This window comes from Sphingobium indicum B90A (genome assembly GCF_000264945.2).
Classification (GTDB): domain Bacteria; phylum Pseudomonadota; class Alphaproteobacteria; order Sphingomonadales; family Sphingomonadaceae; genus Sphingobium; species Sphingobium indicum.
The window spans coordinates 277,549-332,630 of the sequence record NZ_CP013070.1 but is presented as its reverse complement, the minus strand read 5'-3'; the positions used below and the strand labels follow the sequence as shown (position 1 = coordinate 332,630).

The window sequence follows — 55,082 nt, the reverse complement described above, 5'->3', positions numbered from 1 at the left end:
AGGTAGAGCGGACATGCAAGTCTCATAACCGACCGAGTTTCGACGTTTCAGAATTCTAACTGGCGGCAGGATTGTCATCGACAATCCGATCATGGGTCCACTTTCCGAAGGTAACGCTTTCTTCGGCAACCAATCCGCAGTGGGGGAGTCGGTTTCGTTTCCTCCGAACAACCAACGTCAGTCGTCGTCGCGCTGGCGCCGAGGCACGACCACGTTAAGGATCGCTGGCCCCTCCGGCTTGATAGACGACGCGCTTCTCGTCGGCTTCGACCACGCTGAAATCACGCAATTGCATCGCATCCAGGGTCCAACAGATCAAATATTTTGCTTCTAAACAGGAATAACATTCGTTTGTCATTCCTGTATTTTCTGCGTCATTGTTCGCTTCTACCTAGGAGGCGCTATGACGATTCAGCTCGGGCAGACTGCCCCAGATTTCGAGCAGGACACGACGCAAGGCCGAATTCATTTTCACGATTGGCTCGGGGCGAGTTGGGGCGTGCTGTTCAGTCATCCGAAGAATTTCACGCCCGTCTGCACCACTGAACTGGGGGAGGTCGCCAAGCTTCGCTCGGAATGGGAAAAGCGCGACGTCAAGCCGATTGGCCTGTCCGTCGATCCGGTCTTTGCCCATTACAAATGGGAGCGGGACATTGAGGAAACTCAGGGCGCCTCCCTTGATTTCCCGATGATCGCCGATCCGGACGAGAAGGTGTCCTCACTTTATGGCATGGTCCACCCACAAAGCGATCCTACAGTGACCGTAAGATCCGTTTTCGTGATCGATCCGGCTAAGAAGGTGAGATTGATCCTGACTTATCCTCCGAGTACTGGCCGCAATTTCTACGAGATTCTTCGCGCGATCGACAGCCTGCAGCTTACCGATGCCCGCAGCATTGCGACGCCGGTCAACTGGAAGCCGGGAGAACCCGTGGTTATCTCCCCCAAAATGTCTGACGAAGAAGCCTCGCGCCAGTTTCCGCAAGGGTACAAGACGCTCAAGCCCTATTTGCGGATCGTTGATCTCCAGCCGAGTGGAAATGGGCAGTGATGCGGCATGACGTGAAAGATCCTTCCTCCGAGATCAAGCAGGAAGGCGACGACCTCTCGTGCCTGCTTGCGCGCAATCGTGAATGGGCAAGCTCTAAGACGAAGGACGACCCGAATTTCTTCAGCCGCCTTGTTGGGCAGCAACATCCCCGTTATTTCTGGATCGGTTGCTCGGACAGCCGCGTTCCAGCTACGGAAATCGTGGATCTTGATCCAGGAGAGATGTTCGTTCACCGGAATATTGCGAACCTCGCTGTGGCCGATGATCCGAACTTCGCAGCTGCCCTGCTTTTTGCCGTCGATGTTCTTCAGGTGCAGCATGTCCTTGTGGTCGGTCATTATGGGTGCGGTGGGATACAAGCTGCCATGGCGCCAGAAACGCATGATGCGGTCGGCGAATGGCTTGCGCCAGTCCGCTCCCTCGATCACGACCCCGCCGATGCCCACCAATTGTGCGAGCGGAATATCATCGCCCAGGTTTCAGCGCTTGCCAGAAATCCGATCGTGTGCGGAGCCTGGAAGCGTGGGGCCAGATTGACTCTTCACGGATGGGTATATGCGATCGGCGACGGGCTGCTCAGAACGATATGTGGACCGATAACCAATCCATTATGACGCGCCCCATTTATCGAGAGCCGAGTGATCGCATTTCCTGAAGGCCTCATATGAATGTCGCACAGAGAAGGTTGAAGTCCGCCATCGAAGTGTGCCAGCAAGCTGGTGCTGCGGATCGCAGCCTCGACGTCCAGATCGCGCTCGCTGTCTTCCCGGGGCTTGGTGAATTGGCGGCGATTGACCAAGGCGTTTGGCGTCAGGAGGACGGAACGCACGTGCGGGCGCTCCGCTATTCGGCATCTCGATCGGCCGCCATCACTCTTGTACCTCCTGGCTGCTGGTTGGAGACAGGCAAAGCAGCAGTTCATGTGTATGGCCGGTCGGGAGAATGGATCGGGATCCATCGCATTGAAGCCATCGCTATCTGTATCGCCGCCTTGCGAGCGCGCGCGGCCGAAAAGGACCCATTGTCTATATGAGGTTCGGTATGTTCATGATGACCGCCGCAGTGTGTGCCGCGACGTCCGTGTCATCCGCCGCGCTCGCGGTAAGCGATCCGCTGTCGTTCGAGAAGCTCGAGAGAGGCTACCAGTGGACCGGCGACACGGACAGCGCCAAGGCAGCGCTCACGCAGGCCATCCCGCCTGGCACCTCCTTCTGGACTGCGCTCGACATACTCAAGGCGGCTGGGGCACAGTGCGTCGGCGACATTCACGATCCAAGCCTTGCCCACTGCACCTATTCCGAGCGGATCACCATCAACGATTATCATCCGGCCGACGCTGTCTGGGAGGTCTGCATACGCCTGCAAGACGGAAGTGCAACTTCGCTCGTCCTTGATCGCGAGGTCGACGAGCGCTGACGCATTGTCACTACGCGCCTGGGACCATCCGCCTCCCAAGCCAGGAAGAGCGTGATCTGATCATCATTCATCACCCCCTCGCCTCTGCCAGCGTCCTGTTCTTCCGCGATCGGGTCACGCTCTGCTTCAGTGCGGGAAGTTCGGCAATCTTGCCCCCGAGCCGTAGTTGTGCCGTGCGCTTCGCGACGAGCGCCGCGTTTTGGCGCGCGCGCTCGAGCGCCCGTTGCTGGTCCAGTCCTGCAGAATAGGAGGTCAATGCAGTCTCCGCCTCACGCAGAGCATTCGCCTCCGCTTCGTCAAGGCTTGCGGAGATCAGCCTGGCTGGGGCGGCGTCGATCTGCCCTCTGGCCGCCTGCAATTTCGCCGGTGCCTAGCGGCAAACTTAGACGCGCCATAAATCAAATTTTTGGAGCTGATACGCAAAGTTCTTGAGGTGAATACAACAGTGCGAATTTGTGGCCGTTCGGATGATTAGCCGGCAAGCCGACCTATACCAACCCGAACATTCAGTTCGCGCAGATGTCTGCGTATGCGTCGCAGTCGTCTAGCCTGGAAGCCGACCCTGCCCTCGCCCAGACAGGAGGAAGGTGGCAATGGGAACTGCGGCGTAGGTCAGCAGCATGATTTGCTCTTCCGTCATGACTCCATGACGAAACAGATAATGAAGCGCAAAAAAGGCGGCCGCGATAATGAAGGTCCATAGCACGCCGCTCCAAGGGAAAGGGACACTTGCGCGTGCTTGGTTCGATCGCCGAGCCTTCATGGGTAATCCTCTCCTATCCGGGTTGCAAATCCACAAGACTGACTATGATGGGTTCTCTTAGTTGGTCGGTCTCCATTCGCGTCGCAAACGAATGTTTTTCAGGGCAGACCGCAAAATATTGCGGGAGAATCGGCCGCGTTCACGAAGGGCCGTCGCGCGGCATGACTGCGATCCAAACGGGAACGGATTACTATTGAATCTGCCCCGCTGAGTGGCCCAGACACTATGATAATCTGGACCACGGAGGGGATATTGAATGCCAAGCAAGAAGGACAAGCTGGAAGAGATCATCGGCAAGGTGTGTGAAGTTGAGATTGTGCTGGCGCAGCGGGCGTGGACCGCTGAGGCGTGCCGCCGGATGGGGGTCAGCGAGCAGACTTATTATCTTTATGAACGGCTCTCCCGTTGCAAGCGGCATTGAAACATTCTGCGTAGATCAGTTGCAAACATTTATCCGGCGTCAGCTGGTTGCCCAAAGCGCGCAAATGGGGATCGCACACGCACACCTCTACCGCTGGTAGGCCCAGCTAGCCCCGATAATAGTCAGCTTCGTTGCGCGTCGGCTCGATCAGCGCAGTCCATTTCTCCGTCTATTCGAAAAATCCCGCGCGCACGCTAAACTACAGGTATTCTGGAAATTCTAAATCGAATTTCTCTCGAGAAACACCAAACAGCACTCGTGGAATTTTCTTTCGGTTCACTCGCGCTCTCGCCGACGTTGGCATAACGCCCATTTTCAACGCGATTTCGCCGTATGAGATCACTTTTCGAGCCACTTCCAAAACAGCAGTGCTGTCCGCTTCAAGCGCAAGACCTACACGTCTCCATTTCAGCACGTCCGTTTTCATGAGATGCATCATCTTGGGAGCTGAAATGTTCCACACTTCGATCACGTCACGTTGGGAGAGACCACCCTTGAAAAGAAATTCGGGATATTCGGTATAATCGAAAGATACTTGTCTAAACTTAACGAAATCCGACAACATGACTCGAACAGAATCTGCAAATCGTTTTTTACCATCAAACCAAAACGGCAATAATCCTTGTTGAAGAACGTCGACGATTGGCCCCCAAGGTTTGAAACATCCTCCCACCACCTTCAAAGCAGTTCGAAGGGGAACTGCATCTCTGGGCGGGGTTCCCCCAGCCGATACCTCTCGAAGGTTATGAAGAAGCTCATCCACACTTCGCGTGACTATCCGCAATGTCGGATTCAGCAACTTGATACACGGATCCCGCTCCTCCTCCAGAAAGCGAAGGCAAGCGAGCTGCTCTACGGCATAGAAAGGAACGCCGAGGCGTTCAGCTACACTTGCGGCAATTGCTGAAGCATTTCGCTTTCGAGCGAGCTCCTCAACGGCAGAGCGGTCATAGAGGGTGAGAAGTCTGCTCTTTGGTCCGGTGGACCGATTTTTAATCAGATCCGCTTCCCGCAGTTTGACCAGGTCCCTGATGGACATGCGCAAAAACGCGCTCGCTGCCTTGGAGGACATGACGGGGTCGCGCATCGCAATCCATTTCCCGCCTCTATAACTATAAATTTCGGGTACGGCGTCCCGAATGGCCTTCGCTTGTTCAGGCACCCAGGCGCGACCTAGCTCGCGAAAGTTATCACGGAACGCTTTCGTCGCCGCATTGCCATTACGCTCGCGTTTTGCAAACTCATCGCTGGTGAACGTTCTAAGGCCTCGAGGCCAATCGTCGATGAGAGCCATCCCCATAGCCGCGCCTGCAGCAAGCTCAGCCGGAGGTATCTGATTGAGAAACTTCATATTTGCACAATCACTCGTCGAACGAAAAACCATTCCCAGTCTGGGAATGAAATTCGCCAACGCCGCTGAGGGGATATGCTTCAACGCCGGAGGAAGGCGGTCGATTGCGGCACGCCTCACTTTCGGATCAGCCGCCACGAGCGCGGCAAACCTGCGATATTGATGGGCGTCTGAGCCGCTCAGAATTTCGCCCGTGGGATGCTCAAGCCTTTTGCGGCAACTCCACTGATCGCAATATCCAATGCCCCAGCTGTTGCGCCATCGTTGGAGCGACCCACAGAAGACACATGTATCAATGAGTCGCTCTAAGCTCTCAGGGCAATAGGGCAGCAAAGCATTCATCCAATCCGCCCTATGGTGATCGGCTGCTTCTAGAGAAGCAGGAGAAACACGCCTTGTTTTAACGATAAGTTGGCCCCGATAGAGCCCAAAACCGCCCCATTTAATCACCGACCGCGCACCTTCAAGCAGGTAGGGATGGCACCGCAGTCGCACGTCATCAACCGAACATCCAAGCTGCAGCGCGATCAGCGACGCATGATCAATTCCCTTCATCCCAACGGCACCAGGGCCGGCAGAATAACCAGACCGGCCCAAAATGATCCTCGTTGCCCACAAAACATTCTCACGGGTTGCCCGCGCGATCATCCCTATAAGGCTCTCCCCGGCGGTCGGCTTGAGCGAAATCGCGAGGGGTTCCGCTGATCCGAGTTCTTTGGCCCACATCGGTTTTGACCTGCTGCTCACCATGTCAGCGGCCTTTGTCGAATGGGTCATCCTGAGTCCATTTAGATGGAACCGCCAACCCGCGAACAGCGAGGGAGAGATCATGGACCTCGATGCAGTCAGCATCGCGTCGAGATGCAAAGCTGAGTGCTGCACCAACAATGCGGCAAACACGCCCGATGTGGCCCCCAGAAGCAAGGTATAGCCCCTTCACAATGCCGGCATCGTCAAATCTCGACAACTGACGCATCCCACAGGCAGCATGAACCGCTCGGTCAAGCTTCGCCACGAATGTTTTGAAGGCGGAGGTCTGAGATTTGCTCTTTACGCTTACAGGCGAAAGTTCGAGCGGTATGCCTAGACGAGCAGAGAGCTGATTATTTTCCTCAAAGAATCTGAGCGATTCATCGTTGCCTGCAAACACAACAGGTACAAGACCCGCGTCCAAAAAGGATTTCAGTTCATCCGTAACCTGACTGCTGTCCGCACGATTATTCGCCAGATGCTGGACTTCATCCACGATGAGCAGCTCGACGCCCAATCGAGGAAGAAATTCTTCCATGCGTTGTGACAAAATTTCGAGGTTACCTCGATCCGCATTGGGATCTCCTAAGGTTTTTAGGATATGTTGGTACAACATTTTACATGTAATGCGTCGCTTCAGTCCGACATAGATGACTCTGTTCGGGTTGTAGTCGCCGTCAGCCCGAGATTTCTCATGAAGGTCAAACATGTAACGCTGTAGCGTCGCGCTTTTTCCGGCTTGGGAGACTTCCGACAAGCGGAGTCCGGGAAGCGGTTGACCTCGGCGGCCCAGCGATGAGCTTCTGAGTGCTTCAATGCGTTGCATGATAGCGGTCTGGGGTGGATAGGGCACGTAGATCTCGCCATACGCCTTTTGGGCGAAGCTCTCGCGCGCAGTGCCAGCATCATCCCATTGAGGCAACAAATGTCCCGTGGTTGGGCGGACGGAGTAGCCACCCTCTGCCTCTGGTCGGTCAGACATCATACATCCCCATCACGGAAGGCATCATCCTCATCGATATAGTCGTCCACACTCATCAAGCCGGTTTCGGGGTCTCCAGTCATATCTTCGATCTGCACACTACCCCAATCCAGCTCGTCGGCTCGGACAGCTGAGTTGACACGGCCGTAGTCGTCAGATCGGGCCGGAGCCCGATATTTCGTTTGGATCCCCGGCATCGGCCCTTTTATGACTTCTGGCGGAAGGCCATCATCCATTCGCTGGCTTTCAAAGGTTCCCTGCGGTGAAGTGATTGCGTCGCTAGGAAACGGGATCAAGGCACGACCTGTCAAATTCTGGAGCTTTGACGATTCATAAAAGGCTTGCATGTTGCGCCGCCGCTGAAACGCCAGCTTGGGCGCCAATTGATCTATCATTTGCAGGGTATGCGCCCTTGCATTCAAGCGGTCGTTCTGGCTCTTGAACGCCTTTCCGCTATTCTTAGCTTCGCGCTGTAAGTATTGATGATCCCACGCCGTTAGATTGTGAGTATATTCTGGCTGTGTAGACGGGAGAGTAACATACTGTCCCGTATTCTCGTCATACACATCAATGGTGTCGAGGTTCCCGTCATAGCGACGGATTTTGACTCGAATGACACGAGATCCATCCTTCCGTTCCTTCGCTCTCGGCAATCGGCCCAGGCTCTCGAGCAATCCGGTTACCTTCTGTGAATCACGGTAACGAATGCCGTCATGTTCGATCCCGTCTCGTGTCAAAAGAGCAGTCGTAGTTCGCCCAAGCACGCGTCGAATGTGATTGATGTCTTCGAACATCGGGGTAGCGAACCGGTTGGCGCTACTCATCCAGACCTGAAGAGGAGATCGTCCCCCCAAGCCTTTCGATGAACTTACATTATGCTCCGCAATAATTTGAGACACCAGTACACGCAGCTGGTTTAGATTGAGGGTAGCAGACGCTATGCCGTCATCATCGGAGTTCTGGTGGCGCCCAGGGCCCAAAATGGTGCCCGGCACCGTTTCCAGCTTTTCCTTAATCGAGCGAAAAGCACGCTCCAGGACGGCCTTGGCTGTAGGCGTATTCCGCGGCGGCAACATGACCGTGATACCAGCCTCATTGAGAGCTGGAATCATGCTCGGGCCGATGAGAGCCTGTTCATTGTCGGGCAGTATCGCAGCAGGTCTGCCGAAGATATTGGCAAGCTCCGGAAAATCGTTCAACATTGCTTCCGGAACGAAGCTTGGCAGCATGCAATCTAGTATAGCATTCACTGACGTTTCATGCCTGTTCGGACCCACATATACGGATCCACCCACTATAGCATGAGTAAAGCTACACATAAGTAATGTAATCTTTGCCTTATTGGAGGGAAGCGCCCAATCATCACCCATTACGACGGTCTGTTCGAGCGTCGTGGCGTCCATGAAACAAAGTTCGAGCGGACGCGTGGTTCGCATCGGCTCCCCTGAGCCGCGAAACATGATATCAGCGGCAACAGTGCCCGATTTCGCCTTTACCGTCTCATGACACCTAAATTGATGGACACGTTTGCGCAAAGTCTCTTTGGAAGGATACGCGAAGGTAGCGGCTTTGCCGGATGTGTTCAAACGGCAGGCGTTGAGCTCGTCAATTTTTTTATGCAGCCAGCTCTGGACCGCGACGATTTTGGCCCCCGGCTCGTAATATCGGAGCGCTGCCTCCGTCGTCAGAGCATCGATCTCCGGCGCCAGCTGAGAATGCCCGCGTGGACGCCCTGCAGACGAGGCCAGCGCCCCAACGCGCTTACATCCCTCCAATCGGCGGACCCAGCGCCGTACGCTACTCGCCGAAGGGCAAGGGAATTTTTGATCGAGAGGGCAATCGCCATAGTGCTTCGCGAGCCATTCCGAATATGCCTCGTCAGTTTTTAAGACATCGCTTTCGATGATACGCCAGCACAGCGAGTACCTCCACCGAGCCTTAGCGTCTTTCTGATCGGCGAGTTCGGGATCAAGAAGTAGGTTTCGCTTCTGGCGCTCGGATGCATTCTTGGGCTCATGAACTGGCTGGAGCAGCCCCTGCGCATATGCGGCGCGAAGCCATTCAGGCGTTATTTCGGTTTTTGATCCTGCCTGATCGTCAAACACCTGTAGCAGCTTGAGAGTCTTAAGGTCGCGGAGTTCGACAGTCCCAGCCTCATTCACCTTCTCAAAGCGCACCATTCTATTTCCGGCGCGAAAGCAAGTGCCCGCCGCCTGGTTCAACAACTCTGCCTCGGCCCCAGATACGGGTTGTAGAAATGTTTCCGATTGATATTGCATGGCTAATACTCGTGAAGGTACCGCCGCCGATGCATCATGCACCGACGGGGCTTCGATAACTGGGGCTTAGTTGGCCTTTTGGGCCCGCAGCGTCTCAGAGAGCGCGAATGTCTGGCGGGCAGCTCGCGACTGGATCGACCGAACGAATGACTGTTTCGCTGGTGATTTGCTGGTTCAGATCGTAAGCGAGCTTACGTCGGCACAACATCGCGCTGACTATCGGTCGAGCTCGACGCGCCTCTCGATCGATCGCCTCCAAGACGCGGGCGAACGATTGCTCTGAGTTGCGCTCCAGAAGATTTCGAACTGCATCCTCCTGTCGGAGGCTGAAGTGGGTAAATCGCTCCTGGAAGGCGGTAGTGATATTGTGATGACGCCGACGATTTGCTTCGATGTCCGCCCCAGTCACCTTCCTGAATGCGATACCGTAGCTGGCAAGGTCTCGATCAACTTTGTCGATGAGTTTGGAATAAGTTCCCATCTGGAAATAGCTGCGGGTCGCTTTGACCTCATGACCTTCGACCTTCGCATCGACCGTAAGCGCTACAGCGTCAGGCGTATACCGGGCCGTGTGATCCCCGCGTTTCCAGTTCACCTCCATGCCGTGAAGCTGGTAATCGACATAATTAGGGTCAACTTCCAGTTCCTGAGCCCACTGCAATTCGTAATGCGATTCCCCAGTTTGCGTTCGGCCGTTTTTCACACTGAGATACGCGAAGGTGCTGCCGCTGCTGCGATGCGTGATCTTGTACGAGTTAGCCGAATTTACCGAACGCAACGTTGGCTTACCCAGATAGGCCAGGTCAGCCAAAGACGTGTACGGTTCCCCAAATGCGGTCCAACTTGGATGGTAACGGTATAGTCCTCCGGACTCACCTGCCCGGGCGGGAAGACAAGCTAGCGGATCAGGAACCGATAGATACGAATTATTCTTAACCGACGTAATCAAGCTCATTGAACACCCCCCTGCGCTCGTTAAAGCGACGCTTTACACTCCCATCAGCTTCTCGGAACCCGGACCTCAGCAATACCAGACGGGCCTGGCAAAAATGAGAACCGCTTTATGAGAAGCAGTTAGTGCTGCACTGGATATCCCGGTGCTGCAGCGCTTGCAACATGAATCTGCATCAGTTAGTACAGCACTCCATCTCACCTTCGGTGAAATTTTCTGAGAGGCGGTCCTTGGGTGAGTTTTGAAGCACTAATTGCACGTTATCTGACCCCGTCTGGGACCATCGAGGATGAACTCGGGGTGTTGGCTGGGCACAGCAGGGAAAAGCAAGAGATCGTTCGGACCCGACTTGAGGCGATCGATCGCTTCTTATCCAAGTCGGACCGCATGCGAGTGGATGCTGAGGCAATCGCACATGAGATCGGAATTTCAGGAAGACAATTCTACGCCCTAATTGCAAAAGTCCGGGAATTCGGGCCTTCTCGCGCCTTGCTGCCGGGCTACCGTAATGTCGCGCGCGCGGCACCCACGAGAGATGGACTGAAGCCTCAGGTCGAAGAGCTTTTGCAGTCCTTTTTGCGACACAAGCACGATGCGCGGTTGGCGACGGTGGAAGGCTTCGTTCGCGCAGCGTGCGCAACCCACAACATCGACTATCCTGGAGCATCGGCGATAAGGCGTAGAGTCCATATTCTCAGAAGGCAGCAGCCCTTTGCCCACTCACAACCCCGGATCGGCGCTGAGATCCTTATAGATCAGATTTGTCTCGAGCTTGCGGTGTCTGCGCTTGGTTCAGACCGTTACGCAGTGTTGACCCTCATCATAGACAGGCAGTCGCGGCGGATCCTGGGATATGGACTAACGATGGGCGATGGCATTGGCTTGGGTCTGACGCTTGCCCTCAGCAATTTCAGCCAACGAGCTATGGCTGGGTTGTCGGACGAATTTATCGCACCCGGCATCGAAGAAATCCTATGGGTCATCCCGCCCGGTCTCGAAGAACTAGCCAACTCGATCTTTGAGGGCTCATCTCCATGCGAAACGAAGCCGATCATCAAACTTGTAGGAGGTGGCCCGCGACGGCATGGAGAAGCGATCATGCGACTCGTAGGTGATCGAATTGGCAGGTTTCGATTTAAACGCCTATCCCGACTGGACCAAGATCCTCCAATCTCAGCATCGCCGGGGATCGATATAGAACTGGCCCACCGTCTGATCGGCAGCGCTGTTGAAAGCTATAACGCAGATCGTGGAGGCACCAGCCCCGGGAATATATCAGAAGATAGGCCCGGCCAGCTAGCGGCATTGGCTGACGAGCTCGAGAGCATCTTCAACCCGGTTCTGGATGCAGTGGAAACCCGATTCGTTCGCCCGTCAGTTGGGCCACATCTGTTAGGGTGAGTTGATGCAATGAAGGGCCAGATATTGAATTGGTGCTATTTGAGCCCGTCTTCGGGTTCAAAAGGCGGCGAATGACGGCATCGGCCATGCTAAAGTCAACTGGCGGCATTACAGAACCATGTGCCCACGTTTTCTGATCAATTCGCAACTTGACGCGGCCTAAACGGGAGCCCAGCGCTGCCTTGATTGCCCTACCCGCCCGGATATTCCGACTATAATCTAGAACCACACCAGCGGGGATGCCTGCGATGAGGATTTTCACGCTGTCGACGAATGCCTTCGTCAGGAGCAATCTGATCGACGACGGGCTTTCCTTTGCGTAGGCAGCAATCAGATTTTGCACTTCGCGCGGCGGAGGAAAACCTACCGACAGTCGATAATTCAGAACGGCTCCATCTTGAGTGTCCAATATTGTGAGCAGGTGAAGTGATCTCACATTTCCGTCATGATCACGGCTCTCTACTGGCAACCCACAGATATCAAGGACCGCGTCACACCTCGTGATCAGCCTGCCTTTGAGGTTTACTGCGGCACTAACTTTGCCAAATCGCGTTCCGATCGCAGTTGCCGAAGGTATAGTCACTTGGCGGCGCGCGCATATACGGCCGATCTCCTTGATAACTTCGTGGAGCTTCGCACCGCCACGCATATTTTCGATCACTTCGGCGATGATTTGTTCTTGCCTTTGGCAAATATGGTAATGAACGCCCGTCATAGGCCCCTTAACCGGATCTCCAGAAACATAGTGCCGGTATTTGCGCAGATCTGCATAAACTTGACGACGAGAGATTTGCGCGGCTTCAGCAATGCGATCTACTTCCCGCCTCGTCAGATTGTTTCGACAAATATGAGGCGCGAGAATGCGCCATCGCAGCAAGATCCGATCCCAATTCTGCGGTGGCGACGCTGTAAGCTCGTCTATAACAATCCAGTCGTACAAAATTTCATCCTTCCGGCGTTGCTTGCCGAAGGATCCCGCCCTCTTAAGACGATAATCTGGTCAGCCCAGATTCTGGGCCAGGCAGATTGGAAAATTCGTGGCATTGAGCGCGGTGCGTCCGGGTTCCCGAGGAGGCTCAAACAATTCCTGCATTGAGCATGTGACGGCGGCGCGCTCTGCATTCAGACACAGCGCATCGGCAAAGCCCCCCTCTCAATACCGGGCGTGGTGGCACCAGATTCCATTTGAAGAGAAATGTCACCGGCGCTGAATGGCGTGATCACCTGTCGCCCATCGGATTGCAACTTTCTTAAATTCGGTGAAATCACTGGGTCTGAAAGGAGTCCGGGTGATTTGGTATCTATGAAAAACCAAATGGATTTTATCAGTTTTGTGCCAGTGCGCGCGTAAGAAATGCGTTCAAGCTTTGCAGTACCATCGGATTGAATCTATAGATGATGGACCGACTTTGACGTTCTGACGATAGAATTCCACTTCTAGTGAGAACGGCCAAATGATCGCTCAGCGTATTTTGTCTCACGCCCAGACGGCGGGCCAATTCGCCCGCTGGCAACCCGTCCGATCCTACCACCGAAAGCAGCTTAACAGCGTCAAAGCGCGTCTCAACCGAGAGTGCCGAAAGCACTTGCAAAGCGTTGATTTTTTCCATCGATCCCAGTCCGCGAGACCTTCCCCCCCGGAACGATCCCAAGCGCTCACCATAGCCATCCCCGGACGCTCCACACAATAGGATCCAGATTATATCGGTGAATCGCGATATACCGAATTGTAACGTTTGCGAAATAGGTGGCGGGGCAGACAAGGGAGAGTGGTATGACAGATAACATTCAGCGCGGGGAGATTCAGCAAGACTCGGAGCAGCTTCGCGAACTCGAGAAAGGCGGGCGAAAAAAGCAGTTCGATCGAGCTGTCGCCCGACTCTGCTATGTCGCTAGCGAAACGGCAAGCCGGTTCGTCCGAGAGCGAAGCTACCGTGATCCTTTTGCTTGGCTCATGGAGCCTAAAGAACTTTTCGACGGCCAGTCTGCATTTGAAGCGTGCCGGCGCCCTGAAGGTTTCCGCCGCGCTATTGCCTTCCATTCCTTGGGACTGGACCACGATGCAGATCCGCGATTGTTAGACGACATTCCTGCGAATGCATTTTTTACTGACTTCGGCTTCAGTGGCAGTGACGATAGTCGAAATGGCAGCCTGGGAGCCAATGAGGACACGATGCCGGCTTGCCTTTTCACCGGCGACATCTGCTCAGTTGAAGCCACCCATACCGTCCAAATATTTTTTGCGATGATTGCACCAACCTTCGAGGAAGTACGCTCTCGCTTACGGAAGCGTCATGGAGCGCGCCTCGAGGACGCTGCCAACGTTCGTTTGGGTTTCGATTGGAGCGCGCCTCTAGCCAACGTCTTAGTCTCAGCAGCTACTGCGGATATGCTCGTGATGGTAGATGCCTATCCAACGAGCGCTCTGGCGACGGGCCTCGACCTTCATATCGAACAACGATTTGCCGGATGATGGATCCGACTGAAGCTGAATGGCCTGACCACGCATCGCGATCTCAGAGCGTCCAGGCGGGCCATCTGGATCCATAGGAGAGCCGCGTGAACTGCACAGGTAACGGCAAGCCCAGGACACGCAGCCCAGGAGCTGGTGGTAATCTGGAAGGGCATGATCGCATACTTTATGAGGTTGAGATGACCGATTTTTCCGAGCCGCAGGAGGACTTCGACGTTTTTCTAGATCCGCCAGGTGGCCACGCCTGGGGGTTCCCCAAGAAATTTGATCGGTCCTTCGGGGACGACGTGACCGCCTGGCTTCTGGCCAACGGCTATCCAGAATCTGAGATTGCTCAGTGGCCAGACCGCAGGGTTCCATGCTGGTCAAAGCGGGTTCGGAAGGCATGATCACTGAGAATGCCAAGGATACCTTCGAGCAAGCGATGGAACGCGCCGTTGGGGATCGGGTCCGGCAGGGCGAGGCCGCAGGCGTTGCACTGTGGTCAGCACTCGCGAACGTGGTGTGGAAAGGTCCTGCAGGAGAAGAGGCCTCATACTCGTGGCGCGAGTCCGGTTCTGTCGTGGCAGGCATCAGACGCGATCGCAGTTCCTACCTGGACTGGTATATGTCCGGACCTGCTGGCGTCGTGGCGCCGTGGATCAAAGAAGCCCTGAAGACCGAAGGATGGACCGGGAGCGCGTCGGATGGAGGTTGAGGCCTGGAGGGCCGCAATAAAGGTCTATCGGGAGAGGAAAGACCCGAGAGTTCCTGCGACGCAAGCACCCGATGCTTGGACGCCGCAGGCCCATCGATGCCCCTCCTACGAAGGTGATCAGCCCTTTAGGGCGTGTGCGGCCTACAACTGCTAAGGAGCTCACTTCTCGTCGCCCTCAGAGGCCATCCAGATACCAGCGGCGCCTGCTACCAGGATCGCTGAGAGGCCAGTCGAGTATGTCACAGGGTCAAAGCGACTTTTCGTGTAAGCTGCGGCCGAAACGGTACCGCATAAAAGCATCGACGATCGACAGAAGACGTTTGATCTCGGAGTGCGTTTCGCCCTTTGGGACGTTCAGTTTCACCAAACGGGACGGCAGTTAGCTACCGCATTCCCGATTGTGCGTCCGCGACTGATCCTATCTACAGCGGCCGCCGGCGCTTACCGAAAAATGGGCCACGGTCAGCGTATGGTTGCCATAGGGTCACGGTTAGGTGGTCCCAACACCGGAGCGGAAAATGGTGCACCCGACAGGATTCGAACCTGTGGCCCTCAGATTAGGAATCTGATGCTCTATCCTGCTGAGCTACGGGTGCCCGGTGACGGCTCTATTGCGGGAGAGCGGCGCGGTCAATTCTTCGCGTCAGGGGGAATGACCGGAAATGGCAGAGGCGCCACCTCCACCCCCTCCGCGATCAAGGCCCGCGCCTCGCTGAGCGCGACCTCGCCATGGATGCTGGCGCGGTCCTGCTCGCCATAATGCATGGCGCGGGCCTGTTCGGCGAAATCGCGCCCGACCCAGGTCGAATCCTCCAGCGCCTTCTGCTGCGCCTTCGCCAGCGCCAGCACCAGTTCGCGCATCTTCGCTTCCTCGCCCGCGCCCATGACGATGGACGCGTCGCCCGATGATGCGACTTGCGGCATGGGTTCCGGGCGGCTGTTGCCCTTGGGCGCGACGGCCGGGGCCATCACCGCCTTGCCGACATGCTCGTCGCCGCAAAGGGGGCAGGCGATCAGCCCCCGCGCCTTCTGGTCCTCATAATCGGCGCTGGAACCGAACCACGCCTCGAACACATGGCCTTGGGATTCGCATTTGAGGTCGAAAACGATCACGATAGCGTCACATCCATGGGCAGGGATCGCCGGTTGGCGAGCGCGGGCACCCGCCCGCGCACGTCCTCTATGCGCGACAGGTCGACCTCCGCAAGGGCAAGGCCCGCCTGCTCGCCCATGTCGAGCACCAGGTCCCCCCATGGGTCGACGACCAGGCTGTGCCCATAGGTGTCGCGGCCGTCCGCATGATGGCCCGTCTGCGCGGCGGCGATGACGAAGCAGCCCGCCTCTATCGCCCGCGCCCGCAGCAATATGTGCCAATGCGCCTTCCCCGTCGGCACGGTGAAGGCGGCCGGCATCAGCAACACCGTCGCGCCGGCATTGGTGAGCGCCCGGTAGAGATCGGGAAAGCGCATGTCGTAACAGACCGACAATCCCATGCGCGCCCAGGGCGTATCGACCGCGACAACCTGTTCGCCAGGCCCGTAGACCGACGATTCGCGCCAGCTTTCGCCCGTCGCCAGATCGACGTCGAACAGGTGGATCTTGTCGTAACGGGCGCGAATCTCTCCTCTGTCGTCGATCATGAAGCTGCGATTGGCCCACCGACCGTCGCTGCGCTCATCCTTGAGCGGCGTGGAGCCGAGATGCACCCACAGGCCCTGCTTGGCCGCCGCCTCCCTTAGGGCGGCGAGGACGGGGTCGTCCGCCTCCGACCGCAGGGTCGCCGCCGCCCTTTGCCGGTCGCGGTCCAGATAGCCGGCCATTTCCGGCGTAAAGAGCATGTCCGCCCCCTCCCCCCTGGCGCGCGCGGCCATGTCCGCGATGGCGGCGGCATTGGCGGCGGGATCGATCCCGCTGGTCATCTGGAAGATGGCGGCGCGCATCCGGCCTATGCCCCCAGCAAGGCGTCGAGCTTGCCCTGCCGGTCGAGCGCCGCCAGGTCGTCGCTGCCGCCGACATGGCGGCCGTCGATGAAGATTTGCGGCACGGTCGTCCCGCCATTGGCGCGGTCCAGCATTTCCTGCCGCTTCGGACCGCCCATGGTGACGTCATATTCCTCGAACGCCACGCCCTTCTCGTTCAGCAGAGCCTTTGCCCGCGCGCAATAGCCGCACCAGGCCTTGGTATAGATTTCGACCTTCGCCATGTCTTACTCCTCGATCGCCGAAATTGTGGTTCGGCGCCTGTTTGTCAATCGCCGCCGTCCGGCAGCACCCGCGCCCAGCACAGCAGATGAACGCTCGCCGCGCCGCCGCGTTTCAGCGCCCGGGCGCAGGCGGCGGCCGTCGCGCCGCTGGTGTGCACGTCGTCGATCAGCAGAACGGCGCACCCCTTGAGCTCATGGCCCGGACTAAGGGCGAATGCGCCGCGGACAGCCCGCGCCCGCGCCTTCGGGGTCATTCCGCGCAGGGGCTGGGTCCGGCGGATGCGAAGCAAGGCGTGATTGTCCGCCCGCAGGCCGGTCAGCCGCGCCAGGTGGCGGGCGATCAGCGCCGACTGGTTGAAGCCGCGCCACCACAAGCGCCAACGGTGCAAGGGCACCGGCACGATGACGGCATTTCCGATGGCCGGCACCTGCCGCGCCATCTGCTTCGCGATCAGCCGGGAAAGGCCGATGCGCCGTCCATATTTCAGCCGCAACGCCACGGCGCGGGCGACATCGCCATAGGCCAGCACCGCCCGCGCGCTGTCATAGGGCGGCGGATCGGCCAGACAGGCGCCGCATTCCGCGCCGTCCCCGCGATCATATTCGAACGGCAGGCCGCAACGGGCGCAGCAGGGTTCGCCCAGGAACCGCATCCCGCTCCAGCAGGCCAGGCAGAAGGCATGGTCGGCATCCACGATCTCGCCGCAGCCGGGGCAGCGCGGCGGCAGGGCGTAATCGGCCAACGGGCGAAGCGCGGCCTTGAGCAGCGGAACGCTCTTGTGAAGGAGGAGGCGGGACATCATCTCCCTTGTTCCCGCTCCTTCGCCCATGCACAAGGCCCCCATGACCAGTCCCGACATCTTCGACCGAGCCTTGCGCGCCAGGCGGCGCGACCGGATGATGGCGCGCTTTGCCGAGCATGACTTCCTCTACCGCATGATGCTGGACGAACTGCTCGACCGGCTGGGCGACGTGCAGCGCGAGTTGAAGGAAGCGCTGGTGATCGGCTGCCCGGACGGCAGCGCCAGGACGGCGCTGGAGGCGATGGGAAAGAGCGTCGTCTGCGTCGATCCCGGCTTTGCGGCGGCCAGGGCGCAGGGCGGCGTGCAGGCCGACGAGGACGCCCTGCCCTTTGCCGATGACAGTTTCGACCTGGTGATCGCCTGCGGCACGCTGGACAGCGTCAACGACCTGCCCGGCGCGCTGATCCTGATGCGGCGGATATTGCGGCCCGACGGGCTGATGCTGGCGGCCTTCGCGGGGGCGGGTTCGCTGCCCCGGCTGCGCGCCGCGCTGATGGCGGGCGAAGGGGACCGGGCCGGGCAGCATGTCCATCCGCAGGTCGACGTGCGCTCGGCGGGCGACCTGCTGGCGCGGGCGGGCTTCACCATGCCGGTCGCGGACGGCGATGTGCTGACGGTGCGCTATGGCGATATGCTGCGGCTGATGCACGACTTGCGGGGCATGGGCGCCGGCAATGTTCTGGCTTCGCGGCCCCCCGCGCTGCGACGCGACGCGCTGGTCGGGGCGGCCGAGCATTTCGCGGCGGCGGCGGACGAGGACGGCCGCACGGCGGAACAGATGGCCGTCCTCTATCTCAGCGGGTGGAAGGCGGACCCCAGCCAGGCGCAGCCCGCGCGGCGGGGCAGCGCGACCGTTTCCCTGGCGGAGGCGCTGAAGCCGAAGCGCTGAATCGGGCGGAAGAGGCGAGCTTCAGCCCGATCGGCCGCTCGCCTCCACCTCTTCGGCGGTGCCCGGCTCGGCCATCTTGCGGTGCCGTTCCGCCAGGACGCCCGCCGGCGTCACGTGCGCCGCAGCGGCCTGCAGCTTGTTCTTCCATCCCGACACGATATGCGCCTTCCCGTCCATCAGCGCGTCCCAGCCATCCCTCGCGACCTTGGCCGGATCGTCCTTCTCGTCCGCGCCGACCTTGGTGTCCAGCATCTCGGCGCGGTCGAAGAACTCGGTCTCCGTCGGGCCGGGCATCAGGTTGGTGATGGTGACGCCATCGGCATCCTTGATCTCGTTCCGGACCGCATCGGCGAAACTGTCGATGAAGGCCTTTGTGCCATTATAGACCGCCTGGAAGGAGCCGGGCATGAAGCCGGCGATCGATCCGGTGACCAGCACCTTGCCCGCATTCCGGGCGACCATCGGCCGCAATATCTGCTGGAGCAGGTAAACGGTGCCCATGATGTTGGTGTCGATCACCCGGCGCCAGTCGGCCACGTCCTGCTCCAGAAAGGCATGGCCCAAACCCCGCCCCGCATTGGCGCAAAGCAGGTCGACCCGCCGCCCGCCGGTACAGGTGATCAGGCGGTCCACCCCTTCCATGGTGGAAAGGTCGGACTCCACCGCCTGCACGTCGACGCCATGACGCCGAAAGTCGTCCGCCGCCGCATGGATCAGCGGTTCGTCGGCCACCACCAGCAGGTCATAGCCGTCCTGCGCGGCGAGATGCGCAAGTTCGAAGCCGATGCCGGTCGACGCACCGGTCACGATCGCGAATTTCTGCGAAGCCATATGCTTCTCCTTTCAGGCGTCCCGGGCGGGCTGCATGCCCGGCTTCAGGACGATCTTGGTCACTTCGTTCTGCCTGTCGTGGAACATGCGATAGCCCTCCGCCGCCTGCTCCAGCGGCAGGCGGTGGCTGATCAGGAAGGTCGTATCGATCTTGTCCTCCATGATCGCGTTCAGCAGGCCCGGCATATAATGCTGCACATGGGTCTGGCCGGTCTTCAGCGTCAGCCCCTTCTCCATGAAGGCGCCCAGCGGAAATTTGTCGACGAAGCCGCCATAGACCGCCGGCATGGAAACCCGCCCGCCCTTGCGGCAGGCGAGGATCGCCTGCCGGATCGAATGGGCGCGGTCGGTTCCCATGAAGGTCGCCACCTTGATCTGGTCCCAGACATTGTCCGCGAAGAAGCCATGCGCCTCCAGCCCGACGGCATCGATGCAGGCGTCGGGGCCGATGCCGCCGGTCATCTCCATCAGCGCCTCATAGGTCTTGCTTTCCTCATAGTTGATCGTCTCCGCGCCGAAACGGCGGGCGAGTTCCAGCCGGCGCGGGAAATGATCGATGGCGATCACCCGCTCCGCGCCCATCAGGAAGGCGGACTGCACCGCGAACAGGCCGACCGGGCCGCAGCCCCAGACGGCGACCGTGTCGCCCGGTTCGATCTGGGCATTTTCGGCGGCCATCCAGCCGGTCGGCAGGATATCGGACAGGAACAGCACCCTGTCGTCGTCGACCCCGTCCGGGACGACGATGGGACCGACATCGGAAAAGGGCACGCGGACATATTCCGCCTGCCCCCCCGCATAGCCGCCCGTCATGTGGCTGTAGCCGAACAGGCCGGACATGGGCTGGCCGTAGATCGTCTGCGCAATGTCCTGATTGTCGGCGGGCAGGCCGTTGTCGCAGGCCGAATATTGGTGCTTGCCGCAATGGAAGCAGCTTCCGCAGGATATGGTGAAGGGCACGACCACCCGCTGCCCCTTCTTCAGGGTCGATCCCGACCCGGTCTCCACAACTTCGCCCATGAATTCATGGCCCAATATGTCCCCCGCCTTCATCGTCGGGATATAGCCGTCATAGAGATGGAGGTCCGACCCGCAGATCGCCGTGGAGGTGATGCGGATGATGGCGTCGCGGGGATTGACGATTTCCGGATCGTCGACGGTATCGACCCGGACGTCATGCTTGCCATGCCATGTGAGAGCGCGCATCAGGAGCCTTCCTCTTCATATTCGCGGCGGTTGCGGGCGGCGGTCGCGATCTCGCCCGTTTCCATCAATTGCTTGAAACGGCGCAGGTCGCGGCGCGCCTGGATCGCCGGTTCGCGCTGGAACATCTTGGCGATGGCCTTGCCGATGAAGCCGCCGGGCGGATCGTAGAGGATCGTCGCCGTCACCCAGCATCCCCGGCCGCCCGGCGCGTCGCGAAAGTCGACGCGCCCGCTATTGGGCACGTCCGCGCCTTCCTCCGAAGCCCAGGCGATGGTTTCTCCCGGACGATCCTCCGTGATCGCGGACACCCATTCGACGGTGCTTCCCGCCGGGGCCTTCACCACCCAGCGGGACCGGCGGTCGTCCAAAGGCTCCACGGCGACGACATTCTCCAGAAACAGCGGAAGATTGCGGACCTCGCGCCAGAAGGCGTAAAGCTCCTCGCGCGGGCGGTCGATCGTCACGGTCTTGCCGCTCAGATCGTCGCCCTTCGCTTCCGCCAGCCCATCGGCGGCCCTTGCCGCCGCGTCGTCCTGTTTCGCCGTGGTGAGCGGTGCGTCGTCACTCATGCTGACCTCCTTGAACGGTCAGACAGCAACCAGTTCATCCGCTCCGCCGTTCCGCTGCCAATCGCCTGAAAAGGGGGCAAAGCGCCGGTCCGCTAACATGGATAAGTCGCGGCGGAAGCGGAGGAACAGGCTGCCGACGGCCCTCGTTCTCATGGCGGGACCATCGCAGGAGAAGATCATGGACAAGCCCCGCAGGATACGGACGCGCCCGACCGAACATACACGCAACCCGAACCTCTCGACGGAGAACCAGCCGGAAGGCGCGGCCCGCCGTCCCAGCGACACGCTGGACCGCGAACCGCGGCGCGATCCGCAAAGCGGCGGCGCGATCCCGTCCAATTACGACCCGCGCACGATGACGCGGCGGGGCGAGGAAGGGGACAGCCGCGCCGGGCAGGATGAGGTCGGCGCCAGGAGCCGGCGGGAAGGCGGCGGACCACCGGCGGACGATCCTTCCACCTGACCCGATCCGCACTTCGACCGCCGATTCCGCTTTTGCGAACGGTTCGCTTGGAACCGACGCATGGCTCGCGACTTCCACCGGAAGGACCGTGCAAGGAGGAGGAAGACCATGGCCAATCCGCAGTTCACCGACGCGATCGCCCTTCTGAAAGCCGACCATCGCAAGGTGGAGGATCTGTTCGAACAATTCGAAAAGGCCGGATCGCCGGCGCGCAAGAAGACTCTGGCGCGGCAAATCTGCCTGGAACTCAAGATCCACACGCTGATCGAGGAGGAGATTTTCTACCCCGCCTTTCGCGGCAGGATAGAGGACGATACGCTGGACGAGGCCTATGTCGAGCATGACGGCGCCAAGCTGCTGGTCAACGACATAGAGGAAGGCGACCCGGCCGACGATTTCTTCGATGCCAAGGTCAAGGTGCTGTCCGAAGAGATCAAGCACCATGTCCATGAGGAGGAAATGCGCGGCGAGGGCATGTTCGCGCAATGCCGCAAGACCGACGTCGACCTGATCCAGCTCCGCGACGCGATGCTGGCGCGCAAGCAGGAATTGTTGAAGGAGGCGGGAAATGGCGCCCTCCCACCGGCCAAGCCCCGCGTCATCCAACTGACGCCCGCCTGACGGGTTCGGAGGCTGGCCGCGCCGCTCCCCCGCCAGTCCCAGGGGCACGGCAGCCTCCACAAGGCCGATTTCGACTAACCTGGGTGATGGGCGGTCCGGCCCGCTCCCGCTATGATCGCAAGGCAAAGACAAGGAGACAGCCCGTGTCCCGCCATGACGACGCGTCCTATTTCGAAGCCCGGGCCAAGGAGGAAATCCGCAAGGCGAGCGAAGCCAAGCAGCGAGGAGACAATGGCGCGATGATCGCCGTCCATGCCGAACTCGCGGTGCGCTATCAGGCCAGGGCCCTGCAATTGCAGCGCGGCTGATCCTATTCCCCGCCCCCGCTTTCCCCCGCATGTCGGGAAGGCGGGGCGCCAGGCCTTGAAAGCCGCCCCTTTCCCCGCCATCTGGCGGTTCGGATTCAACTGGGGAGAGCTTTCGAAACCGCCATGACCACCACGACCGGCACCGCACCTGAAACCCGTTCCTTCGAGGCCGACGTCGCCCGGCTGCTGCACATGATGGTGCACTCCGTCTATTCGGACAAGGACGTCTTCCTGCGCGAGCTGATCTCCAACGCGGCCGACGCCTGCGAAAAGCTGCGCTACGAACTGCTGAGCGATCCGGCGCTTGCCGGGGACGATGGCCAGCCGCGCATCACCGTCACGCTCGATCCCGAAGCGCGCCGCCTCATCGTCGAGGATAACGGCATCGGCATGAGCGAGGCCGAACTAGCCGAGGCGCTGGGCACCATCGCCCGCTCCGGCACCCGCGCCTTCATGGAACGGGTCACGGCCGCGAAGGAGGGAGAAGGCGCGCAACTGATCGGCCAGTTCGGCGTCGGCTTTTACTCAGCCTTCATGGTCGCGGACAAGGTGGACGTCTTCTCCCGCCGCGCCGGAGCGGATACCGCCGCGCACTGGGCGTCGGATGGCCTGGGCAGCTACACCATCCAGCCGGTCGACCCGGCGGAGGCTCCGGCACGCGGCACCCGCATCGTCCTGCACCTCAAGGAAGACGCCGCCAGCTACACCGAGGCGTTCACCACCCAGCGCATCGTCACGGCGCAGTCGGGCCATGTCCCCGTCCCCATCTTCCTCAAGGAAAAGCCGGATGCGGAGGAAAAGCAGATCGCGGACGGCGCGGCGCTCTGGACCCGCCCGAAATCGGACATCACGGCGGAGGAATATGCCGACTTCTACCGCAGCGCCGCCGGTCAGTTCGACGAACCCGCGCTGACTCTCCATTACCGCGCCGAGGGGCTGCACGAATATTCGGTGCTCGCCTTCCTGCCCTCCATGCGTCCGTTCGACCTGTTCGACCCGGACCGGGCCGGGCGTATGAAGCTCTATGTCCGCCGCGTCTTCATCACCGACGAGGCGCAGATATTGCCGCGCTACCTGCGCTTCGTGCGCGGGCTGGTCGACAGCAACGACCTGCCGCTCAACGTCTCGCGGGAGATGATTCAGGAAAGCCCGGTCCTCGCCGCCATCCAGAAGGGCGTCGCCAACCGCATCCTGTCCGAACTGGACAAGCTGGCCGAGAAGGATGGCGAAGCCTATCTGAAGTTCTGGGACAATTTCGGCGCCGTCCTGAAGGAAGGGCTGTACGAGGATTTCGCCCGGCGGGAGACGCTGCTCGGCCTCGCCCGCTTCAAATCCACCGCTGGGGAGGGCTGGCGCTCGCTCAAGGACTATGTGGAGGCGATCAAGGACAACCAGACCGCCATCTACTACGCCACCGGCGCCGATCTCGACCGCCTCGCCTCCTCCCCGCAACTGGAGGGGTTCCGCGCCCGCGGCATCGAGGTGCTGCTGCTCACCGACCAGGTCGACAGCTTCTGGGTCACGGCCGGGGTCGATTATCAGGGCAAGCCGTTCAAGTCGGTGACGCAGGGCCTGGCCGACCTCAGCCTGATCCCGCTGGCAGAGGGCGAAACGCCCGCCGCGCAGGCATCGGCGGAGGTCGACGGCTTCATCGCCTATGTGAAGGGCGTGCTGGGCGATGAAGTGTCCGATGTCCGCGCATCGGAACGGCTGACCGAAAGCCCCGTCTGCCTGGTCGCGCCCGACAATGCGATGGACCGCCAGCTTGAAAAGCTGCTGGCCGGGGCCGGACGGCTCGACAATGCGGCCAAGCCGGTGCTGGAGATCAATCCGCGCCACGACCTGATCGCCCGGCTCGGCACGCTGGCGGAGGACAGCGCCCTGCGCGAGGATGCGGCGCGCCTGCTGCTGGACGAAGCCCGCATCGCCGACGGAGAGCTTCCCGCCGACCCCCGCGCCTTTTCCGCCCGCCTCGCCCGCATGATCGGCGGCGCGATCCGATGAAGCGCAGCGGCCGCCGGGTTCGTTCCGGCCGCCAATATCCGCTTGCCAGCCCCGCGAAAGCGGGCCAATCACGCGGCAACAGAAAAATGAGAGGATAGCGCGTCGATGAGCTATTATGACGTTCTGATCGTTGGCGCCGGACATGCCGGGGCGCAGGCGGGCATCTCGCTGCGCCAGCTAGGCTTCGAAGGCTCGATCGCGATGGTGGGCGATGAAAAGGACCCGCCCTATGAACGTCCGCCGCTGTCGAAGGAATATTTCGCGGGCGACAAGAGCTTCGACCGCATCCTGATCCGCCCGGCCAGCTTCTGGGAAGAGCGCAAGATCGACATGCTGCTCGGCCTGCGCGTGAAGTCGGTCGACCCGGTGGGCAAGTTCGTGACGGCGGGGGCCAAGGAAACGGGCGACCGGGAAATCGGCTATGGCAAGCTGATCTGGGCGACCGGCGGCTCCCCGCGCATGTTGACCTGCAACGGCGCGGACGCGCCCAATGTCCACGCTGTCCGCCGCCGCGACGATGTCGACGCGATGATGGCGAAGATCGACCGGATCGAGCATGTGACCGTCATCGGCGGCGGCTATATCGGCCTGGAGGCGGCGGCCGTCCTGTCGAAATTCGGCAAGAAGGTGGTGCTGCTGGAAGCGCTGGACCGCGTGCTGGCCCGCGTGGCGGGAGAGGAACTGTCCCGCTTCTACGAGGCGGAACATCGCGCCCATGGCGTCGACCTGCGCACCGGCGCGCGCATGGACTGCATCGAGGTCACGGACGGTCAGGCCACCGCCGTGCTGATGCAGGATGGCGAGCGGATCGCGACCGACATGGTGATCGTCGGCATCGGCATCGTCCCCGAAACCGGCCCGCTGATATCGGCGGGCGCGGCGGGCGGCAATGGCGTGGACGTGGACGAATATTGCCGCACCAGCCTGCCCGACATTTATGCGGTCGGCGATTGCGCCGCCCATGCCAACAGCTTCGCACGGGGCGCGCAGATCCGCCTGGAATCCGTGCAGAACGCCAATGACCAGGCGAAGACCGCCGTGGCCCACATCATGGGCAGGGAAGAAGCCTATCATGCCGTGCCCTGGTTCTGGTCGAACCAATATGACCTGAAGCTCCAGACCGTGGGCCTTTCGACCGGCCACGACCAGACGATCCTGCGCGGCGATCCGGCGACCCGCAGCTTCTCCGTCCTCTATCTCAAGGGCGGCAGGCTGATCGCGCTCGACTGCGTCAATGCGGTCAAGGACTATGTTCAGGGCCGCGCCCATGTCCTTTCCGGCGCGGCGCTGGACCAGGCGCAGCTTGCCGACGCCACCATACCGCTCAAGGAAGTCGGCCTCGCCTGAGCGGACCGAAGGTCAGCCGCGAAAGCTGGCCTTCACCGCCAATTCCCACGGGCCGCCGCGATAATGCCAGGCCGCAAGCCCCGCGATGGCGAGCGGCCTGGGGCGAAAGGCGCGCCGCAATTCGTCCGCCAGCGCCTTCGCCTCCGCCGGTTCGACCTTGTTCTGCACCGTGATGTGAAAGCGCGGCCGTCCCTGGTCCTGCGGCACCAGCAGCCCGGCAAAGGCCTCCGCCAGTTCATCGCGCAACGCCGTCAGTTCCGGGCTTTCCACCCGATAGGCGACGCCCCGCCCCAACAGCATCACCTCCGCCAGCCGGGCGGCGGGCGGCGGCCCCGCGCACAGCGCCTTCAACCGCCGCGCCACTTCATCGAGGGCGGAGGGCGGCAGATGATGGAACAGCGTGACATGCGCCGGAACCCGGTTGCGCCCGGGCGGAAAATGCGCCCGGCGCAGCCCTTCGGCCCAGCCGAAATCGGCCGCGCCCATGAGGGCCGTCACGATGATCGGTGCGGCCGAAGCCTCCTGCGCCAATGCCCTGTCCCTTCTTTCGCCAAAGCCCGCCATCCCTTATGATCCATCGGGCGGGTGTCCACGCAAATCGCCCGCCCAAAGGGGGAAACAGCCATGACCGCGCCACGATCCTTCCGCATCGTCGGAATCCTGCTGCTGCTCTGGAACCTGATGGGGGTCGGCGCCTTCATCATGCAATATACCGCCGACCTCGACCAATTGGCGAAGACCGATCCCTATACCGCCCGCATCTTCGCGGCCATGCCCGGCTGGGCCTGGACGGCCTATGCCCTCGCGGTCGGCGGCGGCACGCTGGGCGCGATCCTGCTGCTGCTGCGCAAGGCTGCCGCCGCGCCCCTTTTCCTGCTCTCGGTCATCGCCGTGATCGCGCAGTTCGGCTACAGCTTCATCGGGACCGACCTGCTGGCGGTGAAGGGCGCCACCGCCGCGATCTTCCCGGCGGCGATCCTGATCGTCGCCCTCTTCCAATGGCGCTATGCCCGCGGCCTGATCGCCAAGGGCGTCCTTCGTTAGCGGCTGGAGCAGCTTGGGGCGGCATCGGTCCGCCCGCTCCAGGCTCCATCCGCGCAAAGGGGCGTCAAGCCGCCGACAGCGCCGCCGCCTGCCCCACCGCGTCGAGATCGAAGGGCGCGGTCTGGTACATTTCGTCGATCCAGTTGCCGAACAGCAGATGCGCGTGGCTGCGCCAGTGGTTTTGCGGCGTCCGCGCCGGATCGTCGCCGGGAAAATAATGCGCGGGCAACTGCCTTGCCCCATCGCGCGCATATTCCTCGGCCAGCGTCAGCGTGTCATATTCCAGATGGTTGAACATATGCAGGAAACCGCGCCCCGGATCGCCGATCAGGCACAGGCCCGATTCCTCGCTCTCGGCCAATATCTGCAATCCCCGCCCTGCCGGAATATCCTCCCGCCGCACTTCCGACCAGCGCGACACGGGGACGATGAAATCATCCGAAAAGCCCCGCATCCACGGCGATGAAGGCACATGGACATGATGGCGGAACAGGCCGAAGGCCTTGCGGTCCAGCGCATGTTTCCCGACGCCGTGGAAATGGTGCAGCGCCGCCTGCGCCGCCCAGCAGATGCTGAGCGAGCGATGCACATGGGTCTGCGTCCAGTCGAATATGGCGCGCAGTTCGTCCCAATAGCTTACCGCTTCGAACGGAAGCTGCTCCACCGGCGCCCCGGTGATGATGAAGCCGTCGAACCGCTCGTCCCGCACGTCGCTCCACGGCCGGTAGAAGGACGCCATATGATCGGCGGAGGTGTTGCGCGACACATGGTCGCTGATCCGCACCAGCGTCAGTTCGACCTGCAGGGGCGTCGCGCCGAGCAGCCGGGCAAGCTGCGTCTCCGTGCTGATCTTGTCGGGCATGAGGTTCAGCAGCGCTATCCGGAGCGGACGGATGTCCTGCCGGACGGCATCGGCTTCGCGCATGACGACCACGCCCTCGGCCTCCAATGTGCGGCGGGCGGGCAGGTCGTCGGCTATCTTGATCGGCACGTCACGTCATTCCTCGTTGCGGAGCGACGCTTCACGATGTGGCTTGGGTCCGCTTGGTTGCCGGATCGGCCACATCCTCCTTGACGGAGTGCCACCTTGCCCGGATCGGCAGGTTGGCGTTGGGCGTCGCCCCAACTCTTGATGCTGTGCGCTCAATAGGGCGATGCCGGTCGTTTGGCAACCGCTGCTTTCGCCGAGAAAAGGAAAACTTGGAGGCTTGTCTGCGGATTTCCATATGAAATCCTCCGCAGGCGCAGCGCGCGGCGGCGAGGATGGGAATGACGGCCGATCGCCCCCTTACGCCGCCAACCTCAGGAAAGGCACGGGTTGCGTCGAACGCAGCACGATGGGCCTGCCTTCCGACGCCTCGAACAGTTCGCCGTCCAATATGACGCTGCTATGGTCGCCCTCTATGCGGATGACGTCGCCCTGTTCCAGATGGATGCCCTGCATCTGCGACTTGCCGACGCGCCTGGTGATGCTGGCCCAGAACAGGCGCAGCAGGGCGGACAGGCTCTGGTCCACCGCCATCAGCTTCATATTGCCGCGCCGGCTGTCCCCCGGCTGCACGCCCAGCAGCAATCGTTCCAGGGTGGTCACGATCAGCACCGCGAAGCGCCCCGCCAACTGCCCGTCGCGGATCAGGGATATGCGCACCGGCCGGCTGGATTGCGGCAGGAATCGGGCGCGGATGCCGAAGATCAGCGACACCAGCACCGCGATCACCGTCAGGAAATGGCTGAGGCCGTTGGACAGGCCCAGCGGATAGATCTGGTTGCGGCAATAGAGCATGTAGTCGGCTAGGCCCGCCCCCCCCAGGAACATGCCCAGCACCGGCCGGCTTTCCGCCTGCCCGTCCGACAGGGCGATCAGCTCCCGCGCCACGACATGGTCGTCGACGCCCGCCTTGGCGATCTGGACGATCCTCTCCAGCGCCTTGATCGGATCGCCATGGATGCCCAGGTCCAGCGCGATCAGGTTGGTCTTGCCGTTGGGCAGCACCGCGATCGGCGGCACGCGGCCCTTGAAATGCTCGCCCTGGTACAGTTCCGTCAGCGCCGCCTGCACCGTGCCGTCGCCGCCGTTGATGACGATGACGACAGGATCGACGCGGGCGATGGTCTGCAGCGCCCGGCCGATCTGTTCGACATGCTCCACCTCATAATGGAAGATGTCGGGATTGCTGGCGCAATAGCTGCGCACGCGCGGAAGCGTCTGCCGGTTGCCCGTGGACTTGGGATTGGACAGAAGGGCGACGCGGACCATGGCGGGGGATCACATATATTTGAGGTTGATGGTGATCTTCGTCACGCCCGGCCCCGCATAGAAGGCGGCCTTTTCGACCCCCGGCTTGCCCAGGTTGAAGATGTTGATCGACGGATTGTTGGAAAATCCGCCGCCGTCGCGCGAAATATCCGTCTTGCCGTTGCCGTCGCGGTCGTGGCGCACGGCGATGCCGTAGCGGCCGGGCTGCGGCACCGGCATGCAGAAGCGCATGGCGCCATTGCTGGCCTTCACCGGCACGTCGATGCGGCCCAGCCATTCGCCCTTGGCCAGCCATGCGGCCTTGGTGGCGGGATAGGATTGCACGCGCACCTTGCCGGTCGAGGCGGCAAAGCCGCGCACGTCTACCAGAACCGCCGGGCCCTTGGCGTCCGCAGAGCAGCGTTCCAGGTCGTTGCCGATCTCCATACCATGGGCCAGGGCCGGCGCGACGGCGAACAACGCCCCTGCCGACATCAGACCCATTGCAACTTTGAACATGACCATCCAACTCCGTGAAGCTATAGCCGCCCGGTGACACCGGACGGCGAGCCCCTGTTCGCCCCGCAACTTGCCTGACTCGCATATGGGCGGGGTTTGCGGCCAAATCATGGTGATGGGACGACCACATAGAGAAATGCTGACCGCCACCGACAGATATCTCGCCCGCCTGATCGCCCTGCCCATGCTGGGGACGCTGGTGATCTCGGCCATGCTGCTGGTGCTCGACAAGATGCTGAGCCTGTTCGACTTCGTCGCGGCGGAGGGCGGGCCGGTCAGCGTCGTATGGCGAATGCTGGCGAACATGATGCCCGAATATCTGTCGCTGGGCATTCCCATCGGCCTGATGCTGGGGATTTTGCTCGCCTTCCGGAAGCTGGCGCTGTCGTCGGAACTGGACGTGATGCGGGCGGTCGGCCTGTCCTACGGCCGGCTGCTGCGCGTCCCCTATATGTTTGCGATCGCGCTGGCGCTGCTGAACTTCGGCATTGTCGGCTTCGTCCAGCCGCTGTCCCGCCATGCCTATGAGGCGTTGCGGTTCGAGCTGCGGTCGGGCGCGCTGGGGGCGTCGATCAAGGTGGGCGAGTTCACCAATCTGGGCAAGCGCATGACCCTGCGGATAGAGCGCAGCCTGGACGAGGGGCGCAACCTCCAGGGCATCTTCGTGCGCGCCGTGGGCAAGGACGGGCAGACCGTGGCGGTGACGGCGGCGCAGGGCGAGTTTCTGGCGACGGACGACCCCGACACCATCATCTTCCGCCTGCGCGACGGCGTGCTGGTAAACGATGCGCCCAAGTATAAATCGCCGCGAATCCTGTCCTTTTCCAGCCACGACCTGCCCATCGACCTGCCGCAGATAGAGCGGTTTCGCGGCCGCGACGTGGATCGGGAAAAGACCATCCCCGAACTGGTGACGATCGGCCATGATCCGGCCACGCCCGAAAAGCTGCGCAATGAAATCCGCGCCAATTTCCATTTCCGCATGGTGGAGGTGGCGATGATGCTGCTGCTGCCGCTGGCCGCGCTCGCCTTCGCGATTCCGCCGAAACGGTCGACTTCCGCGCTCGGCGTGTTCCTTTCCATCGTGTTCATCGTGACCTATCACAAGGTCAACGAATATGGGCAGGGCGTGGGATCGCTGGGCAGGATCGACCCGATCATCGCGCTATGGGGACCGTTCCTGCTGTTCGCGGGGCTGATCCTGTGGATGTACCATGTGATCGCGCACCGGCCCGGCGGCCAGCCGATCGCCGCGCTGGAATATGCCTTCGCCAAGATCGCCAAGCAGTTCCTGCGGCTGATCGGCCTTGTCCGCCGGCGGCGGCCGAGGGCGGAAACCCTGGCGGAAGGAGCCGCCTGACCCATGCATCAGTTCAACTTCTTCCCCTCGCGCCAGCTTGGCTGGTACATGGCGCGGCTGTTCCTGACCCGGACCTTCGCGGTGCTGGCGATGCTGGTCGCGGTGCTCCAGACGCTGGACCTGCTGGGCGAATCGGGCGACATCCTGGCCTATGCCGGCAATGGCGATGCGCAACTGTGGCATTATGTGGCCCTGCGCGCGCCGCAGATCGTGGCGCGGTTCCTGCCCTTTTCCGTGCTGCTCGGCACGCTGATCATGCTGGCCAGCCTCAATCAGAACAGCGAGATCATATCGATGAAGGCGGCGGGGCTGTCGGCGCATCAGATATTGGCGCCCCTGCTGGCCGCGGCGCTGGGCGTGGCGCTGATCAGCTATGCCTTCAACGAGCGGATCGTGGCGCGGTCGACCGCCCGGCTTTCCGCCTGGCAGGCGGTGGATTACGGCCCCCTGCCCCCCGAAACCGGCGTCAAGGCCAGCCCATGGGTGCGCGACGGCAACAATCTGGTGACGGCAGCCATTGTCGCCGGGCGGGGGACGGCGGTCCAGCTCCGCAAGGTGGAGATATTCAACCGGATCAACAACACGCTGACCACCATCGTCCAGGCGCCCAGGGGCCATTATGACGCTTCGACCAGAAGCTGGGTGCTGGAGGATGCGCGGCAGTTCGACGTGGCGCGGGGGACGGAACGGCAGATCGGCACCGTCCGCTTCGGCCGCGACATAAGGCCCGATCAGTTCACCCTGGCGAAGGTCGATCCGGACGCGCTCACCTTCAGCCAGTTGCAGGCGGCGATCAGCGACCTGCACGACGCCGGCCGCCCCACCGCCGAACTGGAGGGCAGCCTCTGGCACAAGCTGTCGGGGCCCTTGTCGGCGCTGCTGATGCCGATTTTGGGTTCCGTGGCCGCCTTCGGCCTGGCGCGGTCGGGGCAGTTGTTCGTGCGCGCCGTGTTGGGGATGGCGCTGGGCTTCGCCTATTTCGTGGCGGACAATTTCTCGCTCGCCATGGGCAATCTGGGGGCCTATCCGCCCTTCCTGGCGGCATGGGCGCCGTTCCTGCTGTTCCTGCTGGTAGGCGAAACGGTGCTGTTCCGGACGGAAGAATAGTAGCTCGACTCCCCGCTCCTGCGGAGGCGCTCATGAGAGCCCAGGCGTCGCGTTGTTTCCGAAACGGCGGAACTGGGCTCCTGCCTTCGCGGGAGCACATTTGGAGTTAGCGCTTCCCCATCGTCGAACGCGCTATCTTCCCGACCAGCGGCCACATGCCGGGGTAATTGCCCCGATGATAGGGCGAATCGCTCGCCAGCGTTGCGACCAGCCGCTTATGCGCCTCGCCCAGCGCATGATAGGGCACGCTCGGCAGCAGGTGGTGCAGCGCGTGATAGCGCAGGCCCACCGGCGCCCAGATCGCCGCGAAGGGCGATGGCGGCGGCACGTTCACCGAATCCAGATATTGCGCGGTGACGGTCATCGCATCGCCCTCATTTTCCCAGAGATGCGCGACCAGCGTGCGAAGCTGGTTGATGACGGTCATGCCCGCATGCACGGCGATATAGGTGAGCAGCGGCTTCCACCCGAAGGCGAAGACGCTGCCGACCAACGCCAGGGCAAAGAGGCTGGCGCCCGCTTCCTGCCAGGCCCATTGGCGAGCGAAATCCCCCTCCGGCGCGCGGCGGCGATAGGCGGGGTTGATGGAAAGCGCGGAAAATTCCGCCACGATCCTTCGCCGCAGCGGCGGGGCGACCAGGCCGAGCGGCGTCAGCAGGCCGAAGCGCAGGATCAGGCCGACGGGGGCCAGCGACGCCACCAGGATGAACAAGGGCAGCGACCAGGGCTTCATCAGCGCCAGCGGCAGATATTCCGGATCGCTCGCCGTGCCGTAGCGGGTGCGGGCATGATGCTGCGTATGCACTTCCTCATACATGAAGCTGGGGATCATCAGCGGAATGCCGACGATCAGGTTCCAGCCGAAGCGGAAGCCGGGCAGCGCGCCCTTGCGGATATGGGTCAGTTCATGGATGAAGCTCGCGGCGCGATAGAGCGCCAGCATCGCCGCCAGTCCGAACGCCAGCATGAGCGCGCTATTGTCGGTCAGGATCGCCCCGGCCAGCGCCGCATAGCCGACAATGGCCGAAGCCAGCATGTCGGGCCAATAGATGGCGGGCCGCGCCGTCGACAGTTCGCGGGTCAGGTCGGCCGCCGCGCGCAGCATCGCCGCATCGTCGGGGATCGCGCTTCGCGTCCGCGACGCGGCTGCAATAAGGGGATCGTGCACAGTCATACCGTGGTTCCTAAAGGGTAAATGCGCTGCAATTGGGGCAGCAACATGACGATTTCGTCATCCCGATCCGATCCGTTCATGTCCCGATTGACATTCCCGAAACAAGCGACGATCCGTCCTGATCCAACTCCCCTGCTCTTGCGAAAGCTCCCCCCGCCGTGGCCAATAACGAACTGGTGATCACCCCCGTCATGTCCAAGGCGGACCGCAAGGCTTTCGTGGACCTGCCCTGGCGGCTTTATGCCGACGATCCCCATTGGGTGCCGCCGCTGAAGGATGAGGTCTACAGCCTGATCACGCCGGGCAAGAACCCCTTTTTCGGTCATGCGGAGGCGCAATATTTCCTGGCGCGCCGCGGCGGCAGGGTGGTCGGGCGCGTGTCGGCCCACCTCGATCATCTGGCGCTGGCCCAGCCCGCCGAACAGGGCATGGGACCGGGCACGGGCAATTTCGGCCTGTTCGAGGCGGAGGACGCCGAAACCGGCGCGGCATTGATCGCGACGGCGGAGGGATGGCTGCGCGCCAAGGGCATGATCCGCGCCCTGGGTCCGATCTCGCTGTCCATATGGGAGGAGCCGGGGCTGCTGATACAGGGCTTCGACCACAGGCCGACGGTGATGATGGGCCATGCCAGGCCCGAATATCAGGCCATGGTCGAAGGCGCGGGCTATAGCCCGGTCAAGCAGCTCAAAACCTATGAACTGGACATCACCCAGCCCTTCCCGCCGCTGATCCAGCGCATCGTCCAGTCGGGCGAGAAGAATGAACGCATCCGCATCCGCAAGGTCGACAAGTCGAAATTCGACAGCGAGGCGGCGATCATCCTGGCCATATTGAACGACGCCTGGGGCAATAATTGGGGCTTCGTGCCGATCACCGACGAGGAAGTCGCGCATTTCGGCAAGCAGTTGAAGCCCATCGTGTTCAACGACCTGATCATGATCGCGGAACTGAAAGGGGAGCCGGTGGCGTTCATGATGACGCTGCCCGACCTCAATGAGGCGATAGCGCCGCTCAACGGCTCGCTCTTCCCCTTCGGCTGGGCGAAGCTGCTCTGGTGGCTGCGCAAGCCCCAGGTGCGGACCATGCGGGTGCCGCTGATGGGCGTGGTGCAGCGGCTGCAATCGTCGCGCCTGGCGAGCCAGCTCGCCTTCATGATGATCGAATATATCCGCCGCGCCGCCATCGCCAATTATGGCGCGACCAGGGGCGAGATCGGCTGGGTGCTGGACGACAATCAGGGCATGAACGCCATCGCCGACGCCATCGAGAGCAAGGTGAACAAGGTCTATCAGCTATATGAGAAGGCGCTTTAGGGCGTATGGGGATTCAGTCCATGGCGGGCTGCAAATAGCGGCTTTCTGCGCTTCCGGTGCTCACGTACTGAAGTACGCTGCGTCGAAACGAGTCACGCGCCTCGTTTCGAGGTTCTCGAAATCCACTATTTTCGCCGCGCCCTGAACTGAATCCCGACACACCCTAGTCGGCGGTCGAATTCGGAATTTACCGGCTGGTCGATTTGCGTGGTTAGCGGACCTATCCTATTCCTCCCCATCGGGAGGTGGGGAGGGGGACCATGCGAAGCATGGTGGAGGGGAAATGGCGCGATCTTCGAATTTCCCCTCCACCAGCCTACGGCTGGTCCCCCTCCCCATGCTTCGCGCAGGGAGGATTTGACGCCTGCAATTGGGCCATTTCCGGGCAATTAAATTGTCTCGCTCAGGGCACGGCCACATCCACCGCTCCCGGCGCGATCCTGATTGTCGCGGGCGTCTTCGCCAGCACCTCGCCGTCGATGGAGATGCGCTGCGGCGGCACCGTTTCGATCCGGAAAGCCTTGCCGCGAAACTCCTCCGTCTGCGCGTCCCGGTCGCGCAGCTTGAAGAATTTGGCGTACCAGTCCCAGGCGAGCCGCGCATGGCTGCGGCCCACCACCGCCTGGACCACGATTTCCCCCGTGTCCACAGCGGCCTGGTCGGACAGTTCCACTCCGCCATGATAGGGGCCGTTGAGGATGCGCACCTCCGTCGCCCACATCCGGCGCTGCCTGATCCCATCGTCCAGCATCAGCCGGAAAGCGCGAAACCCTATGGAGCATTTGACCGCCCAGAGCAGATAGCCGATCCGTCCCAGATAGCGCTTCAGCTTGTGCGGCACCGTCTCCCCGATCCGGGGCGACAGGCCCAGCGAGGCCGCATTCACGAAATAGTCCCGGTCGATCATGCCCAGGTCGATGCGCCGTCGGCGGCCGCTGGATATGGCCGCCACCGCCCCCTCCAGGTCGAGCGGTATGCCCAGGGTGCGCGCAAAACTGTTCGCGGTGCCCAGCGGCAACACGCCGAAGACGCAATCCTTGCCCACCAGTTCGTCGACTGTCCCGGAAAGCGATCCGTCGCCGCCGCCGACGATCACCATCGGCGCGCCGTCCGCGACGGCATCGCGCACTGTTTCCTGCAATCGTTCCGGCTCCCTCACCGCATGCGCGGCGATCAGGCGCAGTCCCGCTTCCTCCAGCCTGGTCCTGGCGTCCTTGAACAGGGCCTCCCCCCGGCGGGAATGCACATTGACGATCAGCACCGCCTCACGGGGCAGATCCTTGGCGGGCGGCGATGTCGTTCCCATGCCTCAACAACACGCAACTGCGCCGCAAGGTCCGAAACCATAAAGCGGCTTGCCCGTTCATGGGTGATGGCCCGCATCGCTCATCTGTCGGACGTCCATTTCGGCGCCCATGATCCCCGCATCGTCGCCGCCACCGAAGCCTGGCTGCAGCGGCATCGCCCGGACCTGGTGGTCATCAGCGGCGACTTCACCCAGCGCGCAAGGCCCGAACAGTTCCGGCAAGCCGCCGCCTGGCTCAACCGGCTGCGGGCGGCGGGCATGAAATTGCTGGTCGTTCCGGGCAATCACGACGTTCCGCTCTATGATCTTGCGCGCCGCTTCGGAGCGCCGCTGCGCCGGTACAAGCGTTATATCAGCAATGACCTCTGCCCTTTTTTCGAGGATGACGCGGTCGCGATACTGGGCCTCAACACGGCGCGGTCGCTGACGATCAAGGATGGGCGGATCAACCATGACCAGATGGACATGCTTCGCGCCAGCTTCGCGTCGGTCGCGCCGGAAAAGACGCGCATCCTCGTCACCCATCACCCCCTTTTCGCCATGCCGATCGGCAAGGGCGGGGAATTGAGCGAGGCCGTCGGACGGCATGAGGACGCCGTGCGCGCGGCGGCCGAGGCAGGCATCCACATCGCGCTGGCCGGCCATTTCCACCGCACCTATGCGGAGGCGGCGGACAGGATGGTGGCCCATGCCGGCGGCGCGCTGGTGATCCAGGCGGGAACGGCGACCTCCACCCGCCTCCGCAATGCCGAGCCGCAGAGCTTCAACTGGCTGCACGTCCACCGCCATGACGAGATCGAATTGCAGGTGGTGGTCTGGGACGGCGCCAGTTTCCAGCGCGGGCATCATGTCGCTTATTTCCGCCAGGGGGGCGCGTGGATCGGACAGGACATGGCCGATCCAGCGGCCTTGCCGGGCATCAAGGTGGCGGAGGCGGCGAAGGGGTGAAGGGTGGTTCGCCGTCATTCCCCCTCCCGCAGGCGGGAGGGGGTTAGGGGGTGGGCGCGACCCCGGACTTGATCCGGGGGAGCTTCCGCCTTCTCGGTTAGGGAAGGACGCCGCTGGCGCGGCGACCCACCCCCGGCCCCTCCCGTCTACGGGAGGGGAGAAAAATGTCGTCAAAGCAGGTTACGACAGTTCCACCCAGGTCGGGGCATGGTCGCTCGCCTTTTCCCGCCCTCGGAAATCCTTGTCGACCTGCGCGTCGATCAGCCGGTCGGCGGCGGCGGGACTGAGCAGCAGGTGATCGATCCGGAACCCCGCGTCGCGCGGCCAGGCGTTCATCTGATAGTCCCAATAGGTCCATACCCCGCCCGCCGGATGCCGGGAAGCGATGGCGTCGGTCCATCCGTCGCCCAACAGGCGGCGATAGGCGGCGCGGCTTTCGGGCTGCATCAGCGCGTCTTCGGCCATCGCCTTGACCGAATAGACGTCCCTGTCGCGCGGAATGACGTTGTAATCGCCCGCCAGGATCGCCGGCACTTCCTCCGCCCAGATTTGCGCGGCGCGGTCGCGCAGGCGCTTCATCCAGCGCAGCTTGTAGTCGAATTTCGGCCCCGGCTGCGGATTGCCGTTGGGCAGGTAGATGCTGGCGACGCGCAGCCCCTTCACATCGGCTTCCAGATAGCGGCTATGCTCGTCCTCCGGCTCCCCCTCCAGGCCCCGGCGGACCTCCACCGGCGTCTCTCCCCGCGCCAGTATCGCGACCCCGTTGAACCCCTTTTGCCCGTGCCAGATCGCGCCATAGCCGACATCCTCAATATCCCTGACCGGGAACGTGTCGTCGGATGTCTTGATCTCCTGCAGGCAGGCGATGTCGGGGCGCGTCTCGTCCAGCCACTCCAGCAGGCGCGGCAGGCGCGCCTTGATCCCGTTGATGTTGAAGGTGGCGATGCGCATGGCCGAAATCTCCCTGCGCGCATCCCTAAAGAGGAGAGACCCCCTCCGACAAGGGCGGGACAGATTTTAAATCGAGAAGCTGGTGCCGCATCCGCAACCGGCGGTGGCGTTGGGGTTCGTGACCTTGAACGCCTTGCCGCCCAGATCGGAGACGAAATCGACCGCCGATCCGCGCACCAGATCGATGCTGACATCGTCCACCACCAGCGTCACGCCGTCGCGCTCGACCATGATGTCGTCCGCCTCAACCGCTTCGGCCAGGCCGAAGCGATATTGGAAGCCCGAACAGCCGCCGCCTTCGACAGCCAGGCGCAGGATGGCGGGCTTGCCCTGCTTGGCGGCTATGGCGGCCACGCGGGCAGCGGCGGAGGATGTGAGATCGATGTCGGTCATCGCGCTTAAATAGGATCAAGCAAAAGGCCCGACAAGCTCTCGCCTGCCGGGCCTTGGGAAAGAGACATCGGCCGGCTCAGTCCGCCGCCTTTTCCTGGGCCTTGGTCGGGCCGCCGATGGCGATCGGCGGCTTGGTGTTCATCGCCACCAGATAGTCGGGGCCGGCGACGAAGGGGATCGGGTTGATCGCCTGGCCGTCGACGCGCACTTCATAATGCAGATGGCTGCCCGTCGAGCGGCCGGTCGAGCCCATGAGGCCGATCAACTGGCCGCGATGGACATAGCTGTTGGGGGAGACCAGCAGCTTCGACATATGGCCGTAGCGCGTTTCCATGCCGCCGCCATGCGAAATCTGGACCAGGTTGCCATAGCCGCTGGCCCATCCGGCGCGGCTGACGATGCCGTCGGCGGTCGCGTAGATCCTGGTGCCCGTGGGACCGGGGATGTCGATGCCCTTGTGCATCCGGGCGCCGCCGTTGAACGGGTCGGAACGGACGCCGAAATTGGAGGTCAGGGAGAGTTTCTCGACCGGACGGCCGGAGGGGATGTAATTGGCCGACTTCGCCTGGCCGTCGAGCCGCTGGAGGCTGGAGAAGAGGTTGGAAAAGCCGACATCGGCCGGGCCGAGCGCGCCGGTGTTGATTTCCGACGCATCGCCATAGGGATCGTCCTCGTCCGCCTTGGCCTGGGCCGGGACGGCGGCGCAGAGCGCGCCTGCCATGCCCATCGCTCCGGCAATTTTAAGTGCAGAACGGAACCATCGCGCAACGCGCGCATTTTCAAACTGTAGAACCAACATGCCGACCCCGACTCTCGACCGGAGGCTTTGCGCCCCTCGGCCTATCCCCACGTTTACAAAATGCGGCTGATGCCGCCACCCGCTGTCCGCAAGAGGACATGTCGCGGCTTATTGTGCAAGCGGAGTGTAAAATTCCCGCGTTAAACCGGCTTGTCGGCGCGCCGAGTCGTTGAACGGCGGCTTCAACGCCCCCCGAAAGTGGCGTTTCACAAGGATTTGGTAATGATTTGCGGGGTTCAGCCCCATTCGCTTCGTCGCATGGCCGAACCATGTCGTCCCTGCGGAGACGTGGCGGATTTCATCGGTCATGATCCGCTGCAACATGCGCGCCGACGCTTCGTCCCCCGCGTCCCGGAAGCGGACGATGGTGGCGGGCGTGATGTCCAGCGCCCGCGCCTCCAGCACCATCGGCACGATGGCCAGGCGGGCGAGCGCATCATGCGCCGTCTCGCTCGCCGCCTGCCACAGCCCGTCATGCGCCGGCAGGGCGCCGTAATGGCTGCCGAACTGCCGCAGCCGCCGGTGGAGCAGCGCGAAATGCATCGCCTCGTCAGCGCCCACCCGCATCCATTCGCCGGTGAATTCCCGCGGGAATTCCGCTCCGAACCGCCCGATCAGGTCGAAGGCGAGGTCGATGGCCACGAATTCGATATGGGCCAGCGCGTGCAGCATCGCGATCCGCGCCCGTTCCGAACCGATCCTGCCGCGCTTGGGCATGCGGTTGGGCGGCAGCAGTTCGGGCAGTTCGGGGCGCGCGGGCCGTTCCGGCATGACGGCGTCGAAACGATGCGCCAGCCGCCCCAGCTGCCAGTTCCGCGCCGCCGCCCGCGCCGCCATCAGCTTGGCCAACGGATCGGGGGTCAGCAGCACATGGGCGCAGGCCGCGCCCACGCTGTCGATGGAAAGGGGCAGCGTCAAAGGCCCTGTCCGGCCTCCAGCACTTCGGCCGCGTGCCCCTTGACCTTCACCTTGGGCCAGGCGCGCAGGATCTTCCCATCGGCGCCGACCAGGAAGGTCGCCCGCTCGATCCCCATATATTTGCGGCCATAGAGCGACTTTTCGACCCAGGTGCCGAAGGCTTCGCACATCGCGCCCGTCTCGTCGGAGGCGAGCGTGACGGCGAGGCCATATTTCTCCGCGAATTTCTTGAGCCTGGCCGGCTTGTCCTTCGATATGCCGACGACCGGCATGCCCAACGCCGCGAATTCGGCCGCCAGCGCCGTGAAATCCCTGGCTTCGCTGGTGCAGCCGGGCGTGTCCGCCTTGGGATAGAAATAGACGACCAGCGGCTTGCCCCTGTAGCGCGCCAGGGTGAAATCCGCGCCGTCCGCATCCTTCAGCGTCACTTCCGGCACGGCATCGCCCACGTCCAGCATCGTCATTCCTCCTTGAAGGGCGCGGCCAGCGCCGCCCATGCGTCACCCACCCTTTGCCGGGCCTCGCCGTAGCTTTCAAGCAGCGCATCCCAGCTTTCGACGCCGCAAGCCCGCGCCGCCAGAGGCCGCGTGGCGTGCGGAGGCTCGGTCGATTTCGGCGAAACCAGGCGGGAAACGACGAGAAAGCGGGTGATGAGATCGTGGGCCGGGATCAATTCGCCCGGCAGGTGGCCGGCCGCCGCCAGTTGCTCCAGCGCGGCGCGCAAATCCGGGTCGAACGCCATATTATGGCGGAACTGGGTGACGTGGATCAGGAATTCCAGGTCGACCAGCCCGCCCGGCACCAGCTTCACGTCCAGATCGCTTGCGGGCGGCTTGTGCCGGGCGATGTCGCCGCGCATCTTCACCGCATGGCGCGCCAGCTCGTTGAAATCGCGCGGCCGCTCCAGCGTCTCGGTCAGGATCGCGCCCAGCGCCGCCCGCGCCGCGTCGGATCCGAAGACCGGGCGGGCGCGGGTGAGCGCCAGATGCTCCCAGGTCCAGGCCTCCTCCCGCTGGTAGCGGGCGAAGCTGTCGAGGCTGACCGCCAGCAGGCCTTGCGCGCCGGAGGGGCGAAGGCGGGTGTCGACCTCGTACAGCGGCCCCGCCGCCGTTTGCACCGACAGGGCATTGGTGATGCGCTGGCCGAGCCGGTTGAAATATTGCGTCGCGCCCAGCGGCTTCGCCCCATCGGATTCGGTTTCGAAGCTGCCGGTGAAGAGATAGACGAGGTCGAGGTCGGACGCATGGGTCAGCACCCCGCCGCCCAGCCTGCCCAGCGCCAGGATCACCATCTCGCCGCCCGGCACCTTTCCATGGGCGCGCTCGAACTCCGCGACGGTGGCGGCCGTGAGCGCCTCGATCGCGGCTTCGGCGACGCGGCTATAGCCCCGGCCCGCCTCCAGCGGATCGCCGCCCCGGATGATCTGCGCGCCCAGGGCGAAGCGGCGGTCGTTCACCCGCTGGCGCACCCGGTCGAGCAGCGCCTGATAATCCTCCCCCTCCTCCAGCCGTGCGAACTGGGCGGCCAATATCCCGACAGGCGGCGGCGGGTCGAAGGCGGAGGTGTCGATCAGCCCGTCGAGCAGCTCCGCCCGCCGCCCCAGCGCGTCGGCCAGCGTCGGCGCATGGCTCAGCAGTTCGGCCAGCAGTTCCACAAGGCCGGGGCGCGCCGCCAGCAGCTTGAAGAAGTTGATCGCGCTCGGCAGCCGCCCGATCAGGTCGTCCAGCCGGTTGAGCGCCCGCGCCGGATCGGGCGCCGCCGCCAGCGTGCGCATCAGCCCAGGCAGCAATTGCTCCAGCGCCTCCCGCGACGCGCCGCTGCGCAGCGCCCGGACCGTGCCCGAACGCCAGCGCGCTATCCGCGCCAGCGGCGTTTCCGGATCGGCAAAGCCCAGTTCGGCAAGCTGCGCCTTCAATCGATCCTCGTCCAGCGACAGCGATTCGCCGGGAGCCGCAGGGGTCAGCCGGTCGTAATTGCCGCCCACCCACTGCACATGCGGGCGCAGCAGGTCGAGCAGCGCTCCGCCATGCTCCAGCCCGTGCAGGCGCGCGACATTGTCCATCGCCTCGGCCGACTTGGGCAGTTCATGGGTCTGGCGATCCTCCACCATCTGCAATCGATGCTCGACGGTGCGGAAGAGGACATAGGCTTCGTCCAGCTTCGCGGCGACCTCCGCTTCGAACACGCCCGCCGCCGCCAGGGCGCGCAAGGCCTCGCGCGTATTGCCCGACCGCAGCGAGGGATCGCGCCCGCCATGGATAAGCTGATGCACCTGCGCGAAGAATTCGACCTCCCTTATGCCGCCGCGTCCGCGCTTGAGGTCATATCCCGGCCCGAAGGCCTGCCCCTGCGAATAATGGTCGCGGATGCGGCGCGAAATGTCGGTGATCGCGTCGATGGCCCCGAAATCCAGGCTGCGCCGCCAGACGAAGGGGCGGATCGCCTGCATGAAATAATCGCCGAGCGCCAGGTCGCCCGCCGCCGGTCGCGCCCGGATGAACGCCGCCTGCTCCCAGCCGAGCGCGGTCGATTCATAATAGCCGATCGCCGCTTCCACCGGCAGGGCGATCGGCGTCGCCTCCGGAGAGGGGCGCAGGCGAAGGTCGACGCGGAACACATAGCCGTCGCCGTCGCGGGCATTCAGCAGTTCGCTGACCCGCCGGCCGATGCGCACGGCCGCGTCCGCCGGATCTTCCCGCTCGCCATGGGGCAGCGTCCTGGGGTCGTAGAGCAGGATCGGGTCGATGTCCGATGAATAGTTCAGTTCCCGGCTGCCATGCTTGCCCAGCGCCAGCACGACGAAACCGCGCTTCTCCGCATCTGGATAGCGCTCCGCCATGGCGGCGGCCAGCGCCTCCTCCAGGGCCTGGTCGGCAAAGTCCGACAGGGTGCGCGTGACCCGGTCCAGCCCCCAGGCGCCCGCCAGATCGGCGGCGGCCGTCACCAGCGCCACCGCGCCGCGCCTGCGCCTCAGCGACCGGGCGATGCCGTCATCGGGCGCCGCCACCCCCTGCGCGGCGGCCCAGGCGCCCTCGAAGTCCCCGCTCCCGACCAGATCGGCGACATCCGGAAAGCGATCCCATTGCCGGGCCAGGAAGGGCGAATGCGCCCTGATCCTCGCCGCGACCGCCAGACGGTCCGTCACCATGAATCTCCCATAATGGAGCCGATATTGCGTGCCATCGTGACGAACGCCAGAAACTTTTGCGCGGCTGGGCAGTTATTCCACCATGGAAATGCAACGAAAACCCTTTAGCCGGTCGGCCCGGGTTCAGGACGGCGCGATACGCCGCGTCCTGAACATCGGCGTGCCGCAGCCCTATGAGGGCATCGGCAATGCGTTGCGTTCGACCTTCCGCGCAGGCGGCGGGACAGTTCCCGACGACATGCTCGACCTTCTGGCGAAACTGGACGAACATTAAACGGCGTTGATGCTGAGTGATCTGGGTGTTTGCCGTCATTCCCCCATTCGTCACCCCTCCCCCTATTCGTCACCCCGGACTTGATCCGGGGTCCCGCTGTCTTGGACGAGGCGCGGCACTCAGACAAGAAAGCGGGACCCCGGGTCAAGCCCGGGGTGACGGGAAACTAATGACCGCAACTGGCCAATTCCCGAAATCACGGAATGTCCCCGTCCGAGGCAGCATCGACGCCCTCAGCCCGTTCGCAAAGGGTAATCATGGAAAATCCTCATTCCTCCGGCCTCCTGCCGAGCGCAGCAGCAGGTCGTCCGTCACCGTCATGGTGAAGATGGGATCGGCGTCGGCCGGCACTTCTGCGATGGCGTCGACGAAGGCGGCGCGGGTTTCGGGGTCGTCATAGACCATCTTCCGGTCGAACGCCGCGCGCCAGGTCGCCTCGTCCGGCCATTCGGCATAGCCCACGAAGCGGCCGTCGGCGTCCCGGTGCAGGCGCGAACCGTAGCTGCCATATTTCTCGCGGATCAGGTCGGTTCCCCGGCGCCAGGCCTTGCGGAACTGATCCTCCTTGCCGGGGTGGACGCGCCACCAATAGACCGCAACGAACATCGGCTCTCTCCTTTGGGAAGAGAATGAACCGCCCGGCCAGGAGTTGCGACGGAAAAGATACGCCACTGCGCTCCTGCGCAGGCAGGAGCGCAGTTCAAATGCCGGAATTACAGAACCGACTGCCCGGTCTTTTCCCAATCCGCCAGGAAGCCGGCAATGCCCTTTTCGGTCAGCACATGGTTGAACAGCGCCTTGATGACGGAGGGCGGCGCGGTCATCACGTCGGCGCCGATCTTCGCGCTTTCCAGCACATGGATCGGGTGGCGGACGCTGGCGACCAGGATTTCGGTGGCGAAGGCATAATTGTCGTAGATCAGGCGGATGTCCTCGATCAGCTTCATGCCGTCGAAGCCATTGTCGTCATGCCGCCCGACGAAGGGCGAGATGAAGGTCGCGCCCGCCTTCGCCGCCAGCAGCGCCTGGTTGGCGGAGAAGCAGAGGGTGACGTTCACCATCACGCCCTCGCCCGTCAGCGCCTTGCAGGTCTTCAGGCCGTCGATGGTCAGCGGCACCTTGATGCAGACATTGCCGGCGATCTTCCGCAGGACGGCGGCTTCCTTCATCATCGTCTGATGGTCGAGCGCGACGACCTCCGCCGAGACCGGGCCATCCACGATGCCGCAGATTTCCTCGACCACTTCCAGGAACTTGCGCCCCGACTTGTGGATCAGCGAGGGGTTGGTGGTCACGCCGTCGAGCAGGCCGGTGGCGGCGAGATCGCGGATTTCGTTGGTGTCGGCGGTGTCGACAAAGAACTTCATGGGGTCTGCTCCGGCGGAGGAAAGGTCGAATCGCCTTCCCTTTAGCCGCTCCCTGACGGATTAGCCATTATTGCCGGACGCAGCCCCTTTACCTGCCGCACGGCGCGACATTATGACGGCGGCACCTTTCCAAAGGACCGATCCATGCCCCGCCGCCAGCGTCCCCGCCACATATCGGACGCGCTGATCCCCGTCGGCCTGCTGGCCGCCCCGCCCGCCCTTGCCGCCAACCCGGAAAACCAGTTCTGGATGACCGAATCGCTGGTCGTGCAGGCAAGCGATGCGGACATCGTGTCGCTCGACCTCAGCCAGCGTTTCCGCAAGGCCTCCTCCAATGGCGAGCAGCAGACGGTGCGCGTCCTGATCGACCATCGCATTGCAAAGGCGATGCAGGTCGGCGGCGGGCTCGCCTATTTCCGATCCGGGCCGGAACAGGAGATGCGGCTGTTCCAGCAGGTGACGCTGACGAAAGGCGTCTGGATGAGCCGTACCCGGATCGAGCAGCGCTTCTTCGATACGGCCGACGGGGCAAGCTGGCGGCTGCGGCAGCGGGCGCAGGCTTCGGTGCCGCTCGACGCGGCGAAGCGGTGGACGCTGATCGCGGCGGCAGAATTCATGTTCCACCTGAACCGCGCCCGCCCCGGCGACAGGCTGGGCCTTGCCGTCCTGCGCAACCAGATCGGCCTGCGCCATCCGATCGGCAAGGCGCTGGACGCGCAACTGCTCTACATGCGGCAGCAGACATTCCGCGACGGCCGCCCCGATGCGGTGGCGCACATCCCCTGGCTGACATTGAGCTGGAAGATCTGACGCTTCTGCCTTGCCTCGCCCGCCCCTGCCATTAGGGAAGGGGCCATGAGTTCGCGCGCCCGTGTCATCCTGCTGAACGCCGCCCTGGGGCCGCTGGACTATCGGGTGCCGCATGGGATGAGCGTGCAGCCCGGCAGCATCGTCGTCGCGCCGCTGGGTCCGCGCCAGATCGTCGGCGTGGTGTGGGACGAGGACAGCTTTCCCGAAATCGAGACCGTGGGCGACAACCGCCTGCGCAACATCGTGGGGCCGGTCGACGCGCCGCCGGTGCCCGAAACGCTGCGCCGCCTGATCGAATGGACGGCGGACTATTATCTCGCCCCCATCGCCGCCGTGCTGCGCATGACGCTGGCGTCGATGGCAGCGCTGGAGGGGGCGCGCACCGTCATCGAATATCGCGCCACGGGCAACCTTCCCGACCGCATGACCGAACAACGCGCGCAGGCCATGGAGCGCATCGGGGAACGGCAGGGGCTGATCCGCGAACTGGCGCTGATCGGCGGGGTCAGCGACGCGGTGATCCGCGGCCTCGTCAAGGCGGGCGCGTTCGAGGCGGTGGAGGTCAGCGTCGATACCCCCTTCCCCATGCCGAATCCCGACCATGCCCCGCCGCTGCTGTCCGACAAGCAGGGCGCTGCCGCCGACCAGTTCATCGCCGCGGTCAGGGAACGGACCTTCGCCCCCTTCCTGCTCGACGGCGTGACCGGATCGGGCAAGACGGAGGTCTATTTCGAGGCGATAGCCGCCGCCGTCCGGGAGGGACGGCAGGTGCTGGTGCTGCTCCCCGAAATCGCGCTGACCGAGCCGTTTCTGGAGCGTTTCGAAAAGCGCTTCGGCACGGTCCCCGTCAACTGGCACAGCGGCCTGCGCCAGAGCGAGCGGCGGCGCGCCTGGCGGGCCATCGCGGCGGGCGAGGCGTCGGTGGTGGTCGGCGCCCGCTCCGCCCTGTTCCTGCCCTATCCCAATCTGGGCCTGATCGTGGTCGACGAAGCGCATGAGGCCAGCTTCAAGCAGGAGGACGGGGTCCATTATCACGCCCGCGACGTGGCGGTGATGCGCGGCCTGATCGAGAAATTCCCCGTCATCCTCGCTTCCGCCACCCCCGCCATAGAGACGCGGCATCAGGTGGAACTGGGCCGTTACAAGGAGATCAAGCTGCCCTCCCGCTTCGGCGGCGCGACAATGCCGGAGATCGAGGGCATCAACCTGCTGACCGACCCGCCGGAACGCGGCCGCTGGATCGCTCCCCCGCTGGTCCGCGCCATCGACGAGACCATGCAAAGAGGCGAGCAGAGCCTGCTCTTCCTCAACCGCCGGGGCTATGCGCCGCTGACGCTGTGCCGCCATTGCGGCTATCGTTTCCAATGCCCCAATTGCAGCGCCTGGATGGTCGAGCATCGGCTGACCCACCGCCTCGCCTGCCATCATTGCGGCCATGTCGTCCCCGCCCCCCGCTTCTGCCCGGAATGCAAGGAGGAGGACAGCCTGGTCGCCTGCGGCCCCGGCGTGGAGCGGATCGCGGACGAGGTGAAGGCGCTCTGGCCGCAGGCGCGCACCGCCATCGTCACCTCCGACACGCTCTGGTCCCCCGCCAAGGTCGCGGAATTCGTGAAGTCGGTGGAGGCGGGCGCGGTCGACATCATCATCGGCACCCAACTCGTCACCAAGGGCTATCATTTCCCCAACCTGACGCTGGTGGGGGTGATCGACGCCGATCTGGGGCTGGAGGGCGGCGACCTGCGCGCGTCGGAACGCACCTTCCAGCAGATCGTGCAGGTGGCGGGCCGCGCCGGGCGAGGGCAGAAGCCGGGCCGCGTCTTCATCCAGACCCGCATGCCGGAGGCGGAGGTGATCCAGGCCCTGATCGCGGGCGATTCGGAGCGCTTCTACGAAGTCGAGACGGAGAATCGCCGCCGCGCCAACGCCCCGCCCTTCGGCCGCTTCGCCGCGATCATCGTGTCCAGCGAGGATGCCGACGAAGCCGCAGAGGTCGCCCGGCTGATCGGCAAATCCGCCCCCTCGATCGACGGGATGCGCGTCTATGGACCCGCCCCCGCCCCGCTTTCCGTGCTGCGCGGGCGGCATCGCCATCGCCTGCTGATCCACGCCGCCCGGCAGGTCGACGTGCAGGGGGCCATAAGCGAATGGCTGGGCAATCTCACCTGGAAATCCGGCACGCGGGTCGCGGTCGACGTCGACCCCTACAGCTTCATGTGATCAGCGCGCGGCCGAGGGGCCTTTCCTCTTCGCCGCCTCCGCATCGAACTGCCTCTTGAGCTCCAGCGCCGCGTCGCGCATGCCCGACGGGTGCGGCGAATAGGCCAGCGGATCGAGCAGGCGGGACGCAGCGGCATATTCCCGCCGACAGCAGCCTGAAAGAAAAGCGAAAAAGCGGCGGTTCAGCCGCGCTTTTCCCGCTCCAGCAAGGCCCGCTTGCGCTGCGTCCCATAGGCGTAGCCGCCCAGGCTGCCGTCGCTGCGCAAGACCCGGTGGCAGGGGATCAGCACGGCGAGATTATTGCCCCCGCAGGCCGTCCCGGCCGCCCGCACCGCGCCGGGCCTGCCGATCGCCGCCGCGATCTGGCCATAGGTCCGGGTCTCGCCCGGCGGGATGGCGCGCAACGCGGCCCACACCGCCTGCTGGAAGGCGGTTCCGCTGACGTCCATCGGCAAGTCGAGCGGTTCCGCCGGATCGTCGATCAGCCGCGCGACCCGCGCCGCCAGCGCCGCCAGCCCCTCATCGGCGGGCAATATCTCCGCCTTCGGGAAGCGCCGGCGCAAATCCGCCTCATCCTCGTCGAAGCTGATCCGGCACAGCCCCCGCGCCGTGCCAGCCACCAGCACCGGACCCAGGCCGGTCGGCACCACCGCATGGCGAATCGCCGCGCCCCGGCCGCCATCCTTCCAGGCGCTGGGCGTCATGCCCAGATGCCGCTCCGCATCGGCATAGGCGCGGCTGGGCGCGTTATAGCCCGCCTCATAGATCGCGCCAGTGACGCTGCCGCCCTCCTCCAGCGCGCTTTTCAGCCGCTCGGCGCGCAGCGACCGGGCATAGGCGGCGGGCGTCATCCCCGTCTCCCGCTTGAACAGGCGGTGGAAATGATGCGGCGCATAGCCCGCATGCGCCGCCACCTCCTCCAGCGAGGGCGGCGTCGGCGCGGCGGCGATGAAGGCGACGGCCGCCTCCACCGCCAGCCGGTCGCGCCCCACCTCGTCGGGGCGGCAGCGCAAGCAGGCGCGGAAACCCGCCGCCCGCGCCGCCTCCGGATCGGCCAGGAAGATCATATTCTCCCGCCGGGGATGCCGCGCCGCGCAACTGGGCTTGCAATAGATGCCGGTGGTCAGCACGGCCCCCACGAACCGCCCGTCGAAGCCGCGGTCGCGCCTCAGAAAGGCATTCCAGCAGGCATCGGCGTCGGGCATCGCCTGCATCGGTGCGTCGATCTGTCTCATCTCGCTCATGAATAGGCGATAGCCGCACCCGACGCACCAGGCTTCCCGCCGCTTGCGGTCAAAAAGCGGTTTCGCGCTTTTTGCGCATTGCCTCAATCCCACCATCGCATATGAATGCCGCCAATCATGGTCGCACTGTTCCGTCGCCTCGCCCCTCTGCTGGCCGCCCTCCTGGCTCTTGCCGGACCGACGGGCGCGCGCGCCGAACAGCAGGACATCGCCGCCGCCGCCCGCGGCGTCGTCCGCATCGTGCTGGTCGCGACCAACGGCTCCGAAGCCTATTTCGTCGGCCATGGCAGCGGCTTCGCGGTCGCGCCGGACAAGATCGTCACCAACGCCCATGTGGTCGAACTGACGCGGGAGGAGAAGGATCTCGTCATCGGCGTCATCCCTTCGGAGGGGACCAGGACCTATGGCGGCCGGATCATCGCCTTCTCGCCCGGCAACGACCTGGCGCTGATCCAGTTGGAGGAAGGCCGGCTGCCCGTCAGCACCTTCTATGCCGGGGCGGTGAGCGACGGGCAGCATGTGACCGCCATCGGCTATCCCGGCACGGTGGACCGCGCGCAGGGCCTTGGCCTCAAGCAGTTGGTGGAACCGCTCGGCACGGTGAAGACCAGCGGCAATGTCTCCTCCGGCCGGGCCAGCCGGAATTTCGACACGGTGCTGCACACCGCGCCGCTGGCTGCGGGCAACAGCGGCGGGCCGCTGGTGGACGATTGCGGCCGGGTGCTGGGGGTCAACAGCTTCGGGTCGGTCTCCGACGGCAATGACGCGGAATTCGGATTCGCCGTGTCCTGGCGGGAGGTCGCCTCCTTCCTGCGGCAGGCGGGGGTTTCCTCGCTGCACACCATCGTCCCCTGCCGCTCCATGGCGGAGGCGGACGCCGCCGAAGCCGCCCTCACCCAGCGGGAGGAGGCGCGCAGCGAACAGTCGGAGCGCGCCCGCGCCGACGCCCGCGAAGCCGCGCTGGACAAGGCCCGCGACACGGCCGAACGCGACGTCATCTCCGCCCGGGAGAACGCGATGGCGGGCGCGGCCGTGCTGCTGGCGCTGGCGGTGCTTGGCCTGGGCGCGGGCGGCCTGCTCTACAGCCAGGGCCGGGAAAGGCGCGCGACCTGGTGGCTGGCGGGCGGCGGCGTCCTGCTGTTCGCGGCGATCGGACTGTTCTTCCTCAAGCCCAGCTTCTCCAGCATAGAGGAACGGATCAAGCTGCCGGAGGACGTGAGCGTCACGGGCAACAACGCCTATGCCTGGGCGGGCGACAATGTCTGCCGGGTGGACATGAACCGCAGCCGCCTCACCATATCCCAGCCCAACGACATCGCCTTCCACTGGGCGGAGGGCGGCTGCGTCGACGGCGACACCCAATATGTCTCCTCCGGCACCGGCTGGCAGCGGGCCGCGGTTCCCGACGATCATAATTACGTCACCGTCAGCCGCTTCGAGCCCGTGACCGGCACGCTTCGGGTCCAGCGCTGGCTGCCCGACATCGACACCATGGCCAAGGCCCGCGCGCTTGGCGGCGGCGCCATCAAGGGATGCGGGGGCGATTCCGCCCTGCTCGCGAAAATCGCCGCCTTGCGGAACGATCTTTCCGCCTTGCTCCCGGCCCAGCCCAACGAACGGATCGTCTACCATTGCCAAAAGGGTCGGCTGACGCCGGGCGAAGGGTGAAGGCGGGGGCCGCCGATCCGCGATTCGGCGCATATGGAAACCCCGTCAAATCGCAATGATTTCATACTGACGGTCGAATCGCGTTCCATGGCTTGCATAGTCACAATCCCACTGCTAACCGGCCCCCCAACAGGGGACCGGGACGAACAGAACCGCGCCCCCTTTTTGCATGACCGGCGGATCAGGGCCGGGTATCAAGTGGAGGACGGTAAGCGCGTGGAGACGACCGGCGGTATTCAGGCCAGCCTCAGCGGCCGCTATGCGGTGGCGCTGTTCGATCTGGCCCGCGACGGCAAGACGCTCGACACCGTCGCGGCGAGCCTTGCTGCGCTCAAGGCGGCACTGGCCGAATCGGCGGACTTCAAGGGGCTGGTGAACAGCCCCGTCCTCAGCCGCGATACAGCAGGCAAGACGATCGCCGCCGTCGCATCCGCCATGGGTCTCGATCCGCTGACCACGAATTTCCTGGGCGTGCTGGCTCAGAACCGCCGCCTCTCGCAATTGCCCGCGATCATCCGCGCCTATGAAACGCTGCTGTCGAATCACAAGGGGGAGGTCCGCGCAGAAGTGACGAGCGCCCATCCGCTCGACGCCGGACAGGTCAGCGCCCTGCAACAGGGCCTGCGCGCCCGCGTCGGCCGCGACGTCGCGCTCGACGCCAGGGTCGATCCCGCGATCCTGGGCGGGCTGGTCGTCAAGATCGGCAGCCAGATGATCGATTCCTCCATCCGCACCCGTTTGAATAGTCTCGCCCACGCGATGAAAGGCTGAAAGGCTGAACATGGATATCAACGCCGCAGAAATCTCGAAGGTCATCAAGGACCAGATCGCCAATTTCGGCACCGAAGCGCAGGTGAGCGAAGTCGGTTCCGTGCTGACCGTGGGTGACGGCATCGCCCGCGTCCATGGCCTCGACAACGTCCAGGCGGGCGAAATGGTCGAATTCGCCAATGGCGTGCAGGGCATGGCGCTCAACCTGGAAGCCGACAATGTCGGAGTCGTGATCTTCGGCTCCGACGCCGAGATCAAGGAAGGCGACACCGTCAAGCGCACCGGCACCATCGTGGACGTGCCCGTCGGCAAGGGCCTGCTGGGCCGCGTCGTGGACGGCCTCGGCAACCCGATCGACGGCAAGGGCCCGATCGCCTACACCGAGCGCAAGCGCGTCGAAGTCAAGGCGCCGGGCATCATCCCCCGCAAGTCGGTGCACGAACCCGTGCAGACCGGCCTCAAGGCCATCGACGCCCTGGTCCCCGTCGGCCGCGGCCAGCGCGAGCTGATCATCGGCGACCGCCAGACCGGCAAGACCGCCGTAGCCATCGACACCTTCATCAACCAGAAGGGCATCAACGCGGGCGACGATGAGAGCAAGAAGCTCTACTGCATCTACGTCGCCGTCGGCCAGAAGCGCTCGACCGTCGCGCAGATCGTGAAGCAGCTCGAAGAAAATGGCGCGATGGAATATTCGATCGTCGTCGCCGCGACCGCTTCGGAACCCGCTCCGCTCCAGTATCTCGCCCCGTACACGGGCGTCACCATGGGCGAATTCTTCCGCGACAACGGCATGCACGCCGTGATCGTCTATGACGACCTGTCCAAGCAGGCCGTCGCCTATCGCCAGATGTCGCTGCTGCTGCGCCGTCCTCCGGGCCGCGAAGCCTATCCGGGCGACGTGTTCTACCTGCACAGCCGCCTGCTGGAGCGCGCGGCGAAGATGAACGACGCCAACGGCGCCGGCTCGCTGACCGCGCTGCCCATCATCGAAACCCAGGCGGGCGACGTGTCGGCCTATATCCCGACCAATGTGATCTCGATCACCGACGGCCAGATCTTCCTGGAAACCAACCTCTTCTACCAGGGCATCCGCCCGGCGATCAACGTCGGCCTGTCGGTGTCCCGCGTCGGTTCCGCCGCGCAGACCAAGGCGATGAAGAAGGTGTCCGGCTCGATCAAGCTGGAGCTGGCCCAATATCGCGAAATGGCGGCCTTCGCCCAGTTCGGTTCGGACCTGGACGCCTCGACCCAGAAGCTGCTGAATCGCGGCGCGCGCCTCACCGAACTGCTGAAGCAGGCCCAGTTCTCGCCCCTCCCCTTCGAGGAGCAGACCGCGTCGATCTTCGCGGGCACCAACGGCTATCTGGACAACATCCCGGTCAAGGACGTGACCCGCTACGAGGAACTGATGCTGGCCTATCTGCGCCACGACCATGCCGACGTGCTGGCCGCGATCCGCGACAGCAAGGATCTGGGCGATGACGCCAAGGGCAAGCTGAAGGCCGCGCTGGACAGCTTCGGCAAGACCTTCGCGTAACGCACAACCCCCGTCATCCCAGCGAAAGCTGGGATCTCAGGCCGGATAGGACGACCCTGGAGGCAAGAGATGCCAGCTTCCGCTGGCATGACGAGAAAAGGAAGAATGAAGCCGCGATAATGCTCACCGCCCATTCCCTCCTTGCCTGGACCGTGATGTCGATCGGTCTGGTGCTGCTGCCGGGACCGGACACCATGCTGGTGGCCGGCCACGCGGCGCGCCGTGGGCTGAGGGCGGGGATGGCGGCCATCGGCGGCATCCAGCTTGGCGGGCTGTTCTACATGGCGCTGTGCGGCTTCGGCTTCCTGAGCGTGCTGAACGCGGTGCCGGGCCTGTTCATGGCGGTGAAGGTCGCGGGCGCGATCTATCTCGCCTGGCTCGGCCTGCAGATGGTTCGCGGCGCGCTCAAGCCCGCCCCGGCTTCGGAAGCCCCCCGGATGCGCATCGGCGGATCGCCCTTCATGCAGGGTTTCGTCAGCACCGTGCTGAACCCGAAGGTCGCGATCTTCTTCCTCGCCGCGCTGCCGCAATTCGTCGGCACCGGCCCGGACGCGCCGTGGCAGGGCATGCTGCTGATCGCCATCGTCTATGCGCTGGGCTTCCTCTGGTGCGCCCTTCTCGCCGTCCTCGCCACCAAGGCGGGGCGCAAGGTCGGGCAGAGCAGCGCGATGCGCTGGTTCGAAGGCGCCATGGGCGTCGGTTTCTTTGGTCTCGCGGGCCGCCTGGCCCTTGCTCGGAATGTTTGAACTATGGCTAGCCTCAAGGAACTGAAGCTGCGCATCGGGTCGGTGAAATCGACCCAGAAGATCACCAAGGCGAAGCAGATGGTCGCCGCCGCGAAGCTGCGCAAGGCGCAGGCCGCCGCCGAAGCCGCCCGCCCCTATTCCAGCCGCCTGGAAGCGGTCGTCGCCAGCCTGGCGTCGAAGATCGCGGGCGGTTCGGGCGAAGGCGCGTCCCCGCTGCTGGCCGGGACCGGCAAGGACGATGTTCATCTGCTGGTCGTCGCCAATTCCGACCGCGGCCTTGCCGGCGCGTTCAACGCCAACATCGTCAAGGCCGCCCGCGCCAAGGCCGACGAACTGATCGCGCAGGGCAAGACCGTGCGCTTCTACCTCATCGGCCGCAAGGGCCGCCCGGTCATCAACCGCACCTTCCCCGGCATGATCGTCGCCCAGTTCGACACCACCGGCGTCAAGGAACCGGGCTATGCCCAGGCCGAGGAGATCGCCCGCGAACTGACCGACATGTATCTGAACGGCAAGTTCGACGTCGCGCACCTCTTCTTCTCGCAGTTCAAGTCGGCCCTCGCCCAGATTCCGACCGAACAGCAGATCATCCCGGTCAAGATCCCGGCCGACGCCGACCGCGACGCCATCGGCGCGACGGTGGAATATGAGCCGAGCGAGGAAGCCATCCTCGACGACCTGCTGCCGCGCAACGTCACGGTGCAGATCTTCAAGGCGCTGCTGGAAAACAACGCATCCGAACAGGGCGCGTCGATGACCGCCATGGACAATGCGACCCGCAACGCAGGCGACCTCATCAACAAGCTGACCATCCAGTATAACCGCAGCCGCCAGGCCGCGATCACCACCGAACTGGTCGAAATCATCTCGGGCGCAGAAGCCCTTTAAAGATCACGCACGCAAGGAAGCAGTCATGGCAACCACCAACAATGTAGGCCGCATTTCGCAGGTCATCGGCGCCGTCGTCGACGTGACCTTCCCGGATGCGCTCCCCGCGATTCTTTCCGCTCTGGAAACCAGCAACAACGGCCAGCGCCTGGTGCTGGAAGTCGCCCAGCATCTGGGCGAGAACACCGTCCGCACCATCGCGATGGACTCGACCGACGGCCTGACCCGCGGCCAGGAAGTGACCGACACGGGCGCGCAGATCAGCGTTCCCGTCGGTCCGGCCACGCTCGGCCGCATCCTGAACGTCGTCGGCGAGCCGATCGACGAGCGCGGCCCGGTGGAAACCACCCTCTCCGCCCCGATCCATGCCAAGGCGCCGGAATTCGTCGACCAGTCGACCGACGCCAGCATCCTCGTCACCGGCATCAAGGTCATCGACCTTCTCGCCCCTTACGCCAAGGGCGGCAAGATCGGCCTGTTCGGCGGCGCGGGCGTGGGCAAGACCGTGCTGATCCAGGAACTGATCAACAATATCGCTAAGGGCCATGGCGGCACCTC

At 63.4% G+C, this 55,082-nt stretch carries 56 protein-coding genes, 1 tRNA gene, 1 pseudogene and 1 riboswitch (1 of these 59 running past the window's edge); of the genes and pseudogenes, 28 read left to right on the top strand and 30 right to left on the bottom strand.

The genetic code is table 11. From position 1 onward, the window contains the following. Positions 1 to 403 precede the first annotated feature (403 nt). Genes SIDU_RS01700 through SIDU_RS01685 form a run of 4 tightly spaced genes read left to right on the top strand, consistent with a single transcriptional unit; the run spans position 404 to position 2,467 of the window. Positions 404 to 1,051 carry a peroxiredoxin gene (locus SIDU_RS01700; protein WP_007683746.1) on the top strand — a complete coding sequence of 216 codons (648 nt, stop codon included), beginning with the start codon at positions 404 to 406 and terminating at the stop codon, positions 1,049 to 1,051. Then, positions 1,051 to 1,665: a carbonic anhydrase gene (locus tag SIDU_RS01695; protein ID WP_007683744.1), complete on the top strand. Its 615-nt coding sequence runs from the start codon at positions 1,051 to 1,053 to the stop codon at positions 1,663 to 1,665. The genes SIDU_RS01700 and SIDU_RS01695 overlap by 1 nt, the downstream gene beginning before the upstream one ends. Positions 1,666 to 1,715: 50 nt before the next feature. Further along, on the top strand, positions 1,716 to 2,084 hold the full coding sequence (locus SIDU_RS01690) for a hypothetical protein (protein ID WP_007683742.1): 369 nt from the start codon (positions 1,716 to 1,718) through the stop codon (positions 2,082 to 2,084). Between the two features lie 8 nt (positions 2,085 to 2,092). Then, positions 2,093 to 2,467, top strand: a complete 375-nt coding sequence (locus SIDU_RS01685; protein ID WP_233431858.1) for a hypothetical protein — start codon at positions 2,093 to 2,095, stop codon at positions 2,465 to 2,467. Between the two features lie 70 nt (positions 2,468 to 2,537). On the opposite strand, the gene SIDU_RS01680 is transcribed toward SIDU_RS01685, so the two are convergent. Further along, positions 2,538 to 2,825, bottom strand: a complete 288-nt coding sequence (locus tag SIDU_RS01680; RefSeq protein ID WP_007683737.1) for a hypothetical protein — start codon at positions 2,823 to 2,825, stop codon at positions 2,538 to 2,540. 661 nt (positions 2,826 to 3,486) lie between these two features. Here SIDU_RS01680 and SIDU_RS19145 point away from each other — a divergent pair. Then, a pseudogene (locus SIDU_RS19145) lies at positions 3,487 to 3,627 on the top strand (IS3 family transposase); the annotation flags it as partial. A gap of 223 nt (positions 3,628 to 3,850) precedes the next feature. Here SIDU_RS19145 and SIDU_RS19140 read toward each other — a convergent pair. The 4 genes from SIDU_RS19140 to SIDU_RS01660 all read right to left on the bottom strand — a co-directional run bounded on the left by SIDU_RS19140 (position 3,851) and on the right by SIDU_RS01660 (position 9,824). Beyond that, positions 3,851 to 5,779: a hypothetical protein gene (locus SIDU_RS19140; protein WP_148663233.1), complete on the bottom strand. Its 1,929-nt coding sequence runs from the start codon at positions 5,777 to 5,779 to the stop codon at positions 3,851 to 3,853. Further along, a complete protein-coding gene (locus tag SIDU_RS01670; RefSeq protein ID WP_073507109.1) occupies positions 5,754 to 6,737 on the bottom strand; it encodes a TniB family NTP-binding protein in 984 nt (327 codons plus the stop codon). The genes SIDU_RS19140 and SIDU_RS01670 overlap by 26 nt, the downstream gene beginning before the upstream one ends. After that, positions 6,734 to 9,013 carry an integrase gene (locus SIDU_RS01665; protein WP_039979665.1) on the bottom strand — a complete coding sequence of 760 codons (2,280 nt, stop codon included), beginning with the start codon at positions 9,011 to 9,013 and terminating at the stop codon, positions 6,734 to 6,736. Before SIDU_RS01665 ends, SIDU_RS01670 begins: the two co-directional genes overlap by 4 nt. A 94-nt stretch (positions 9,014 to 9,107) precedes the next feature. After that, entirely contained in the window at positions 9,108 to 9,824 is a 717-nt protein-coding gene (locus tag SIDU_RS01660; RefSeq protein WP_073507108.1) for a hypothetical protein, read from the bottom strand. 375 nt (positions 9,825 to 10,199) lie between these two features. Here SIDU_RS01660 and SIDU_RS19135 point away from each other — a divergent pair, with 375 nt between their 5' ends. Further along, positions 10,200 to 11,366: a hypothetical protein gene (locus SIDU_RS19135; RefSeq protein WP_148663232.1), complete on the top strand. Its 1,167-nt coding sequence runs from the start codon at positions 10,200 to 10,202 to the stop codon at positions 11,364 to 11,366. Here SIDU_RS19135 and SIDU_RS19130 read toward each other — a convergent pair. After that, positions 11,296 to 12,306 carry a hypothetical protein gene (locus SIDU_RS19130; protein ID WP_148663231.1) on the bottom strand — a complete coding sequence of 337 codons (1,011 nt, stop codon included), beginning with the start codon at positions 12,304 to 12,306 and terminating at the stop codon, positions 11,296 to 11,298. The genes SIDU_RS19135 and SIDU_RS19130 overlap by 71 nt on opposite strands. Before the next feature lie 385 nt (positions 12,307 to 12,691). Beyond that, on the bottom strand, positions 12,692 to 12,976 hold the full coding sequence (locus SIDU_RS01650) for an ArsR/SmtB family transcription factor (protein ID WP_073507107.1): 285 nt from the start codon (positions 12,974 to 12,976) through the stop codon (positions 12,692 to 12,694). Between the two features lie 164 nt (positions 12,977 to 13,140). On the opposite strand from SIDU_RS01650, the gene SIDU_RS01645 reads away from it, so the two are divergent. Beyond that, a complete protein-coding gene (locus SIDU_RS01645) occupies positions 13,141 to 13,839 on the top strand; it encodes a hypothetical protein (RefSeq protein ID WP_007683724.1) in 699 nt (232 codons plus the stop codon). Between the two features lie 358 nt (positions 13,840 to 14,197). Continuing rightward, a complete protein-coding gene (locus SIDU_RS01640; protein ID WP_007683722.1) occupies positions 14,198 to 14,536 on the top strand; it encodes a hypothetical protein in 339 nt (112 codons plus the stop codon). A gap of 519 nt (positions 14,537 to 15,055) precedes the next feature. Here the strand turns inward: SIDU_RS01640 and SIDU_RS01635 are convergent. The 5 genes from SIDU_RS01635 to SIDU_RS01615 form a co-directional block, all read right to left on the bottom strand. Further along, a tRNA-Arg gene (locus tag SIDU_RS01635) sits at positions 15,056 to 15,132 on the bottom strand. Positions 15,133 to 15,166: 34 nt separating this feature from the next. After that, on the bottom strand, positions 15,167 to 15,649 hold the full coding sequence (locus tag SIDU_RS01630) for a DUF1178 family protein (protein ID WP_007683721.1): 483 nt from the start codon (positions 15,647 to 15,649) through the stop codon (positions 15,167 to 15,169). Beyond that, positions 15,646 to 16,476: a carbon-nitrogen hydrolase family protein gene (locus SIDU_RS01625; RefSeq protein WP_007683720.1), complete on the bottom strand. Its 831-nt coding sequence runs from the start codon at positions 16,474 to 16,476 to the stop codon at positions 15,646 to 15,648. Before SIDU_RS01625 ends, SIDU_RS01630 begins: the two co-directional genes overlap by 4 nt. 5 nt (positions 16,477 to 16,481) lie before the next feature. Next, on the bottom strand, positions 16,482 to 16,739 hold the full coding sequence (grxC, locus tag SIDU_RS01620) for a glutaredoxin 3 (RefSeq protein WP_007683719.1): 258 nt from the start codon (positions 16,737 to 16,739) through the stop codon (positions 16,482 to 16,484). Between the two features lie 44 nt (positions 16,740 to 16,783). Beyond that, complete coding sequence (locus tag SIDU_RS01615; RefSeq protein WP_007683718.1) at positions 16,784 to 17,542, bottom strand: ComF family protein; 759 nt, start codon at positions 17,540 to 17,542, stop codon at positions 16,784 to 16,786. A gap of 40 nt (positions 17,543 to 17,582) precedes the next feature. On the opposite strand from SIDU_RS01615, the gene SIDU_RS01610 reads away from it, so the two are divergent. Further along, the gene (locus tag SIDU_RS01610) at positions 17,583 to 18,431 is read left to right on the top strand and encodes a class I SAM-dependent methyltransferase (RefSeq protein ID WP_007683717.1); all 849 of its coding nucleotides are present in this window, start codon (positions 17,583 to 17,585) and stop codon (positions 18,429 to 18,431) included. 21 nt (positions 18,432 to 18,452) lie between these two features. On the opposite strand, the gene SIDU_RS01605 is transcribed toward SIDU_RS01610, so the two are convergent. Genes SIDU_RS01605 through SIDU_RS01595 form a run of 3 tightly spaced genes read right to left on the bottom strand, consistent with a single transcriptional unit; the run spans position 18,453 to position 21,037 of the window. After that, positions 18,453 to 19,262 carry an SDR family NAD(P)-dependent oxidoreductase gene (locus SIDU_RS01605; RefSeq protein WP_007683716.1) on the bottom strand — a complete coding sequence of 270 codons (810 nt, stop codon included), beginning with the start codon at positions 19,260 to 19,262 and terminating at the stop codon, positions 18,453 to 18,455. Positions 19,263 to 19,274: 12 nt separating this feature from the next. Then, positions 19,275 to 20,468: a zinc-dependent alcohol dehydrogenase gene (locus SIDU_RS01600; RefSeq protein ID WP_007683715.1), complete on the bottom strand. Its 1,194-nt coding sequence runs from the start codon at positions 20,466 to 20,468 to the stop codon at positions 19,275 to 19,277. Further along, the gene (locus tag SIDU_RS01595; protein WP_007683714.1) at positions 20,468 to 21,037 is read right to left on the bottom strand and encodes an SRPBCC family protein; all 570 of its coding nucleotides are present in this window, start codon (positions 21,035 to 21,037) and stop codon (positions 20,468 to 20,470) included. The genes SIDU_RS01600 and SIDU_RS01595 overlap by 1 nt, the downstream gene beginning before the upstream one ends. A 178-nt stretch (positions 21,038 to 21,215) precedes the next feature. On the opposite strand from SIDU_RS01595, the gene SIDU_RS01590 reads away from it, so the two are divergent. The 5 genes from SIDU_RS01590 (at position 21,216) to SIDU_RS01570 (ending at position 25,780) form a co-directional block, all read left to right on the top strand. Beyond that, positions 21,216 to 21,500, top strand: coding sequence for a hypothetical protein (locus SIDU_RS01590; protein WP_013040835.1), 285 nt, complete (start codon positions 21,216 to 21,218; stop codon positions 21,498 to 21,500). Positions 21,501 to 21,608: 108 nt separating this feature from the next. Then, on the top strand, positions 21,609 to 22,121 hold the full coding sequence (locus SIDU_RS01585; RefSeq protein ID WP_007683710.1) for a hemerythrin domain-containing protein: 513 nt from the start codon (positions 21,609 to 21,611) through the stop codon (positions 22,119 to 22,121). Positions 22,122 to 22,264: 143 nt separating this feature from the next. Beyond that, positions 22,265 to 22,429 carry a hypothetical protein gene (locus tag SIDU_RS19750; RefSeq protein ID WP_007683708.1) on the top strand — a complete coding sequence of 55 codons (165 nt, stop codon included), beginning with the start codon at positions 22,265 to 22,267 and terminating at the stop codon, positions 22,427 to 22,429. Positions 22,430 to 22,552: 123 nt separating this feature from the next. After that, on the top strand, positions 22,553 to 24,433 hold the full coding sequence (htpG, locus tag SIDU_RS01575) for a molecular chaperone HtpG (protein ID WP_007683706.1): 1,881 nt from the start codon (positions 22,553 to 22,555) through the stop codon (positions 24,431 to 24,433). A 105-nt stretch (positions 24,434 to 24,538) separates the two neighbouring features. Then, positions 24,539 to 25,780 (top strand): NAD(P)/FAD-dependent oxidoreductase, encoded by a 1,242-nt coding sequence (locus tag SIDU_RS01570; RefSeq protein WP_007683705.1) that lies wholly within the window; start codon positions 24,539 to 24,541, stop codon positions 25,778 to 25,780. 12 nt (positions 25,781 to 25,792) lie between these two features. On the opposite strand, the gene SIDU_RS01565 is transcribed toward SIDU_RS01570, so the two are convergent. Then, a complete protein-coding gene (locus tag SIDU_RS01565; protein ID WP_007683704.1) occupies positions 25,793 to 26,344 on the bottom strand; it encodes a 2'-5' RNA ligase family protein in 552 nt (183 codons plus the stop codon). A gap of 60 nt (positions 26,345 to 26,404) precedes the next feature. On the opposite strand from SIDU_RS01565, the gene SIDU_RS01560 reads away from it, so the two are divergent. Next, on the top strand, positions 26,405 to 26,824 hold the full coding sequence (locus SIDU_RS01560; RefSeq protein WP_013040841.1) for a hypothetical protein: 420 nt from the start codon (positions 26,405 to 26,407) through the stop codon (positions 26,822 to 26,824). A gap of 64 nt (positions 26,825 to 26,888) precedes the next feature. On the opposite strand, the gene SIDU_RS01555 is transcribed toward SIDU_RS01560, so the two are convergent. The 3 genes from SIDU_RS01555 to SIDU_RS01545 all read right to left on the bottom strand — a co-directional run bounded on the left by SIDU_RS01555 (position 26,889) and on the right by SIDU_RS01545 (position 29,585). Further along, a complete protein-coding gene (locus SIDU_RS01555; RefSeq protein ID WP_007683700.1) occupies positions 26,889 to 27,815 on the bottom strand; it encodes a homoserine O-succinyltransferase in 927 nt (308 codons plus the stop codon). 43 nt (positions 27,816 to 27,858) lie between these two features. After that, positions 27,859 to 27,965, bottom strand: a riboswitch (SAM-I-IV-variant riboswitch). 147 nt (positions 27,966 to 28,112) lie between these two features. Continuing rightward, complete coding sequence (locus SIDU_RS01550; protein ID WP_007683697.1) at positions 28,113 to 29,081, bottom strand: diacylglycerol/lipid kinase family protein; 969 nt, start codon at positions 29,079 to 29,081, stop codon at positions 28,113 to 28,115. 9 nt (positions 29,082 to 29,090) lie between these two features. Continuing rightward, positions 29,091 to 29,585, bottom strand: coding sequence for a DUF2141 domain-containing protein (locus SIDU_RS01545; protein WP_007683695.1), 495 nt, complete (start codon positions 29,583 to 29,585; stop codon positions 29,091 to 29,093). 130 nt (positions 29,586 to 29,715) lie between these two features. Between SIDU_RS01545 and lptF the strand changes: the two genes are divergently transcribed. Both lptF and lptG read left to right on the top strand, forming a co-directional pair. Continuing rightward, positions 29,716 to 30,939, top strand: coding sequence for an LPS export ABC transporter permease LptF (gene lptF / locus SIDU_RS01540; RefSeq protein ID WP_007683693.1), 1,224 nt, complete (start codon positions 29,716 to 29,718; stop codon positions 30,937 to 30,939). 3 nt (positions 30,940 to 30,942) lie between these two features. Then, a complete protein-coding gene (lptG, locus tag SIDU_RS01535) occupies positions 30,943 to 32,046 on the top strand; it encodes an LPS export ABC transporter permease LptG (RefSeq protein ID WP_007683689.1) in 1,104 nt (367 codons plus the stop codon). Positions 32,047 to 32,152: 106 nt separating this feature from the next. Here the strand turns inward: lptG and SIDU_RS01530 are convergent, their stop codons facing one another. Further along, positions 32,153 to 33,220 (bottom strand): fatty acid desaturase family protein, encoded by a 1,068-nt coding sequence (locus SIDU_RS01530; RefSeq protein ID WP_007683686.1) that lies wholly within the window; start codon positions 33,218 to 33,220, stop codon positions 32,153 to 32,155. A 158-nt stretch (positions 33,221 to 33,378) separates the two neighbouring features. On the opposite strand from SIDU_RS01530, the gene SIDU_RS01525 reads away from it, so the two are divergent. Next, complete coding sequence (locus tag SIDU_RS01525; protein WP_007683684.1) at positions 33,379 to 34,536, top strand: hypothetical protein; 1,158 nt, start codon at positions 33,379 to 33,381, stop codon at positions 34,534 to 34,536. Positions 34,537 to 34,939: 403 nt separating this feature from the next. Here SIDU_RS01525 and SIDU_RS01520 read toward each other — a convergent pair whose 3' ends face one another. Beyond that, positions 34,940 to 35,842: a diacylglycerol/lipid kinase family protein gene (locus SIDU_RS01520; RefSeq protein ID WP_007683682.1), complete on the bottom strand. Its 903-nt coding sequence runs from the start codon at positions 35,840 to 35,842 to the stop codon at positions 34,940 to 34,942. Between the two features lie 66 nt (positions 35,843 to 35,908). Between SIDU_RS01520 and SIDU_RS01515 the strand changes: the two genes are divergently transcribed. After that, positions 35,909 to 36,790, top strand: a complete 882-nt coding sequence (locus SIDU_RS01515) for a metallophosphoesterase family protein (protein WP_007683680.1) — start codon at positions 35,909 to 35,911, stop codon at positions 36,788 to 36,790. 180 nt (positions 36,791 to 36,970) lie between these two features. On the opposite strand, the gene xth is transcribed toward SIDU_RS01515, so the two are convergent. From xth to SIDU_RS01485, 6 genes are all read right to left on the bottom strand, one after another. Beyond that, positions 36,971 to 37,741: an exodeoxyribonuclease III gene (gene xth, locus SIDU_RS01510; RefSeq protein WP_007683678.1), complete on the bottom strand. Its 771-nt coding sequence runs from the start codon at positions 37,739 to 37,741 to the stop codon at positions 36,971 to 36,973. 66 nt (positions 37,742 to 37,807) lie between these two features. Beyond that, on the bottom strand, positions 37,808 to 38,134 hold the full coding sequence (gene erpA / locus SIDU_RS01505) for an iron-sulfur cluster insertion protein ErpA (RefSeq protein ID WP_007683676.1): 327 nt from the start codon (positions 38,132 to 38,134) through the stop codon (positions 37,808 to 37,810). 76 nt (positions 38,135 to 38,210) lie between these two features. Next, entirely contained in the window at positions 38,211 to 38,933 is a 723-nt protein-coding gene (locus SIDU_RS01500; RefSeq protein ID WP_025160563.1) for a M23 family metallopeptidase, read from the bottom strand. Between the two features lie 108 nt (positions 38,934 to 39,041). After that, positions 39,042 to 39,851: a ferritin-like domain-containing protein gene (locus tag SIDU_RS01495; RefSeq protein WP_073507106.1), complete on the bottom strand. Its 810-nt coding sequence runs from the start codon at positions 39,849 to 39,851 to the stop codon at positions 39,042 to 39,044. Then, complete coding sequence (bcp, locus tag SIDU_RS01490; RefSeq protein ID WP_007683672.1) at positions 39,848 to 40,309, bottom strand: thioredoxin-dependent thiol peroxidase; 462 nt, start codon at positions 40,307 to 40,309, stop codon at positions 39,848 to 39,850. The genes SIDU_RS01495 and bcp overlap by 4 nt, the downstream gene beginning before the upstream one ends. A 2-nt stretch (positions 40,310 to 40,311) precedes the next feature. Further along, positions 40,312 to 42,999: a bifunctional [glutamine synthetase] adenylyltransferase/[glutamine synthetase]-adenylyl-L-tyrosine phosphorylase gene (locus SIDU_RS01485; RefSeq protein ID WP_007683669.1), complete on the bottom strand. Its 2,688-nt coding sequence runs from the start codon at positions 42,997 to 42,999 to the stop codon at positions 40,312 to 40,314. Between the two features lie 82 nt (positions 43,000 to 43,081). Between SIDU_RS01485 and SIDU_RS01480 the strand changes: the two genes are divergently transcribed. Continuing rightward, positions 43,082 to 43,273, top strand: a complete 192-nt coding sequence (locus SIDU_RS01480) for a hypothetical protein (protein WP_007683668.1) — start codon at positions 43,082 to 43,084, stop codon at positions 43,271 to 43,273. Between the two features lie 255 nt (positions 43,274 to 43,528). Here the strand turns inward: SIDU_RS01480 and SIDU_RS01475 are convergent, their stop codons facing one another. Both SIDU_RS01475 and fsa read right to left on the bottom strand, forming a co-directional pair. Then, complete coding sequence (locus SIDU_RS01475; protein WP_007683666.1) at positions 43,529 to 43,879, bottom strand: antibiotic biosynthesis monooxygenase family protein; 351 nt, start codon at positions 43,877 to 43,879, stop codon at positions 43,529 to 43,531. Positions 43,880 to 43,986: 107 nt separating this feature from the next. Continuing rightward, the gene (gene fsa, locus SIDU_RS01470) at positions 43,987 to 44,640 is read right to left on the bottom strand and encodes a fructose-6-phosphate aldolase (RefSeq protein WP_007683665.1); all 654 of its coding nucleotides are present in this window, start codon (positions 44,638 to 44,640) and stop codon (positions 43,987 to 43,989) included. Positions 44,641 to 44,784: 144 nt separating this feature from the next. On the opposite strand from fsa, the gene SIDU_RS01465 reads away from it, so the two are divergent. Next, entirely contained in the window at positions 44,785 to 45,450 is a 666-nt protein-coding gene (locus SIDU_RS01465; protein ID WP_007683663.1) for a DUF2490 domain-containing protein, read from the top strand. 45 nt (positions 45,451 to 45,495) lie between these two features. Further along, complete coding sequence (locus tag SIDU_RS01460) at positions 45,496 to 47,667, top strand: primosomal protein N' (RefSeq protein ID WP_007683661.1); 2,172 nt, start codon at positions 45,496 to 45,498, stop codon at positions 47,665 to 47,667. Positions 47,668 to 47,849: 182 nt separating this feature from the next. Here the strand turns inward: SIDU_RS01460 and ada are convergent, their stop codons facing one another. Next, positions 47,850 to 48,911, bottom strand: a complete 1,062-nt coding sequence (gene ada, locus SIDU_RS01455; RefSeq protein WP_039979699.1) for a bifunctional DNA-binding transcriptional regulator/O6-methylguanine-DNA methyltransferase Ada — start codon at positions 48,909 to 48,911, stop codon at positions 47,850 to 47,852. Between the two features lie 117 nt (positions 48,912 to 49,028). On the opposite strand from ada, the gene SIDU_RS01450 reads away from it, so the two are divergent. The 6 genes from SIDU_RS01450 to atpD all read left to right on the top strand — a co-directional run. After that, a complete protein-coding gene (locus tag SIDU_RS01450; protein ID WP_007683657.1) occupies positions 49,029 to 50,579 on the top strand; it encodes a S1C family serine protease in 1,551 nt (516 codons plus the stop codon). 216 nt (positions 50,580 to 50,795) lie between these two features. Further along, positions 50,796 to 51,350 carry a F0F1 ATP synthase subunit delta gene (locus SIDU_RS01445; RefSeq protein ID WP_007683654.1) on the top strand — a complete coding sequence of 185 codons (555 nt, stop codon included), beginning with the start codon at positions 50,796 to 50,798 and terminating at the stop codon, positions 51,348 to 51,350. Positions 51,351 to 51,360: 10 nt separating this feature from the next. Next, positions 51,361 to 52,890, top strand: coding sequence for a F0F1 ATP synthase subunit alpha (gene atpA / locus SIDU_RS01440; protein WP_007683652.1), 1,530 nt, complete (start codon positions 51,361 to 51,363; stop codon positions 52,888 to 52,890). A gap of 119 nt (positions 52,891 to 53,009) precedes the next feature. Next, on the top strand, positions 53,010 to 53,636 hold the full coding sequence (locus SIDU_RS01435) for a LysE family translocator (RefSeq protein WP_007683650.1): 627 nt from the start codon (positions 53,010 to 53,012) through the stop codon (positions 53,634 to 53,636). Positions 53,637 to 53,639: 3 nt separating this feature from the next. After that, positions 53,640 to 54,524, top strand: a complete 885-nt coding sequence (locus SIDU_RS01430; protein ID WP_007683649.1) for a F0F1 ATP synthase subunit gamma — start codon at positions 53,640 to 53,642, stop codon at positions 54,522 to 54,524. A gap of 25 nt (positions 54,525 to 54,549) precedes the next feature. Continuing rightward, positions 54,550 to 55,082, top strand: partial view of a F0F1 ATP synthase subunit beta gene (gene atpD, locus SIDU_RS01425; protein WP_007683648.1) — the 5' portion only. 913 nt of this gene lie beyond the right edge of the window; only the first 533 of its 1,446 coding nucleotides appear in the window; it begins with the start codon at positions 54,550 to 54,552; its stop codon lies off the right edge, out of view.

Coding starts and splice junctions, on each gene's coding strand:
- xth (WP_007683678.1), bottom strand. CDS start 37,741: ATGCGCATCGCCACCTTCAACATCAACGGGATCAAGGCGCGCCTGCCG.
- atpA (WP_007683652.1), top strand. CDS start 51,361: ATGGATATCAACGCCGCAGAAATCTCGAAGGTCATCAAGGACCAGATC.
- SIDU_RS01670 (WP_073507109.1), bottom strand. CDS start 6,737: ATGATGTCTGACCGACCAGAGGCAGAGGGTGGCTACTCCGTCCGCCCA.
- SIDU_RS01585 (WP_007683710.1), top strand. CDS start 21,609: ATGGCCAATCCGCAGTTCACCGACGCGATCGCCCTTCTGAAAGCCGAC.
- SIDU_RS01690 (WP_007683742.1), top strand. CDS start 1,716: ATGAATGTCGCACAGAGAAGGTTGAAGTCCGCCATCGAAGTGTGCCAG.
- SIDU_RS01665 (WP_039979665.1), bottom strand. CDS start 9,013: ATGCAATATCAATCGGAAACATTTCTACAACCCGTATCTGGGGCCGAG.
- ada (WP_039979699.1), bottom strand. CDS start 48,911: ATGAGCGAGATGAGACAGATCGACGCACCGATGCAGGCGATGCCCGAC.
- SIDU_RS01475 (WP_007683666.1), bottom strand. CDS start 43,879: ATGTTCGTTGCGGTCTATTGGTGGCGCGTCCACCCCGGCAAGGAGGAT.
- SIDU_RS01545 (WP_007683695.1), bottom strand. CDS start 29,585: ATGGTCATGTTCAAAGTTGCAATGGGTCTGATGTCGGCAGGGGCGTTG.
- SIDU_RS01625 (WP_007683720.1), bottom strand. CDS start 16,476: ATGCGCGCCGCCATCTTCCAGATGACCAGCGGGATCGATCCCGCCGCC.
- SIDU_RS01480 (WP_007683668.1), top strand. CDS start 43,082: ATGGAAATGCAACGAAAACCCTTTAGCCGGTCGGCCCGGGTTCAGGAC.
- SIDU_RS01640 (WP_007683722.1), top strand. CDS start 14,198: ATGCTGGTCAAAGCGGGTTCGGAAGGCATGATCACTGAGAATGCCAAG.
- SIDU_RS01595 (WP_007683714.1), bottom strand. CDS start 21,037: ATGAGTGACGACGCACCGCTCACCACGGCGAAACAGGACGACGCGGCG.
- SIDU_RS01460 (WP_007683661.1), top strand. CDS start 45,496: ATGAGTTCGCGCGCCCGTGTCATCCTGCTGAACGCCGCCCTGGGGCCG.
- SIDU_RS01605 (WP_007683716.1), bottom strand. CDS start 19,262: ATGGCTTCGCAGAAATTCGCGATCGTGACCGGTGCGTCGACCGGCATC.
- SIDU_RS01550 (WP_007683697.1), bottom strand. CDS start 29,081: ATGGTCCGCGTCGCCCTTCTGTCCAATCCCAAGTCCACGGGCAACCGG.
- SIDU_RS01590 (WP_013040835.1), top strand. CDS start 21,216: ATGGACAAGCCCCGCAGGATACGGACGCGCCCGACCGAACATACACGC.
- SIDU_RS01650 (WP_073507107.1), bottom strand. CDS start 12,976: ATGGAAAAAATCAACGCTTTGCAAGTGCTTTCGGCACTCTCGGTTGAG.
- SIDU_RS01600 (WP_007683715.1), bottom strand. CDS start 20,468: ATGCGCGCTCTCACATGGCATGGCAAGCATGACGTCCGGGTCGATACC.
- SIDU_RS01565 (WP_007683704.1), bottom strand. CDS start 26,344: ATGGCGGGCTTTGGCGAAAGAAGGGACAGGGCATTGGCGCAGGAGGCT.
- lptF (WP_007683693.1), top strand. CDS start 29,716: ATGCTGACCGCCACCGACAGATATCTCGCCCGCCTGATCGCCCTGCCC.
- SIDU_RS01450 (WP_007683657.1), top strand. CDS start 49,029: ATGGTCGCACTGTTCCGTCGCCTCGCCCCTCTGCTGGCCGCCCTCCTG.
- SIDU_RS01500 (WP_025160563.1), bottom strand. CDS start 38,933: ATGTTGGTTCTACAGTTTGAAAATGCGCGCGTTGCGCGATGGTTCCGT.
- SIDU_RS01530 (WP_007683686.1), bottom strand. CDS start 33,220: ATGACTGTGCACGATCCCCTTATTGCAGCCGCGTCGCGGACGCGAAGC.
- SIDU_RS01465 (WP_007683663.1), top strand. CDS start 44,785: ATGCCCCGCCGCCAGCGTCCCCGCCACATATCGGACGCGCTGATCCCC.
- SIDU_RS01610 (WP_007683717.1), top strand. CDS start 17,583: ATGACCAGTCCCGACATCTTCGACCGAGCCTTGCGCGCCAGGCGGCGC.
- SIDU_RS01435 (WP_007683650.1), top strand. CDS start 53,010: ATGCTCACCGCCCATTCCCTCCTTGCCTGGACCGTGATGTCGATCGGT.
- grxC (WP_007683719.1), bottom strand. CDS start 16,739: ATGGCGAAGGTCGAAATCTATACCAAGGCCTGGTGCGGCTATTGCGCG.
- fsa (WP_007683665.1), bottom strand. CDS start 44,640: ATGAAGTTCTTTGTCGACACCGCCGACACCAACGAAATCCGCGATCTC.
- SIDU_RS01570 (WP_007683705.1), top strand. CDS start 24,539: ATGAGCTATTATGACGTTCTGATCGTTGGCGCCGGACATGCCGGGGCG.
- erpA (WP_007683676.1), bottom strand. CDS start 38,134: ATGACCGACATCGATCTCACATCCTCCGCCGCTGCCCGCGTGGCCGCC.
- SIDU_RS01485 (WP_007683669.1), bottom strand. CDS start 42,999: ATGGTGACGGACCGTCTGGCGGTCGCGGCGAGGATCAGGGCGCATTCG.
- SIDU_RS01430 (WP_007683649.1), top strand. CDS start 53,640: ATGGCTAGCCTCAAGGAACTGAAGCTGCGCATCGGGTCGGTGAAATCG.
- SIDU_RS01700 (WP_007683746.1), top strand. CDS start 404: ATGACGATTCAGCTCGGGCAGACTGCCCCAGATTTCGAGCAGGACACG.
- SIDU_RS01685 (WP_233431858.1), top strand. CDS start 2,093: ATGTTCATGATGACCGCCGCAGTGTGTGCCGCGACGTCCGTGTCATCC.
- bcp (WP_007683672.1), bottom strand. CDS start 40,309: ATGCTGGACGTGGGCGATGCCGTGCCGGAAGTGACGCTGAAGGATGCG.
- SIDU_RS01645 (WP_007683724.1), top strand. CDS start 13,141: ATGACAGATAACATTCAGCGCGGGGAGATTCAGCAAGACTCGGAGCAG.
- SIDU_RS01695 (WP_007683744.1), top strand. CDS start 1,051: ATGCGGCATGACGTGAAAGATCCTTCCTCCGAGATCAAGCAGGAAGGC.
- htpG (WP_007683706.1), top strand. CDS start 22,553: ATGACCACCACGACCGGCACCGCACCTGAAACCCGTTCCTTCGAGGCC.
- SIDU_RS01615 (WP_007683718.1), bottom strand. CDS start 17,542: ATGATGTCCCGCCTCCTCCTTCACAAGAGCGTTCCGCTGCTCAAGGCC.
- lptG (WP_007683689.1), top strand. CDS start 30,943: ATGCATCAGTTCAACTTCTTCCCCTCGCGCCAGCTTGGCTGGTACATG.
- SIDU_RS01515 (WP_007683680.1), top strand. CDS start 35,909: ATGGCCCGCATCGCTCATCTGTCGGACGTCCATTTCGGCGCCCATGAT.
- SIDU_RS01560 (WP_013040841.1), top strand. CDS start 26,405: ATGACCGCGCCACGATCCTTCCGCATCGTCGGAATCCTGCTGCTGCTC.
- SIDU_RS19140 (WP_148663233.1), bottom strand. CDS start 5,779: ATGACCCATTCGACAAAGGCCGCTGACATGGTGAGCAGCAGGTCAAAA.
- SIDU_RS01520 (WP_007683682.1), bottom strand. CDS start 35,842: ATGGGAACGACATCGCCGCCCGCCAAGGATCTGCCCCGTGAGGCGGTG.